Origin of the sequence: Dactylosporangium sp. NPDC049742, assembly GCF_040674675.1 — a bacterium.
GTDB classification, from domain to species: Bacteria; Actinomycetota; Actinomycetes; order Mycobacteriales; family Micromonosporaceae; genus Dactylosporangium; species Dactylosporangium maewongense.
On sequence record NZ_JBFANF010000086.1, the window covers coordinates 1 to 44,373 of the forward strand.

Here is a 44,373-nt window from a genome sequence, read left to right on the forward strand (position 1 = left end):
GGCGGCGGTGCGGTGCCGGCCGGCGGCGGCGCGGGCCGGCGGGGCCGCCGCGGGCGCGCGACGACGCCGAGGGCGCGCAGGGCGGCGTCCGTGTCGGTGAACGTCGGCACCCGCGACGTCTGCAGCAGCCGCTCGACGGTGGCCGTCATCGCACCCGCCGACCAGCTGGAGACGACGGTCGGCACGCGGGTCGCCGCGGCCGCGTCGAGGATCACCGGCAGCAGCCGCTCGGCGTCGTGCGCGCTCCAGGTGGGCAGCGCGACGAGGACCGCGTCGAACGCGTCGCCGGCGGTCGCCTCGTCGAGCATCCGCCGCAGCAGCGCCGGGTCGCCGATGACGGCGCCGGTGAGGTCGAGCGGGTTGCCGGGCGTGCCGAAGCGCATGAGCCGGCGCAGCTGGTCGGTGCGTTCGGCGTCCAGCGGCGGCACCGACAGCCCGGCCGCCTCCGCCCGGTCGGCGGCGTAGCTGCACTCGCCGCCGGAGGGGGACACGACGAGCAGGCGGGCGCCGTGCGGGAGCACGCCGCGGGACAGCAGGTCGGCGACGTCGACGAGCACTTCGAGGGAGTCGACGACGTGGACGTCCTCCTCGGCCATGACGGTCCGGAAGACGTCGTGCGAGCCGGTCATCGCGCCGGTGTGCCCGAGCGACGAGCGCGCCGCCGCGTCGCTCGCGCCGACCTTGAGGGCCACGAGGTGCTTGCCCGCGTCGCGCGCGGCGCGGACGGCGGCGACGAACGCGTCCGCCCGCCGCACCTGTTCGAGGAAGAGCGCGATCACCGACGTGTGCGGGTCACCGGCCAGCGCCGTGACGAGGTCGGCGACGTCGACGTCGCACTCGTTGCCGACGCTGATCAGGGCGCGGGTCCCGAGGCCCCGGGCCGTGGCGAGGTTGACGACGTTGACGCCCATCCCGCCGCTCTGGCTGACCACGGTCACCGAGCCGGGGAGCAGGTGCTGGGCGATGTTGAGGGTCGGCGTCGCGATGACGCCGTCGACGGGGCTGAGCACGCCGATGCAGTTGGGGCCGACGATCCGGGTGCCGGTCGACCGGGCGATCCGGCTCAGCTCGGCCTGCGCCGCCCGGCCGGCCGCGCCCTCCTCGGCGAAGCCGGAGGTGCAGACGACGACGTGCGCGACGCCGGCGGCCGCGCACTGCCGGGTGACGTCGAGCACGCGGTCGGCGCCGACGAGGACGTACGCGGTGTCGACCGGCCCGGCGTCGGCGATCGACGGGACGCACGGCAGCCCCAGCACCTCCTGGTACTTCGGGTTCACCGGGACGATCCGCCCCGGGTAGCCGGTGCGCAGCAGGTTGGCGATCGCCCGGCCCGGGTGCCGGTCGACCCCCGGTGAGGCGCCGACGACGGCGATGGAGCGCGGGGCGAGCAGCCCGGCGAGGTCGAGCGCGGGCCGGCTCGCGGTGGCGACGGTATCGGCGGTCACAGCGTCCTCCGAGGGGTGTGGGTGGTCAGCGGGTGAGCAGCACGACCTTGCCGGCGACCCGGCGCTCCTCGATGTCGAGGAGGGCCCGGGCCGCCCGGTCGAGCGGGTAGGTGGCGTGGATCTGCGGGCGCAGGGTCCCGCCGGTGAGGCCGGGGGTCAGCGCGGCCCACTGGGCCGCCGGGAACTCGGGGTGCAGGCGGGTGTACGGGCCCCACGCCACCCCGCGTACGTCCACGTTGGCGAGCAGCAGGCGGTTGAGCCGCAGCGCGCCGATGGAGCCGGAGGCGAAGCCGAGCACGAGCAGCCGCCCGAGCGGGGCCAGGCAGCGCACCGAGTCGAGCGCGACCTCGTCGCCGCCGACGGTGTCGACGACCACGTCGACCCCGGCGCCACCGGTGATGTCGCGGGTCCGGCGCAGGAAGTCGGACGCCTCGACGACGTGGTCGGCGCCCGCGCGGCGGGCCGCCCCGGCCCGGCCGGGGCTGGACACCACGGCGACGACCTCGGCGCCCAGCCACTTGGCCACCTGGACCGTCGCCGTCCCGACGCCGCCCGCCGCGCCGTGCACGAGCACCCGGGTCCCGGCCCGGACCTCGCCGCGCACGACGAGCGCGTAGTGGGCGGTGAGGTAGTTGAGAGGCAGGCAGGCGCCCTCGGCGAACGACACGGCGTCCGGCAGGGGGAAGACGTGCGTCGCCGGCGCCGTGACGGCCTCGGCGGCGGCGCCGACGGGCAGCCAGCCGGCGACCCGGCCGCCGGGGGCGATCCCGGCGCCGGGCGGGGCCTCGCGCACGACGCCGGCGAAGTCGATCCCCAGCGTGAACGGCAGGTCGGGCTTGAGCTGGTAGCGCCCGTGGCTGAGCAGCAGGTCGGGGAAGGCGAGGCCGACCGCGTGCACGTCGACGAGGTAGTGGCCCTCCGGGCGGACCGGCGCGGGCACGGTGGCGACCTCGAGGACCGCGGGCCCGTCGAGGCGGGTCACCCGCACGGCGCGCACGCCGTGCACGCCGTGGTCCCCGGCGCTCATGCGGCGGCGGGTGCCGACACGACGCCCGCAGCCTGCAGCAGCCCCAGCTCCTCCTCGCTCATGCCGAGGCGGTCGAGGAGCACCTCGCGGGTGTGCTCGCCCACCCCGGGGACGCCGGTGTACGCCGGGCCGTCGTAGCCGTCGATGTGCAGGATCGGGCCCGGCACGACCACGTCGCCGAGGACGGTGCCGGTGAGCGGCCGCAGGGTGCGCTCGCGGAAGTGCGGGTCGCCGGCGATGTCACCGGCGTCGTTGACCGCCGCCGCGACGACCTCGTGCCGTTCGAGGATCGCCAGCACCTCGTCCCGGCCGTGCTCCTGGATCCACGCCGTGACGATCTTCTGCAGGCTCTCGTTGTTGGTCATCCGTGCGGTGTTCGTCGCGTAGCGCGGGTCGGTCTTGAGGTCGGCGCGGCCCATCGCGTCGAACAGGCGCATCGCGATCGTCTGGTTCGACGCCGCGATGGCCAGCCAGCCGCCGTCGCCCGCCTGGTAGATGCCGCGCGGCGAGGCCGCGCCCGAGGAGTTGCCCTGTCGCCGCATGATCTCGCCGGACGCGGTGTAGTTCAGTACCGCGTCGCCGAGCATGAACATGAGCGGCTCGTAGAGCGCGATGTCGACCTCGGAGCCCTCGCCGGTGATGCCGCGCCGGTACAGCGCCATCGCCGTGCCGTAGGCGGCGGAGATGCCGGCGATGGAGTCGGCGAAGCCGAACGGCGGGGCGGTGGGCGGGGTCTCCGGCCAGCCGTTGAGGAACGCGTAGCCGGCGATGACCTCCGCCACCGTGCCGAAGCCGGGTCGCTCCCGGTTCGGGCCGTCCTGCCCGTAGCCGCTGACCCGGCACATCACGAGCCGCGGGTTGATCTCGCGGAGGGCGGCGAAGCCCAGGCCCCACGCCTCCATGCGGCCCGGGCGGAAGTTCTCGATGAGCACGTCGGCGTTCGCGACCAGCCGCTTGACGACCTCCCGCCCCTCGGGGGCGCGCAGGTCGACGCCGACCGAGCGCTTGCCGGAGTTGAGCCGCGCGAAGCCGATCGACTGGCCGAGGTGCGCCGGCTGCCACTGCCGCGCGAAGTCCCCGGCCGAGGGGTCCTCGACCTTGATGACGTCGGCGCCGAAGTCGCGGAGCATGCGGCCCGCGGTGGGCGCCGCGTACATCGACCCGAGCTCGACAACCGTCACTCCTGCCAGCGGTGCTGCCAACCTGACCACGCTCCTTCACTGAATTACTAGGCGCATGATATACATAGATCGACCCGGGGGCGAGTCCCCGTGGCGCCGAAGGAGCCCGCGCGACGGCGTCACCGGTCATGTCCTGTCCGTCGACGGCGGATACGTGTCCCGCTGACGGAGGGTGGTCCACCATGCACCAGCAGTTCGATCTCACCGGTCGGGTCGTCGTCGTCACGGGCGGTAGCCGCGGCCTCGGGCGGGCGATGGTCGAGGCGTTCGCCGCCGCTGGCGCCGACGTCGTCATCGCCAGCCGCGACGGCCAGGCGTGCGCCGACTACGCGGCGGACCTCTCCGCGCGGACCGGCCGCCGGGCGCTCGGGCTCGGCGTGCACGTCGGCCGGTGGGACGACCTGGCCCCGTTCGTCGACCGGGTCTACGAGGAGTTCGGCCAGGTCGACGTGCTGGTGAACAACGCGGGCATGTCGCCGCTCTACGACGGCGTCGAGAACGTCACCGAGGCGCTGATGGACAAGGTCCTCGACGTCAACCTCAAGGGCCCGTTCCGGCTCACCGCGCTGGTCGGCACCCGGATGGCCGCCGGCCGCGGCGGCAGCGTCATCAACATCTCCAGCGCGGCCGCCACCCGTCCCCGCCCCGGGCTGCTGCCGTACGCCGCCGCGAAGGCCGCGCTGAACGCGCTGACCACCGGGTTCGCGCACGCCTTCGGCCCGACCGTGCGGGTCAACGCGATCGTCGCCGGCACGTTCCTCACCGACATCAGCCGGTCGTGGGACATGGAGGCATTCGCGCGGCGGGCGGAGACGTTCGCCGCGAAGCGGGGCGGTGAGCCGCACGAGATCGTCGGCGCGGCCCTCTACCTCGCCTCCGACGCCGCCAGCTACACCACCGGCGCGCTGCTGGCCGTCGACGGCGGCCAGCCGTAGCACAGGGCCTGGCCCTCCACACCCCAACCGCACGAGGGAGGACGCGTGCTCACCTACAACGACCTGACGATCCCGATCAAGGATCCGGGCGACTGGACACTTGCCAACGTGCTGCGAGGTCAGGCGGCCGAGCGGCCGGACGCCGTCTACCTCGACGCACCCGAGGAAGGGCGCACCTGGACGTACGCCCAGGTGCTCGACATCAGCGAGAGCGTCGCCTCGACGATGCTCGCCGCGGGGCTCGTCGTCGGTGACCGGGTGCTCATCCAGGCGGGCAACTCCTCCAAGCTGGTCTTCACCTGGTTCGGGTCGATGGTCGGCGGGCTCGTCGAGGTGCCGATCAACACGGCGTACGAGTACGACTTCCTCGCCCACCAGGTGCGCACGAGCGACCCGCGCTGCGCGGTCGTCGACGACGTGTTCGCGCAGCGTTTCGTCGACGTCGCCGACGCCTGCGCGGGCATCACGCGCTACTGGGTCATCGACACCGGCCACCTGGACGAGGCGCTGGCCACCCTGCGCGGCGCCGGCTGGCAGGCCGACCCCTTCGACGACCTCCTGGAGCGCCGCGACGTCACGCTCCCCGTGCCGCGCGGCCGCGAGCTGGGCGCGATCTTCTTCACGTCGGGCACGACGGGCCCGTCGAAGGGCGTCGCGATGCCGCACTCGCAGTTCTACTTCGACGCGTGCGAGAACGTCGCGCTGACCCGGCTGACCGCCGACGACGTGTACATGGTGACGACGCCGCTGTTCCACGGCAACGCGCAGTGGCTCGCCGCCTACCCGGCGCTCGTCGCCGGCGCCCGGTTCGTGCTGCGCCGCAAGTTCAGCGCCAGCCGGTGGGTCGACTGGGTGCGCGAGAGCGGCGTGACGGTGACCAACTTCCTCGGCGTCATGATGGACTTCGTCTGGAAGCAGCCGGAGCGGCCGGACGACGCCGACAACGCGCTGCGGTGCATCTTCGCGGCCCCGACCGCGAGCAGCATCCTCGACGGCTTCCGCAAGCGGTTCGGCGTCGAGGCGTTCGTGGAGGTGTTCGGCCTCACCGAGACGTCGATGCCGATCCTCTCGCCGTACGGGGTGGAGCGCCCGCCCGGCGCCGCGGGGCTGCTCGTCTCGGACTGGTTCGAGATCCAGCTCGTCGACCCGGAGACCGACGAGGAGGTGCCGGTCGGCGAGGTCGGCGAGATGGTCGTGCGGTCGAAGTACCCGTGGACCCTCAGCTCCGGCTACTACGGCATGCCGGAGAAGACCGTCGAGGCATGGCGCAACCTGTGGTTCCACTCGGGTGACGCGCTGCGGCGCGACGAGGACGGGTGGTACTACTTCGTCGACCGGTACAAGGACGCCCTGCGCCGCCGCGGCGAGAACATCTCCAGCTACGAGGTGGAGCAGGCGATCCTCGCCCACCCGGGCGTGGTCGAGTGCGCGGTGGTCGCGGTCCCGGCGCCGGTCGAGGCCGGCGAGGACGAGGTGCTCGCCTGCGTCGTCGTCACCGGCGCGGCCGACCCCGCCGAGATCCGCGAGTTCGCCTCCCGCCGGATGCCGGCGTTCGCGGTGCCGCGCTTCATCCGGGTCGTGGACGCGCTGCCCCGGACCCCGTCGGAGAAGGTCCAGAAGAACGTGCTGCGCCAGGCCGGGGTCACCCCCGACACGTACGACGCTCTCGCCTGAGCGACCTGAGAGACCGGGAGGGCCGTCCGCCGGGCGGCCCTCCCGCTACACCGATCGGCCCCGGTGGCAGCCGTCGAGCCGCCCGGAGCCATGGCCCCGACGGAGGTGGACATGTCGAGCCAGTCGAGCGCTTCCGGCCGGCTGACGGATCAGGACCCGGTGGCGGCCGGCGCCCCGTTCCGGTTCGTGGTGGAGGAGGGCAAGGTCCACGAGTTCGCCCGGGCGACCCGGTCACGGTGCGCGGAGCACCTGCGGCCGGAGGACCCGCTCGCACCGCTGACCTTCCTCACGGCGTCGCAGCTGTGGATGGCCCCGGAGCACAGCGCGTGGCACGGCGTGGAGCGCGACTTCCGCTCCGTGCTGCACGGGGAGCAGGAGTACGTCTTCCACGCCGGGCCGCTGCGCGCCGGCGACGTGCTGACCGCCCGGCAGTTCATCGAGCGGACCTACGACAAGCAGGGTCGGCGCGGCGGGACGATGCGGTTCACGGACGTCGTGACCCGGTTCTGGCGCACCGGCGAGGCGGAGCCGGTCGCCGACATGCGGACGGTGACGATCACCGTGGAGTCGACCGCCGGCCCGGCCGCCGCGGCGCCGGTCGCCGCCCCCGCCGCGGGCGACGAGCCGCCGCTCACCCTGACCGACTTCGTCCGCTACCAGGGCGCGTCGGGCGACTTCAACCCGATCCACCACGACCCCGGCTTCGCCCGGGCCGCCGGCTACCCGGGGCCGTTCGCGGTCGGGATGCTCGCCGCCGGCGTCGCGGCGAACCGGATCGCCGAGCTGGCCGGGACGGCCGCCGTCCGCCGCCTGCGGATCCGGTTCCAGTCGACGGCCTGGCCGGGCGACGTCCTCTCCTACGCGATCAGCGAGGACGGCCCGACGCTCAGCGCGACGGTCAAACGGCCGGACGGGTCGGTGCACCTGACCGTGGTCGCGGAGCGGGAAGGGTCGTGAGCGGGCCGCTGCGCGGCGTCCGCGTCGTGGAGATGGCCGCGCTCGGGCCGGTCCCGCACGCCGCGATGATGCTCGCCGACCTCGGCGCCGACGTCGTCCGCGTCGACCGTCCCGGCGGCGCCATGTCGCCGCTCGCGGGCGCGTTCGACCCGGTCCTGCGGGGGCGCACGCACGTCGTCGCCGACCTCAAGTCGGCCGGCGACCGCGCCGCGGTCCTGGCGCTGCTGGCCGCCGCCGACGTCGTGCTCGAAGGCTTCCGCCCGGGCGTCATGGAGCGCCTCGGGCTCGGCCCGGAGCCGGTGACGGCGGCGAACCCGCGCATCGTCTACGGCCGGGTCACCGGCTGGGGCCGCACCGGCCCGCTCGCGGACGCCGCCGGTCACGACCTCAACTACCTGGCCCTGACCGGCGTGCTCGGTGCGCTCGGCGAGCCCGGTGCGGCGCCGCCGGTGCCGCTGGCCGTGCTCGGCGACTACGCCGGCGGGTCGATGTTCCTGCTCACCGGCGTCCTCGCCGCCCTCGTCGAGCGCGCGGTGTCGGGCCGGGGGCAGGTCGTCGACGTCGCGATGGTCGACGGCGTCGGCGTCGTCGCCGCGAAGGTGTGGGCGATGCGCGGCGCCGGCACCTGGGCCGACGAGCGCCGGTCCAACCTCCTGGACGGCGGCGCGCCGTTCTACGACGTGTACCGCTGCGCCGACGACCGCTACCTGGCGGTGGCGGCGATCGAACCGCAGTTCTTCGCGGCCCTGCTCGACGGGCTGGGCCTGGCCGCCGAGGGCGACCAGCACGACCGGGCCACGTGGCCGTCCCTGCGCGCCCGGATCGCCGGCCGCGTCGCCGCCCGTTCCCGCGACGAGTGGGTCGAGATCTTCGCGGGCCGCGACGCCTGCGTCTCGCCCGTCCTGTCCTTCGCCGAGGCCGCCGCCCACCCGCAGGCGCGGGCCCGCGACGCGTTCGTGACCGTCGACGGTGTCGTCCAGCCGGCGCCGTCGCCCCGCTTCGCCCGCACCCCCGCCGCCCCGAAGGGCACCGCCCGGAACGCAGCGATCACCGACCTCGGTACCGCCGTCGCCGCCTGGCGCCCCTGACAGGAAGGGCGCCGGGCGGCGGCTTCAGTGCGCGGCGCCGCCGTCGCGGGCGGCGGCGAGCACGGCGCGGGTGGCCTCGAGGCCGAGCCGGGCGCGGTCGGGCACCGGCAGCGCCCGCATCCGTTCGCTGAGGACCTCGACGCCGACCGGCGCCGTGACGCCCAGCGACTCGACCAGGCGCATCAGCCCGGCGAGGTCGAACTCGCCCTCACCGGGCAGCTCGCGGCGCTGGAACGTGTCGTCGAGGTGGCCGCCGACGACCTCGTGCCGGCCGTCGCTGATCTGGATCGTGAGGATCCGCTCGGGCGGGATCGCCCGCAGCATGTCGTCGGTGGTGCCGCCCCGCCGCAGGTGCCAGGTGTCGAGCACGATGCCGCCGTTGCCGCGGCCGGCCTGCCGCACCAGCTCCCAGCCGAGGCCGAGGTCCGGGACGCCGGTCCACGGCAGGCACTCCAGGGCGACCTTCAGCCCGTGCCCGGCGGCCCGGTCGCAGACCGCCGCGAACCGCTCGGCGAGCAGCTCAATGGCCTGTTTGGGGGGCAGGTCGACGGCGCCGGTGATGAACAGGACGTGCCGGGCGCCGACGGCCTCGGCCAGCTCGTAGAGCGCCCGCTCGTGCGCCACCGCCCGGGCGCCCTGCTCGCCGTCCGCCCACCAGTCGGCCGCGAAGCCGACCTCGATCACCTCGAGGCCGTGCCCGTCCAGCCGGGCCCGCAGGTCGGCGTCGGTGCGGCCCGCGGCGCGGTCCTCCTTGACGTGGGCCGGCCGCAGCCCGATGCCGTGATACCCGGCGGCGGAGGCCGCCGCCAGGCGCTCGTCGAAGGACGCCTCGTTCACCATCGAGGCGCAGAGGTAGATCTCGCTCAGCACGCCGCCTCCTCAGTACGACCGGGGCAGGCCGAGCACCTTCTCGCCCAGGTAGGCGAGGACGAGCTCGTTGGCGATCGGCGCGATCCGCTCGATGCGGACGTCCCGCCAGTAGCGCTCGACGTGGTACTCCTTCGTGTAGCCGTATCCGCCGTGCACCTGGATGGCCCGGTCGGCGGCCTCGAAGGCCCACTCCGACGTGAGGTACTTGGCCTCGTTCGCCTCCTTGGCGCACGGCAGCCCGTTGTCGTAGAGCCAGGCGGCCTTGCGGATCAGCAGCTCGGCCGCGTCGAGCTTGGCGAGCGAGTCGGCCAGGGGGAACTGCACGCCCTGGTTCATCCCGATCGGGCGGCCGAACACCACCCGCTCCTTCGTGTACTCCACCGCGCGGCGCAGCGCGGCGCGGCCGATGCCGAGGCAGACCGAGGCGACGATGATGCGCTCGGCGTTGAGGCCGGCCAGCAGGTACTTGAAGCCCTGGCCCTCCTCGCCGATGCGGTCCTCCTCGGGCACGAACAGGTCGTCGATGAAGAGCGTGTTCGTGGACACGACGTTGCGCCCCAGCTTCGGGATGGGCTGGACGTCGATGTGCGCGCGGTCCATCGGCGCGAGGAAGAGCGTCATGCCCTGCGTCGACTTCTCGACGTCCTTCTTGGGCGTGGTACGGGTGATGAGCAGCACGCGGTCGGCCTGCTCCGCGCGGGAGATGAAGATCTTGCGGCCGTTCACCAGGTAGCCGCCGTCGACCTTCTTGGCGAACGTCGTGATGCTCGTCGTGTCGGTGCCGGCGTCGGGCTCGGTGACCCCGAAGCAGACCTGCAGCTCACCGGCCGCCGCGGCGGGCAGGAAGCGCTGCCGCTGCGCGTCGCTGCCGTACTTGACGACCGGCTCCAGCCCGAAGAGCGCCACCTGGACCATCGTCGCCGCGTTGAGACCGCCGCCGTTGCCGGCGACCTCCTCGATGAGCAGCGCCGCCTCCTGCACGCCGGCGCCGCCGCCGCCGTACTCGGCCGGGGTGCAGATGCCGAGCCAGCCCGCCTTCGCCATCGCGTGGTAGAAGTCCCAGGCGAACTCGTGGTCGGTGTCCTTGCGCATCCAGTACTCGTCCGGGAAGTCCTTCAGGACCGCCCGCACGCCCTCGCGGATGTCCCGCTCGGCCTCGGCGCTCAACATGTCGACCACGTGGCGACCTCCCTAACTTGGCAATTCATGATTATGATACGTAGCATACCGTCCGGTCGACGCCTTGGGAACGCCCGGGCGCGGGACGATGTAGGGAGCCCAGCCGACGATGCTGCGACCGTACCGATCAATGCTGTTCCTGCCGGGACACCGCCCGACGTGGGTGGAGAAGGCGATCCGCGCCGGCGCGGACGCGATCTGTCTCGACCTGGAGGACGCCGTCCCGGCGGCGGAGAAGGAAGCGGCGCGGGCCGTGGTCGCCGAGTCGGTCGGCCGCGCCAAGCGGCTCAAGCCGGGCGTCGGCGTCCTCGTGCGGGTCAACGGCCTGCCGACCGGGATGACCGGATTCGACCTCGAAGCGGTGATGGTGCCCGGCGTCGACGGGATCTTCGCGCCGAAGATCGAGGACGCCGCCGACGCGCTGCGCTTCGACACGCTCGTCGAGTGGTTCGAGCGGCGCAACGGCGTCAGCGGCGTCGGCCTCGCGATCCCCATGGAGACCGCGAAGGCGTTCTCGAACGTCGAGGCGATCGCCGCGTCGACCCCGCGGATCGGGATCATCCTCGGCTCGACCGCCGAGCACGCCGACGTCGCGCGGGAGATCGGCTTCGAGTGGACCCCGCAGGGGCTGGAGACGCTCGCCCACCGCGCGCGCGTGCTGCTCGCCTGCCGCGTCGCCGGGGTGCACGCGATGACCGGGCTGTGGGAACGCATCCACGACCTCGACGGGCTGCGGGCCTTCTGCGACCAGGGCCGCCAGATCGGCTTCCGCGGGCAGATCGCCATCCACCCGTCGCACGTGGACGTCATCAACCAGGCGTTCGGCCCGTCGGCCGAGGACATCGCCTTCTACCGCGGGCTCGTCGAGGCGTACCGGGCGGCGGCCGACGCCGGCAGCGGCGCGGCCGTCTACCGCGGCCGCCACATCGACAAGGCGCACGTCGACAAGGCGACCGAATGGTTGGCGCGCGCCGAGCAGGTCACGGAGTTCGACGCGGCACCGACCGCCGAGGGAGAGGGGCAGCACGCATGACGCTCAAGGGTCTGTACTTCGAGGAGATGGAGATCGGGGCGGAGTTCAAGCACGAGCTCACCCGCACGGTCACCGAGATGGACAACGTGCTGTTCACGTCGTTGACGATGAACGTCGCGCCGCTGCACCTCGACGCCGAGTACACCAAGACGCTGCCGTACGGCCAGCGCCTGGTCAACAGCCTCTACACGGTCGGGCTCATCGGTGGCATGACCGTGCCCGGCCTCGTCTTCGGCACGTCGCTGGGCAACCTCGGGTACACGCTCATCGAGTTCCCGAACCCGGTCTTCCACGGCGACACCCTGCGCGCCGAGACGACGATCCTCGACAAGCGCGAGTCGAAGAGCGACCCGACCCGCGGCATCGTGTGGTTCGAGCACCGCGGCTACAACCAGCGCGACGAGGTGGTCTGCCTCTGCAAGCGCACCGGCATGATCATGCGCCGCCCACCGGCCGAAGGATGAGCCTCGTTCCCGCCGGCGGCATCGAGGGGCCGGCTCTCACCGAACTGCGCGCCGAGGTGCGGCGGTTCCTCGCCGAGGAGATCGCCACCGGGGCGTTCGTGCCGCGCGTCGACACGTGGGTCACCAGCTGGGACGTCGGGTTCACCTGCCGGCTCGCCGCCCGCGGCTGGCTGGGCATGGTCATCCCCAGGCGGTACGGCGGCCAGGAACGCACCTTCCTCGAGCGGTTCGTCGTCACCGAGGAACTGCTCGCCGCGGGTGCCCCGGTCGCCGCGCACTGGATCGCCGAGCGCCAGATCGGCCCGTCGCTGCTGAAGTACGGCACCGAGGAGCAGAAACACGCCTTCCTCCCGGGCATCAGCCGGGGCGAGATCTTCTTCGGCATCGGGATGAGCGAGCCCGACTCCGGCTCGGACCTCGCCAGCGTGCGGACCCGCGCGGAGCGGGTCGACGGGGGGTGGCGGCTCACCGGCACGAAGGTGTGGACCAGCGGGGCGCACCACGCCGACGCGTTCTTCGCCCTGGCCCGCTCCGCGCCGCTGGACCCGGCACGCCGCCACGACGGCCTGTCCCAGTTCATCGTCGACCTGCACGCGCCCGAGGTGCACATCCGGCCGATCGTCTCGATGGGCGGCGACCACCACTTCAACGAGGTCCACCTCGATGGGGTCTTCGTCCCCGACGACCGGGTGCTCGGGGCGATCGGCGACGGGTGGCGGCAGGTGACCTCCGAGCTCGGCTTCGAGCGCAGCGGGCCCGAGCGCATCCTGTCGACGTACCGCCTGCTCGCGGCGACCGCCTCGGCGATGGCCGACGGGCGGCTGCCGCGCGACGCCGGACTGGGCCGGCACGTCGCCCGGACGGCCGTGCTGCACCAGATGTCGTTCGCCGTGTCGACCGCGCTGGAGGAGCACGCCGACGCCGACACCGCCGCCGCGCTGGTCAAGGTGCTCGGCACGACGGGGGAGGGCGACATCGCCGACTACGTCGACATGCTCATCGGGACCGGCCGGGCGCCCGGCGACGAGGAACTGGCCCGGCTGCTGCGCTCGGCGGTGCTGCAACGGCCCGGATTCACCCTGCGCGGCGGCACGAACGAGGTGCTCCGCGGTGTGATCGCACGAGGACTGGGGCTGCGCTGATGACCGATCGCCCGACCGAGCTCGTGACGCCGGTGGTCGCGGACCCCGACGTCGTCGCGCTGCTCAATGACATCTTCGGCCGGTACCGCAAGGAACGGTCGCCCCGGCAGGCGGACGCCGACCTGGACCGCGACCTGTGGCGGCAGCTCGACGACCTCGGGCTGACCCGGCTGTCGGCGCCCGAGGCGAGCGGCGGCAGCGGCGCGAGCTGGGCCGAGGCCGCCGCCCTGCTGTCGGTCGCCGCGGGCGCCGCCGCGCCGGTGCCGCTCGCCGAGCACGACGTGCTCGGCGCGTGGCTGCTCGACACCGCCGGGCTGCCCCACGACGGCGCGTTGCGCACGGTGTGCCGGCCCGACCTTGCGGGCGCCGCCGCCGACGTGCCGTGGGCGCGCTCCGCGGACGCCGTGGTGGCCCTCTGGCGGGACGACCGGGACCGGTGGCTGGTCGCCGACGTGCCCGCCGCGCGGCTCGCCGTCGACGAGCGCCGCAACCTCGCGGGCGAGCCGTCCGACACGGTGCGGTTCGACCGCGCCGACCTCGCGGCGGGCGTCGAGGTGCCGCCGCCGGTCGCCGAGCAGTTCCGCCTGCGCGGCGCCCTGGCCCGCACGGCGCAGGTCGTCGGCGCGATGGAACGGGTCCTGGAGGTGGTGCTGGCGCACGCCAACGAGCGGGTCCAGTTCGGCCGCCCGATCGGCAGGTTCCAGGCCGTGCAGCACCTCGTGACGGACATCGCCGCGGAGACCGCGCTGGCCCGGGCCGCGACGGACGCCGCGGTCGCCCGCGCGGTGGCGTCGGACTGGCGGGACCCCGGGATGCTCTTCGCGGTCGGCGCGGCCAAGTCCTGTGCGGGCCACGCCTCCTCCGTCGTCGTCCGCGGGGCGCACCAGGTCGTCGGCGCCATCGGCACCACCCTGGAGCACGAGCTGCACACCCTGACCCTGCCGATCCTCGTCCGGCGCGGCGAGTACGGATCGGTGCACCACTGGGACGAGACCATCACCCACCTGGCGGCGTCCGCCGGCCACGACGGGCTGTGGACACTGATCACCACGGGCCGTTCCGGCCAGGAACCCGAGGAGGTTCGCGCATGAGTTCGCGTACGGGCGAGATCCGTTACGAGGTCGGCGACGGCGTCGCCCGCATCACCCTCGACGCCCCCGACCGGCGCAACGCGCTGTCGGTCGAGATGTCGCGGGAGCTGACCGACGCGGCACGCACCGCCGAGGCCGACCCGTCCGTGGGCGCGATCGTGCTCACCGGCGGCGCCCACTTCTGCGCCGGCGCGGTCCGCAGCGTGCTCGCCGACGCGGGCCGGGACCCGGCGGAGGACGGCGCCTACCGCAACCTGGAGACGGTCTACCAGGCGTTCACGACCGTCGGCTCGGTCGGCGTGCCGACCGTCGCCGCCGTGCGGGGCGCGGCCGTCGGCGCCGGCCTCAACCTGGCGCTGGCGACCGACCTGCGCATCGTCTCCCGCACCGCCCGGTTCCTGCCCGGCTTCGCCCAGATCGGCATCCACCCCGGCGGCGGTCACTACACGCTCCTCGCCCGGGTGGCCGGCCGCGAGGCGGCGTCCGCGCTCGGCCTCTTCGGCGACGAGGTCGACGGCGAGCGCGCGGTCGCGCTCGGGCTGGCCTGGGCGGCGTACGACGACGGCGAGGTCGAGGAGCAGGCCCTGACCATGGCGCGGCGCGTGGCCCGGGACCCCGAGCTGGCGCGGCGCATGGTCGCGAACTTCCGCCGCGAGACGGCGCCGGGCGGGGTGCCGTGGGACGTCGCCGTCGAGCTCGAACGCCCCGCGCAGATGTGGTCCCTGCGCCGCCGATGACCGGTCGGTGCCCCGTGCGGCCAAGCTGCACGGGGCACCTCGCGCTCACCGTTCGGCGACGGCCCCGCCGGCCAGCAGCTGGTCGATCCTCGACCGCGGATAGCCGAGGCCCGTCAGCACGCTCCTGGTGTCGGCGCCCGGACGCGACCCGCGCGGCGGGACGGGCGTCCTGCTCCTGGAGAAGCGCGGCGCCACGCTCGGCTGGTGATACTCGCTGTCGGGGATCGGGACGTACGACGTCCGGGCGACGCTCTGCGGGTGCAGGCGGGCCTCGTCGAGATCCAGCACCGGGGCGACGCACGCGTCGACGCCCTCGAACGCCCGGACCCACTCGTCCCTCGTCCGGGACCCGAACGCGCGCGTGAGGAAGGCCCGGAGTGCCGGCCACCGGGCACGGTCCTTGTGCGCGTCGACCAGCTCGGCGTCATCCCCTCCGCCGAGGACCTCGAGGGCGTTGCGGTAGAACCGCTCCTCGATGGCGCCGAAGGAGATCCACCGGCCGTCGGCGCAGGTGTACACGTCGTAGTAGGGGCACCCGCCGTCGAGCAGGTTCGAGGCCCGCTCACCGGACCAGCGTCCCTGCGCCCGCAGCCCGTGGACGAGCCCCATCAGGCCGGCGGTCGACTCCAGCACGTTGGCGTCCACGACCTGCCCGCGCCCCGAGCCGCTCGCCTCCCACAGCGCGCAGACGATCCCGAACGCGAGCGACGCGGCCCCGCCACCGAAGTCGCCGATCAGGTTGAGCGGCGGGACGGGTGGCTCGCCGGCGCGTCCGATGCTGTGCAGCGCGCCGGACATGGCGATGTAGTTGATGTCGTGGCCGGCGACCTGGGCCAGCGGCCCGCTCTGCCCCCAGGCGGAGAGCCGGCCGTAGACGAGGGCCGGGTTGCGCGCGTGGCAGACGTCGGGGCCGAAGCCGAGGCGTTCGGCCACCCCCGGGCGGTAGCTCTCGACCAGGACGTCGGACGCCGCGACCAGGTCGAGGAGGACCGCGAGGCCGGCGCCGGTCTTGAGGTCCACCGCGATCGACTGCCGTCCCCGCTCGATCACCGGGTTGGGCGTGTAGTCGGGGTTGGGCCCGCCGGTCCGGTCGACGCGGACGACGGTGGCGCCCATGTCGGCGAGCAGCATGACGGCGAACGGCCCCGGGCCGATGCCGGCCAGCTCGACCACCCGCACGCCGCTCAGCGGTCCGCTACTCATCGGTGCCCGCCTCGGCCAGCAGCTGGCGGCGGAGCGTCGCCTTGGCCACCTTGTCCAACGTGGACCGCGGCAGCTCCGCCACGACGCGGATCTCGCGGGGGCGTTTGTACGGGGTGAGCAGCTCCTCGCAGCGGCGGGCGGCGGCGGCGACCGACACCTCCTCGCCGGGACGGGCGGTGACGAAGGCGACCGGGACCTCGCCGAGCATCGGGTCGGGCCGGCTCACCACCGCCGCCTCGTTCACGCCGGGGACGCCGAGCAGCACCCGCTCGACCTCGGGGGCGCCGATGTTCTCGCCGCCGACCTTGAGCACGTCGGAGTCCCGCTCGAGGAACCAGACGCTGCCGTCCTCGGCCACCCGGACCCGGTCGCCGGTGTGGAACCAGCCGTCGGCGTCGAAGGCCGCCGCGGTCAGCTCGGGCGCGTCGAGGTAACCGGCGAAGAGCGAGACGCCCGGCACGCCGCGCACCAGCAGCTCGCCGGTGGCGGCGGTGCCGGCGGGGGCCCGCGAGCCGTCCTCGGCCAGCACGGCGACGTCGTACTCGGGCGCCACCCGGCCCATCGACCCGGCGGCGACGGGGTGGTGCGGGTCGCTGACCACCGGGTGCGACACCGTCTCCGTCATGCCGAACCAGCCCATGACGGGGACGCCGCCGGTGGCGGGGCCGGCGTCGACGACGGAGCTGTTGGCCCAGCCCCGGAAGCGGTGCCGCTCGGGCACCTCGTGCACCCGCAGTGCCCGCAGGCAGAAGCTCACCACCGACGTCCAGGTCGCGCCGTGCTCGACCGCGGCCGGCCAGAACCGGCTCGCGGAGAACCGGGGCTGGAGCACCAGCGAGCCGCCCGACCACAGCGACGACAGGAACGAGTAGGACAGCGCGTTGGTGTGGAACAGCGGCAGGTGCACCAGGTTGACGTCGCCGGGGGACAGCCGCTGGTGGGCCGTGCCGGTCTGGCCGCTCCACAGGCAGTTGCCCTGGGACCAGATCACGCCCTTGGGCCGGGCCGTGGTGCCCGACGTGTACTGCACGCTGGCCGGGTCGGACCAGTCCGTCCGCACCGCCGGCGCGGCCAGGCCGGCCGCCAGCAGCGCCGCGAAGCCGTCCGGGCCCGGGTCGCCGTCGACGATCACGCGGGGTCCCGCGGCGGCGACGTCGCCGGCCCGGTCGGCCGTGGTGAGGGCGAACGTGGAGCGGCTGTGGCCCAGCGCGTACGCCAGCTCGTCGCGGGACGACTTCGGGTTGAGGCAGACCGCGACCGCGCCGAGGGAGGTGACGGCGCACCAGGTGATCAGGAAGGCCGGGGAGTTGGGCAGCACGATCGCGAGCCGCCCACCCGGGCGCAGGCCGGCGGCGGCCAGGGCGCCGGCGACCCGGTCGACGTCGTGGGCGAACTCCCGCCGCGTCCACGTCCGTGCCTCGCCGTCGAACGGCGCCCAGGTGAGGAAGGGCCGGTCGGGCGTCCGCCGCGCCCACGTCTCGACCAGCCACCGCACGTCGAGCCCGAGGTAGCGCGGCGACACCACTCCGCTCACGCCGTCACCTCCGCTTCGCTCCGGTGCCGCCGCGAGCCAGGCACTGCACCCATGGGTTCGCGGCCCTCCGCTGCGCTCCGGGCCGCTCACGCTGTCGGCTCCAGGTCGATGTCCAGGTCGATGTCCAGGTCGAGGATGAGCGACTGCAGCGCCTTGCCGTGCGGGTCGACCCGCAGCGTCATCGAGACCCCGCCGCCGAGGGCCTCCTGCAGCACGAAGTTCAGCCCGTGCACCCGGGGCAGCTCGTAGCGGGTGACCGGGCCGCGGGCGATCGGCCCGAACGCCGCCGCGACCCGCTCGGCGGTCAGCTCCCGGACCAGCGCCGGATAGTGCGCGGGGTCGTAGACGAAGACGCAGATGTTGCTGACGTCGCCCTTGTCCCCGGACCGGCTCGCCGCGATCTCGCGGAGCTTGACGGTGCTCACGACTCGCTCACCTCCACCTCGACCGGCACCAGCTCCCGCGGCAGGTAGGCCGGCGTGACCCCGATCGCCGGGACGATCGAGGTCGTGTTGCCGCCACCGCCGGCGGGCCCGAAATACAGCAGCTCGGTCTCGTGGGCGGCCGTCGCCGCCACCTCGCGCGACCGCGACCGGACCGCCAGCCGCAGCCGCACCTCGCTCGGGGATCCCCCGCGCAGCTGGTCGCCGTACAGCGAATCCACCCCCTGCAGGTCGATGCGAAGCTCGTCGATGTCGGCGGCGTACGGCTCCAGCCGCCGGCGCACGATCTCCTCGGCCCGGCGGGCCCGCGCGACACAGCCCGGCCCGCCGTAGGACATCTCGCCGACCGCGCGCCAGCCCTGGTCCACGCCGACGAGCACCTTGAGGGTGCCGGGCCGGGCCCGGCCCCTGGCGCCGGTGACCCGGACCCGGTCCCCACCGAGGTCGTCCACGTCGACGGCACTGAAGTCGGCGGTGACGTCCGGGGTGAGGTACGTGGCCGGGTCGTGGATCTCGTAGTACAGCTGGGTCTTCATCGTCATGGCGTCGACCAGGCCGCCGGTGCCGGGCAGCTTGGTGATGGTCACCGCGCCGTCGGTGATCTCGCCGATCGGGAAGCCGAGGTTGTGCGGGTCGGGCACCACGCGGTAGGGCGGGTCCTCGAAGTTGCCGCCGGTCGAGTGGACGCCGCACTCGAGCAGGTGCCCGGCCAGGGTGGCCAGCCCGACGCGGTCCCAGTCGTCCAGCGCCCAGCCCAGCTCGTGGCAGATCGGTCCGACGAACAGCGACGGGTCGGCCAGCCGCCCGCCCAGGATGATCTGGGCGTCCTGGCGCAGGCAGTCGACGATGCCGTCGGCGCCGATGTACGCGTTCGCCGACACGACCCGGTCGCCGAGCTCCTTGACGGTCACCCCGAGCTCGGGCAGCTCCACGTCGTGGTCGGCCAGCACGTGGCGCACGTCGTCGCCGTGGATCGTGCCGATGCGCACGCCGCGCAGGCCGAGCCGGGCCAGCCCGCGGGCGAACTCGTCCCGGGCGGCGCCGGGGTTGGCCGCCCCGAAGTTGCCGACGACCCGGCCGCCGGCGGCGAGGTAGCGGTGCAGCAGCGGCAGCAGCGCGCCGATCCGCCGGTCGTGTCCCGCGGCCGGGTCGGCCATCCGCCGGATCTGGGCCAGCGCGAGCGTGCGCTCGGCCAGGCAGTCGAAGCCCAGATAGGTGACCCGCCCGCTGTCGGCCATGGCCGCGACCGCGTCGAGCCGGTCGTCCGCGTACGCCGACCCCGAGCCGATGCTCAGGACCGCCGCGGGTTGCCGAGCGACCACTGCGAACCTCCTTCGTGACGTTGGGAAGAACTCAGACCCGCACGACCCGGTCGACCGAGGTGAGCCCGGCGACCGCGGGCACGATGTCGCGGCCGAGGTCGTCGAGGTACGCGACGACGTCGTCGCCGCTCATGGTCGGCCACTGCGCCCGGACCAGGATCGGGTCGACCGGGAAGACCCGCGCGAACTCGGCGATCTGGCGCACGCACTCGTCGGGCGTGCCGATGAAGGTCTCCTTGCGGGCGACCTCCCGGAACTCGCGGTCGAGCTCGCCGGCGTCGCGGGTGGCCAGCTGCCGGTTGGCGTACGCGAGCAGCCGCTCCTTGGCCATCGCCTCGAACCGCTCGTAGGCCGCCTCGGTGCTGGCGGCGGGGATGATCTCGCGCCGGAGCGGGTTGCGCACGAGCGGGCGGCCGAGCCGGATCCGCTCGTCCTCGTAGAGCGACATCAGCCGGACCAGCTCGGGGCCCCGGATCTCGGGCGTGACCGGCCAGCCGTCGCCGAGCCGGGCCGACCGCCGGACCCCCTGCTCGCCCATGGCGCCCAGCCACAGCGGCGGATGCGGGCTCTGGAACGGCCGGATGTGGGTGTGCCCGTCCCGCACGGTCCAGTACCTGCCGGCGTAGGAGACCTCGTCCTGCGTCCACACCTGCCGCATGATCGTGATGCTCTCCTCGAGCATCCGGAACCGCTGGGTGTAGTCGATGCCGAGGGCGTCGAACTCGTCCCGCCGGTAGCCGGCGCCGATGCCGACGACGAGCCGGCCGCGGGTGAGGATGTCGAGCGTGGCCAGGTCCTCGGCCAGCATCACCGGGTGGTAGAGCGGCGCCTGGACGATCGTCGTGGCCAGGGTGACGTGCTCGTCCAGCTCGGCGGCGAGGCGCGCGAGCGTCGGGATCGGCTGGAGCCAGCGCAGGTCGCCGTAGAGGAAGTGCTGGCCCATCGTGATGTGCGAGAAGCCGTTGCGCTGCGCCGCCTCGACCTGGCGCAGCAGGGCGTCGAGGTGCTCCGCCGGCGGCAGGCTCTTCCGGACATCGCCCAGGATCACTCCGAGTCTCACACAACTCCCCGATCGATCGGCATAATCTATGCTCATCATAGTTATGAGAGCAATGGAAGGGAAGGTGAGTCGCGTGGTCTTCCAGGCATTCATCGTGGGCGCCGTGCGGTCGCCCGTCGGGCGCCGCAACGGGGCGCTGGCCGGCGTCCATCCGGCCGACCTCGGCGCGGCCGTGCTGTCGGAGCTGATGGCGCGTACGGGTGCACCGCCCGAGGCCGTCGACGACGTGATCTGGGGCTGCGTGGGCCAGGTCGGCCCGCAGGCGTCCAACATCGGGCGGGCCACGGCGCTGTCCGCCGGTCTGCCGGTCTCGGTGCCCGCCACGACCATCGACCGCCAGTGCGGCTCGTCGCAGCAGGCGGTGCACTTCGCCGCCCAGGCGGTCATGTCCGGCACCCAGGACCTCGTGGTCGCCGGCGGGGTCGAGGTGATGAGCCAGGTCCCGATCGCCTCGCCGACCACGATGGGGGTCGAGCGCGGGATGGCCCACCCCCGCGGCGGCCGGCGCTGGGCCGAGCGCTTCGGCGACGAGGAGATCTCCCAGTTCCGTGGCGCCGAGTGGATCGCGCGGCGGTGGGACCTGTCCCGTGCGGCGATGGAGGAGTACGCGCTGGAGAGCCACCGCCGCGCCCTGGCCTCGACCGCGGCGGGCGAGTTCGACGCCGAGATCGTCGAGGTGCACGGTCTCCGCCGGGACGAGGGGCCCCGACCCGACTCGACGGCGGAGAAGCTGGCCGCGCTCGCCCCGCTGCGGGAGGGCGGCCGCATCACGGCGGCGCTGGCGAGCCAGATCTCCGACGGCGCCGCCGCCGTCCTGGTCGCCTCGGAGCGGGCGGTGCTGCGGTGGGGCCTGACCCCGCTCGCGCGGGTGCACACGCTGGCCGTGGTCGGCTCCGACCCGGTCGCGATGCTGACCGGGCCGATCCCCGCGACCGCCGCCCTCCTGGAGCGGTCCGGGGTCGCCCTGGCCGAGATCGGCTCCTACGAGGTCAACGAGGCCTTCTCCAGCGTGCCGATGGCCTGGCTCGCCGAGACCGGGGCCGACCCGGCGCGGCTCAACCCGCAGGGCGGCGCGATCGCGCTCGGCCACCCGCTCGGCGCGACCGGCGCCCGGTTGATGACGACCCTGGTGCACCGGATGCGCCGGGAGGGGCAGCGGTTCGGCCTGCAGGCGATGTGCGAGGGCGGCGGCATGGCCAACGCCACGCTGCTCGAACTCCCATGACCGGGGGGCGGTCCGAAATCCAGGCACGTCGACTGTTGTGACGGCGGCCACCCATCTGTAGATTGTGCCTAATCATTGAAATGGTGAGCATGAAATCTGTTGCGCGGTCAACACCCCGAGGACCGGCACCGCTCACCCACTCGAGAAGGTGGAATCAATGACGTCCTATAGATCGTCGCGGCGTCGGCCCTCATTCCGTCTCGCCGCCGTCGCCGCCGCGGCCGGCCTCCTGCTCGCCGCCTGCGGTGGCGGTGGCGCCGCCGACTCGACCGTCGGCCAGAAGCCCGAGCAGGCGGAGGGGCTGGCCGAGTCGAGCATCAAGGCCGCCGCCCAGGCCGAGGGCAAGGTCGTGTGGTACACCTCCATCCCCGAGGCCGCCGTGAAAGAGGTCGCCGCCGGGTTCAAGGCCGCCTACGGCATCGACGTCGAGGTCGTCCGGCTGACGTCGACGACCCTCATGCAGCGCTACGCCTCCGAGCGGGACGCCGGCGCGGTGAAGGGCGACGTCATCAACGTCGCCCAGACCGCCTTCTTCGAGGACGGCGTCAAGAAGAACTGGTGGTCGAAGCTGACCGAGCCGGAGGCGCCGATGCTCGCGAGCTGGCCGAAGGATCTCGTCCACAAGGACCAGTACACGCTCATCAACACCCAGCCGATCGGCATCGCCTACAACAAGGACCAGGTCAAGGAGAGCGACGTCGACACCTGGCAGAAGATCGTCGACCCCAAGTTCAAGAACAAGGTGGTCCTGGTCAACCCGGCCAACACCCCGTTCTACCTGTCGTGGCTGAAGCTGATGGAGACCGAGTACGGGCCCGACGTGCTCACCAGGTTCGCCGCCCTGAAGCCGACGGTGACCGACAGCGCCGTCCCGGGCGCCCAGCAGCTGGCGGCGGGGGAGCGCGTCCTCATGGTGCCGAACGTGCTGTCCGGGGTGAAGGAGGTCGTCGACGCCGGCGCTCCGGTGGCCACGGTGACCCCCTCGCCGACGGTGGGCGTCGAGCAGTACGCCGCGGCCAGCGTCGACGGCCCCCACCCGAACGCCGCCAAGCTGCTGCTCGGCTACCTCCTCACCCGCACCGGGCAGGAGCAGCTCAACCGGGGCTACGCCGCCTCTCCGCTGTCCGGCATCCCGGGAAGCATCCCGATGCCCAAGGACTACCGGGCCACCGACACCGCCGCCATGCAGGCCGACAAGTCGCGGCTGCTCGCTGCCGTGGGACTCTCCTCGTGATACAGGCACCTGACCTGCTCCACCGTAATCCCGGCACCGTGCAGGCAGGAGTCCGGGTCTCCGGCCTGCACATGGTCTTCCGGGACGCCAAGCATGCCGAGGTGACGGCCCTCCAGGAGGTGGACCTGGAGGTGCCGGCCGGCCAGTTCTGCGTGCTGCTCGGCCCGAGCGGCTGCGGCAAGACGACCCTGCTGCGGTGCATCGCCGGCCTCGAGACGCCGACGGCGGGCACCATCCTGGTGGACGGCCAGACCGCCGTCCTCGACGGCCGGGTCGTGCTGGAGACGCAGAACCGTCCGGTCGGGATGGTGTTCCAGAGCTACGCGCTGTGGCCGCACATGAACGTCGCCCAGAACGTCGCCTACCCGCTGACCACGGGCCCCCGGGGTGCCCGGCCGGCCAAGGCCGAGGTGCAGCGGCGGGTCGCCGAGGTGCTGGAGAAGACCAGGATCGCGCACCTGGCCGACCGGCGGATCGGGCAGCTGTCGGGCGGCCAGCAGCAGCGGGTCGCGCTGGCCCGGGCGCTGGTCGCGGGCAACAGCGTCGTGCTGTTCGACGAGCCGCTGTCCAACATCGACGCGAAGATCCGGGAGAACCTCCGGGCCGAGCTCAAGGCCATGCAGGAGGAGTGGGGGTTCACCGCGGTCTACGTGACGCACGACCAGGTGGAGGCGCTCGACCTGGCCGACCAGATCGTCGTGCTGGACCACGGGCGGATCGTGCAGACCGGCACCCCGCAGGACATCTACTTCCGGCCCATGTCCCGCCACGTCGCCGACTTCGTCGGCACGAGCAACCTCATCGCGGGCACGGTGCTGTCGCAGTCGGCCGACCGGGTGGGCCTGCAGACCGTGCTCGGCCGGGTGGACGTGCCCGGCCCGCCCGGCATCGGCCCCGCGGCGCTGCTGATGACCCGGGCCAACGACTGGTGGCTCCAGCCGCAGGACACGTCGGCCCGCGACGGGTGGAAGGGCGTGGTGAAGGCCCGCCACCTGCTCGGCGCCTACACCGAGTACCTGGTCGAGGTGGGCGAGCTCACGGTGCGGATCTGGGACCGCTACCACGAGTGGGGCGGGCCCGGCGCCGGCGTCGTCACCGGCTTCGACGCCGACGCCGCGTGGGTGGTGCCCGATGGCGGCTGACCTCGGCATGCGGCCGGCGCCGGCCGCGGCCACGGCCACGCGCCCACGCCGTCGCGGAGTTCTCTGGTACAGCGGCGTGGTCGCGACGGTCGTCATCGTCTTCGTCATCGTCTACCCCCTCGGCCGGACGGTCCTCGGCGTGTTCGGCGTCGGCGGCGACTCCACCGCGGACAGGATCGTCGAGGTCCTCACCGCCGGCAGAACCTGGCGGATGGCGGGCAACACGGTGCTCGCGGTCGCCGTCGGCGGGTCGCTGGCGCTGGCGATCGGCGCGGTCTTCGCCTGGATCAACGAGCGCACCGACGCGCGCATGGGCTTCGTGGCGCGGATGCTGCCGCTGATGCCGATGTTCGTGCCGTCCATCGCCGGCGCGATCGGCTGGGTCTTCCTGGCCTCGCCGCGGGCCGGGCTCCTCAACGGCTGGATCCGCCAGTTCCTGGACCTGTTCGGGGTCAAGGTGACCGAGGGCCCGATCGACATCTACTCGTGGCCGGGGTTGATCTTCGCGTACGTGCTGTTCCTGACGCCGTACGCCTATCTGACGATCTCCAGCGGCCTGCAGTCGCTCGACCCGGCGCTGGAGGAGGCGTCGCGGTCCTCGGGGGCGGGCGCGCTGACCACCTTCCGCCGGATCACGTTGCCGTCGCTGCGGCCGGCGATCGGGGCGAGCATCCTGGTGATCGCGACGATGGGCATGGCCATCTTCTCGATCCCGCTGGTGATCGGCACGCCCGCCGGCATCGACATCCTGCCGGTCGAGATCGTCAACCTCATGACGCACAACTACCCCCGGGACACCGGCGGCGCGCTCGGCCTGTCCATCCTGGTCATCCTCGTCGTCGGCGCCTGCTGGCTGGTGCAGCGGCGGATGGTCGCGCTGCAGTCCCACGCGACCATCACCGGCCGGTCCAGCGCCAGCGCCGCCGTGCCCCTCGGCCGCTGGAAGTGGGTGGCCCGGCTGACGATGGTCGGGTTCCTGCTGCTGACCTCGGTGCTGCCGCTGGGCGGGCTGGTCCTGGTGTCGTTGCAGCGGTTCTGGGGCGCCCGGATCCAGTGGGACAAGCTCACCTTCGTCAACTACCAGTACCTGGTCGACAACGAGCTGGTCTGGAGCGGCCTGCGCAACAGCCTCGTGCTGGCCGTCGTCTGCGCTACCGTCGCCGTCCTCCTCGCGGTGCTGGTCACCCAGACCGTCACCCGCCGGGCCGGCCTCGCCGCCAGCGCGGTCGACGGCATCGTGAAGATCCCGTCGACGCTGACCCACGTCGTGCTGGCGGTGGCGTTCATCGTCGCCTTCGCGGGTCCGCCGTTCGACCTGGCCGGCACCAGCCTGCTGCTGGGGCTGGCGTACGTGATCCTCTACATCCCGCAGGCGACCTTCTACGCCTCGGCGGCGCACCAGCAGATCGGCCCGCAGCTGACGGAGGCGTCGGCCGTCGCCGGCGCGAGCGACGCGACCACGACCCGCCGGATCCTCCTGCCGCTGATGGCGCCCAGCCTGATCGCCGGCTGGTCGCTGCTGTTCGTCCTCATGACCGGCGACATCACGGCGTCGTCCATGCTCGCCGGCACCCACACGCCGGTGGTGGGATTCGTGATCCTCGACATGTGGACCGGTGGCAGCTTCCCCAAGCTGGCCGCCCTGGGCGTGCTGATGACCGTGGTCGCCAGCGCCGTCGTGCTGCTCGTCATGCGCCTGCGTGACAAGTTCTTCCTGGTGAGGTGAGGCAATGACCCCGCTCGACGTGACCGTCGAGGACCGCCTGCTCCTGCAGGAGCTGATCGCGAGGTACTCCCTCGCCCGCGACGACCGCGACATCGACCTGCTGATCTCGCTGTTCGCGCCGGACGCCCAGTTCGAGCGGGCCGGCCGGGTCGTCGACGGGGCGGACGGCATCCGGGAGTTCTTCCTCGGCTCCATGCGCCGCTACGACCTGACCAACCACGTCAACCACGGCCAGGTGCTCGACCCGGTCGAGGGCGCCTCGCCGCGGGAGCGGGTCGCCGGCCGGGTCTCCGGGCACGCCGAGCTGGTGCCGTCCGGGATCCTGCACGTCGCCGCCTACCGCTACCACGACCTCTACGTGAAGTCCGAAGGACGGTGGCTCTTCCAGCGCCGGTCGCTCAACTTCATCTACGCGATGCCCGTCGACCAGCTCGCCGCCGGCTTCGCCGACCACCTGCGGGTGCGCTGGCACGGCGACCAGCCGCGCCCCGCGGACCTGCCCTGACCGACCACCCCTCCCGGGAACGGAGAAACCTTCGATGCCATCGAATGTCATGATCGTGCTCAGCAACACCCGCCCGGAGGTCGAGGACGAGTTCAACGCCTGGTACAGCGACGTCCACGTGCACGAGGTCGTCGACGAGCTCGACGGCTTCGCCACCGCGCAGCGGTTCAAGCTCGCCGACCAGCAGGTCGAGGAGGGCGCGACCTGGAAGTACCTGGTGATCTACACGATCCCCGAGGGCAAGCTGGCCGACGCCCAGGCCGCGATCCGGGCCCAGCGGGCCGAGCGGGCGGAGGCGCTGGCGGCCGGCCGCAAGCCGTGGATCTCGGCCCGCTCCGACCTGTTCGACGGCAAGCACCACAGCTGGTTCTTCACCGCGATCACCGACGAGATCGCGGGCAGGTCATGACCGAGCCGGCGGCGCCGTTCGTGGTGGCCGGCGCCGGTGCCGCCGGGCTGCTGGCCGCGCTCACCGCGGCACAGTCCGGCGTCGACGTCCTGCTGCTGGAGAAGGACCTGCGGCGGGGCTGCAACGCCGAGTTCTCCGGCGGGCTGGTCCAGGGCGCCGGCACCCGGTTCCAGGAGGCCGCCGGCATCGACGACTCGCCGGCGACGCTGCTGGCCGACATCCTGCGGCAGAACCGGGGCCGGTGCGACCCCGCCGTCGCCGAGCTGGTGGCGGACCGGTCCCGCGACGTCGTGCACACCCTGGCCGACACCGTCGGCCTGGACCTGCACATCGACGCCGTCACGTACGCCGGGCACTCGGTGCGGCGCCTGCACTGCACCCCGGCCGAGACCGGGAAGGAGCTGACCGCCGGCCTGCGGGCGTACGTGCGCGGCCTCGACCGCGTCGACTTCGTGGACGCCGCCGAGGTGGTCGACGTGAACGTCGCCGACGACGGCACCCTCGACGTGGCCGTCCGGCGGGGCGGGACCGGCCACGACCGGCTGCGCGCCCGGCACGTCCTGCTCGCCACCGCCGGCTTCGGCGCCAACCGGGCCCTGCTGCGCCGCTACATCGGCGACGCCGCCGCCGACAGCCACTTCATCGGCTCCGAGAACAGCACCGGCACGGGCCTGGAGATCGGGCTGCGGCTGGGCGCTGGCACCGCCTACCTGACCGCCTACGAGGGGCACAGCCACCTCAACCCGAAGTACGGCACCCGGCTCGGCGGCGCCCTACCGGCCCTGGGCAGCATCATCGTCGGCACCGACGGGCGCCGCTTCGCCCGCGAGGACATCTCCAACTCCGGGTTCGCCGCGTCGCTGGCCGCCCAGCCCGGCGGGCGCGGCGTCGAGATCTTCGACGAGCCGATCCACCACCGGGCGCTGGCCAACGGCGCCTACGCCGAGGCATTCGCGGCCGGCGTGGTCGCGACCTTCACCACCCTCGACGCGCTCGCGGACACCTTCGGCCTCCCCGCCGCCGCACTGACGGACGAGGTCGAGCGCTACAACGCCGCCGCGGACGGGCCCTGCTGGCTCGGCCGCGCCGCCCCCCGGCGCCGGCTGCACCCGCCGTACTACGCCTCGGCCGTCTCCAGCGGCCTGGTGCACACCCAGGGCGGCCTGACCATCGACACCGCCGCCCGCGTCGTGCGCACCGGCGGCGACCCGATCCCCGGCCTGTTCGCGGCCGGCGGCGCCGCCGCCGGCATCTCGGGCGACGGCCCCGGCACCTACCTGCCGGGCAATGGCCTGGCCCACGCGTTCGTGACCGGCCTGGTCGCCGCGGAGACGGTCGCCGCCGCGCTCGCGTGAGGCCCGGCCCGCCAGGGCGACCACGGTCCGGCCCGCCCGGGCGACCACGGTCCGGGCGGGCCGGGCCTCATGGGGTGAACGTCGAGCTGAAGGACGACCGGCGCGGTCAGCCTCTGACGATGAACTCCAGCTCGCCCACGGGGTTGGCGAACTGGGTGACGCGCAGGGACACCTGCATCCGCCACGTCCCGGACACCGGGAGCACGACCTGCGCCGTGTAGTGGCCCGCCGACACCTGGGTCAGCGGGATGTCGCCGAGCGTCGTCCCGTCGGTGGACAGGCGGACCACCGGCGGGGCGACGCCCTCGGCGGGTTCGCCGGCCGCGGAGCTCAGCCGGAGGGTGACGGTGTTGGGGCCGCGGGTGAGCGGGGTCAGGGAGGCCCGCACCGTGATGTCGCCCAGGGCGGTCGTGTGGGTGTCGGCGGCGGCCTCGGCCGACACGCTCGCGGGCTGGGAGCCGCCCTCGGGGCTGGTGTCGACGAGGAAGCCGGTGACGAGCAGGGCGGCGACGAGGAGCGTGCCCTCGATCGCGGTGGCGCGCACGACGGGGCGGGAGCGCGCCTCCCGGTTGGTCTTGTTCGCTGCCCGCTGGAGCCGGGGGAGGAGCGACCACCGGTTCCACGCCGCGATGGCGACGGTGACCAGCACGATGGCGATCTTGGCCAGGACCAGCCGGCCGTAGGTGGTGTCGACCAGCGCCGTCCAGGACCCGAGGATCCGCCACACGAGCAGCGAGCCCGTGGCGACCAGGGCCGCGAGGACGCCGGCGGCGGCGGTGGAGAACCGGGCGAGCACCTCGGCCGCGGTGGCGCCCCGACCGGAGAGGGCCGGCAGGGTCAGCGCCAGGCCGGCGAGTCCGCCGAGCCAGACGCCGCCGGCGAGGAGGTGCAGCGCGTCCGCGCCGACGGCGAGGAGCTCGGGGCTCGCCGCGCGGGTGTGCCCGACCAGCGCGGGGGCCGCGACCGCGACCGCGGCGGCCGTCACCGCCGCGACGCGCCGCCGCCGCGCGGCCGGCCCGGGACCCAGCAGGACCACGGCGAGCGCCAGCCCGCCGGTGACGGCCGCGGCGACGGCGTACTCGATCAGCGGCAGCGACGTCCACGTCGCGCCCTCGGTGAGCAGCGCCGGCCCGCCGCCGAGCAGGTATACCGCGGTGATCGGCAACGCGGCCGGCCACGCGACGGCCGCGACGGCCGCGGCGGTGCGCGCGGCGACGACCAGGCGGCGGCGCGGGCGGTCGACGCCGGGGCCGGCGGGCAGGAACACGGCGGCGAACGCGACGAGCCCGGCCGCGAGCAGGAGACCGACGTAGCCCACCCCGCGGGCCAAGGTCAGCGCCCAGGGGGCCTCGGGGACGCTGTCCGAGTCGCTCGGGGCCGGGGTTTTGACGGGGGTGGGCGCGCCGACGGAGAACGTGAGGGCGCCGCTGATGGGGTGCCCGTCCTCGGAGACGACCCGCCAGGTGATCACGGTCGTGCCGTCGCCCAGGCGTCCCGGCAGGCCGACCTCGAGCTCGGTGCCCTTGACGGCCGGTCTCGCCTCGACCAGCGCACCCTGGGCGTCGAAGACCTGCACGCCGCCCGGGACGCCGCGGACGGCCTCGTCGAACGTGAACAGGACCCGGTCGGGTGGGGCCTGCAGCACCGCGCCCTCGGCCGGGTCGCTGCGGGTGAGGTGCGCGTGCGCGTGCGCCGGCTGGGCGAGTCCGAGCAGCATCGCCGGTACGAAGAGCAGGACCAGCAGTGCCGTCGCCCCGACCCGTCGCGGTCCTCGGCCGGTCATGCCCGGCGGCGCTGTCGGACGAGCGCCGCGCCGCCGAGGAGCGCGCCGAGGGTGCCGGCCGCCAGCGCGGCGAGCGTCAGGGTGTCGTTTCTGGCCGGCGCGGGCGTGGCGGCCGAGTTGCCGGTGAGCGTGTGGTTGTGCGCGCCGGCCGTGCCGTCAGTGCCGGTGAGGGGCGCGGCGACGACGAAGCTCGGGGCGGGCAGCTGGAGCTCGCCGACGTCCTTCCCGTCCTGCGGGACCTCCGTCCAGGCGGATTCGCCCCGCTCGCAGGTCTGGATGGTCGGGAAGACGAGCCTGGTCCCGGCCTCGGGCAGCTGGACCGTGAGCTCGAAGACCTCGCGGTAGCCGTCCGGGAGCGGGGTGTCCGTGCTGAACGTGACCGAGGCGACCCGTTGCACGATCTTGTTGCCGTGGGCGTCCACCGCGGGCGGGTCGACGGTCTCCGTCTGCTTCGTGACCTTCCACAGCGCGGTCCGGGTGGGGGTGACCGAGGTGATCTGCGCCGGGATCTGGATGGTGATCCTGGTGGTCGGTGAGTCCCCGCAGCCGTGCCCGACGGCGAACTGGAGGAGGGCGTGGGCGCCGGCCGCGGTCGTGGAAGGCGTCACCGTGACATGCGCGCCCGCCGGGGACGCGATCCCCACCAGGCCGACGACCAGCGCGGCGGCGCCGACCCGCGCGGCGCGCCGCGACCACGGTCGAGCCGGGGTCCGGGCAGGTCCGATCTCATTGCGCCGCATGTCGCATCCTCGCGCCTCAGGACGAGTGTGGGTTGCAGAGATTCGACCAACATGCAGAACCGATGTCAAGTATGTGAACTGATGCGGGCATCGCATTGTGGTGATCCGGGCCGCACGGTAGTGTGCGTTCACACTAGTGAACTCAAGTCCATATGATGGACAGCTGGTAGGAGAGGGGCACCATGCCGAACATCACCGTCGAGCTGCTCGCGGGCCGATCCATGGAGCAGCGCCGGGCCTTCGCCCGCGCTGTGGCCGACAATGCCGTCGAGATCCTCGGGGCCCGTCTGCAGGACGTCCGCATGGTGTTCACCGAGATCACCGCGGACGACGTGGCCAACGGGGGTGTCCTGGCCAGTGAGGACGCCTCCCGCGCCGGCGTGGTCGCCGCGCTCGAGAAGCGCTGAGATCGCCGAGGTCGCTGAGGCCGCTGCTCATACGCGATGGGGCCGACCCGCAGCCGGGTCGGCCCCATCGTCGTGTGTGGGAGTGCGTCAGCGCACCAGCCGGTTGTCGCGCATCGCCGACAGGCGGGCCTTCACGCTCAGCAGCGTCTCGATGATGAAGTCCTCCCGGCCGTGCTTGAGCCGGCTGATCGGGACCGCGATGCTCAGCGCGTCGACCGACCGGCGGGAGAAGGGCAGCGCGACACCGAAGCAGCGCACGCCCAGGCAGGACTCCTCGCTCTCCTCCGCGTAGCCGACCTGGGCGGCCTTGTCGATGATCGCCAGCAGGGCGTCCCGGTCCGTGGTCGTCTGGGTGGTTATGGCCTTGATCTGATGGGGGACGAGCGGCTCGCGGACGTCCTCGGGCATCTCGGCCAGCATCGCCCGGCCGAGGGCCGTGCTGTAGGCGGGAAGGCGCCGGCCGACCGCCGAGTACATGCGCAACGGATGCTTGGACTCGCGCTTGGCGGTGTAGATGACCTCGGCGCCTTCCAGGCGGCCCAGGTGCACGGTCTCCTCGGTGGCGGCCGCGATCTCGTCCATCACGGCACTGGCGCGCGACAGGACCGGGTCGCCGTCGATGTACGCGGAGCTCACCGTGAGTGTGTGCACGCCGAGCCGGTAGACGCTGCCGGTCTGGTCGGTGTCCAGCCATCCGCGGGCGCACATGGTGCGCAGGAGCGCGTGCAGGCTGCTCTTCGGGATGCCCAGACGGGTGGCCAGCTGCAGCTGGGTGCCGGGGCCGTGGGCGGCGATGTCGTCCAGGACGTCGAGGACCCGTGCAGCCGACTTCACCTGCGAGGTTGCAGCCGTTTTGTCCGTGTCCACCCGAGGCCTCCTCATCAACGGTGCGTGTGCGCCCGGCGTCCAACACTAAACCACAGTTCACATAGAAGAACAGACTTCAGCCCCTTGACCTGTGATCGGAGCCATAGGTATCGTCGCCTCAGTTCACGTAGCGGAACGCGGTTCACAAACGAGGAGAAAGTTTTGATCGAAGTGAGGTACTCCGCATCGCCGTCCACGGTTGAGACGGCAACGACTGCGGAGTTGCGAAAGAACTTCCTCGTGGAGCGCCTGTTCCGTACCGGCGAGGTGCACGGGGTGTACACCCACGACGACCGGCTGGTCGTCGGCGGCGCGGTTCCCGGTGACGGCCAGCTCGAGCTGCCGGCCTGGGACGTGCTCGGCACGCCGTCGCACCTGGCGCGCCGCGAGCTCGGCATCGTCAACGTCGGCCAGTCCGGTCACGTGCTGGTCAACAACGAGAAGTTCGAGCTCCGCCACCTCGACGGGCTGTTCGTCGGCCGCGGCAACGAGGTCGTCTTCACCGGCCCCGAAGCCGCGTTCTACTTCGTCTCCGCCCCGGCGCACGCGGCGTACCCGACGGCCCTGCTGAGCCACTCGGCGATCGAGCCGATCAAGCTGGGCACGGCGCAGGGCGCGAGCGAGCGCAACCTCTACAAGTACGCCTGGGGCGAGGAGCTGCAGACCTCGGTGCTGCAGTTCGGCGTGACCGTCATCGCCGACGGCTCGGTGTGGAACACGTTCCCGCCGCACCTGCACGACCGGCGCACCGAGGTCTACATGTACGTCGACCTGGACGAGAAGGACCGGGTCTTCCACCTGATGGGCCAGCCCGGCGCCGCCCGCCACCTCGTCGTGCGCGACCGCGAGGCCGTCATCTCGCCGCCGTGGTCGATCCACTCGGGCGTCGGCACCGGCTCGTACGCCTTCATCTGGGCGATGGGCGGCGAGAACAACGACTACACCGATCTGACCCCGGTGCCGCTGGAGGATCTGTGACCTCGCCGTTCGACCTGACCGGCCGCTGCGCCGTCGTGACCGGCGCCGGTCGCGGCCTGGGGCAGGCGATCGCGCTCGGGCTCGCCCAGGCGGGCGCCGACCTGGTCCTGCTGGGCCGGCCGGGCAGTCAGTCGGCCACCCGGGAGCAGGTGGCCGGCCTCGGCCGGGACGTGGAGGTCGTCGACCTCGACGTCAGCGACCACGACGCGGTCGTCCGGGTCGCGGCCGAGGTCAACGGCCGACGTCAGGTGGACATTCTGGTCAACAACGCCGGCATCATCGACCGCCAGGACTCGGTGGACGTGAGCCGGCAGTCGTGGGACCGCGTGGTGGACACCAACCTGAGCGGCCTGTTCTTCCTCTGCCAGGCGTTCGGGCGGCCGATGACCGAGCGTGGGCACGGAAAGATCGTCAACGTCGCCAGCCTGCTGTCCTTCCAGGGCGGGCTCCGGGTGGCGTCGTACGCCGCCAGCAAGCACGCCGTCGCCGGCATCACCAAGGCCCTGGCGAACGAGTGGGCGCGGCTCGGCGTGCAGATCAACGCCATCGCGCCCGGCTACATGACCACCGACAACACCACCGCGCTGCGTGCCGACCCGGACCGCTCCCGGTCCATCCTCGAACGCATCCCCGCCGGCCGCTGGGGAGAGGCAGCCGACATCGCCGGCGCGGCCGTCTTCCTGAGCTCCGCCGCCGCCGACTACGTCAACGGCCACGTCCTGGTCGTCGACGGAGGCTGGATGGCCCGCTGACCCTGGCCTTCAGCGCACCAAACCAGCAGGATCAGACGACTCCTCTCTGTTGTGCCACCCCGCCGGCTCCCACCGGCACTGAAGAGATTGAGGATCAACAATGACGATCACCCCTCGTCCCGCCGCAGCGTTATTGACCCTGACACTGGCAGCCGCCGTACTGGCCGGCTGCAGCGAGGAGGCGGCCGGCGACAACAAGGCCGCCGACGCGGGCGGCTGCAAGCCGGCCGACGTGAAGCTGGTGGGTCAGGTCCGTAACGAGTCCAACCCCTACGAGGCCGCGTGGCTGGGTGGCGGCGACGCCTTCGCCAAGTCGGTCGGCCTCACCCAGGAGCGGCTCACGTACGGCGGTGACTCCACCAAGCAGCAGGAGCAGATCAGCCAGCTGCTGGCCGGTAACACCAAGTGCCTGGTCATGAACGTGCTGCCCAACGGCGACTCGGACACCGCGCCGATCGTCAAGGGTGCCGACAAGGTCGGTGCCTACCTCGTCACGCAGTGGAACAAGCCGGCCGACCTGAAGCCGGCCGACTACAAGACGTGGGTCAGCCACATCACCTACGACGGCGTCGAGTCCGGCCAGCAGATCGGCGACGCGCTCGCCACGGCGATCGGCGGCACGGGCGGCATCATCGCGCTGCAGGGCATCCTGGACACCGCCGCCGCCAAGGACCGCTTCGCCGGCCTCCAGGCGTCGCTGAAGAAGAACCCGGGCGTCCAGCTGCTGGACCAGCAGGCCGCCAACTTCTCCCGCGCCGAGGCGCTCACGGTGACCAAGACCCTGCTCACCAAGCACGGCGACAAGGTCAAGGGTATCTGGGCTGCCAACGATGACATGGCGCTCGGCGCCCTGGAGGCCCTCCAGCAGGCAGGCCTCTCCGGCAAGGTGGCCGTCGTCGGCATCGACGCCGTCCCGGACGCCGTCAAGGCCGTCCAGGGCGGGACGATGACCGCCACGGTCTCCAGCGACGGTGCCTGGCAGGGCGGCATCGGCCTGGCGATCGGCTACTGCGTGGCCACCGGCAAACTGGCCGTCAAGGACATCGCGGCCGACAACCGGGCGTTCTTCGCCAAGCAGTTCCTCATCACGAAGGCCAACGCCGCCGACTTCGCCGCGCCGAAGACGGACCCGTCGGACTTCGAGTGCGGCAACGTCTTCAAGCGTGTGGCCGGGCCCCTGAAGTGACCATGGCAGCCGAGGTCGTCACAGCGCCTCGCCGTAGCTCTCGGCGAGGCGCGTCGTTCCGAGACGCTGGCCCACCGGTCGCGCTGGTCGTCATCTGGCTGGTGTTCGCCGCGCTGAGCCCGCAGTTCCGCAGCATCGGCAACGCCCAGAACATCATGGACGCCGCCGCGGTGCTCGCGGTCGTCACCTGCGGTATCACGTTCGTGCTGATGATGGGGTCCATCGACCTGTCCTCAGCGGGCGTCATGGGCGCCGCCGCCCTGACCGTGTCACTGCTGGTGGCCAACAATCGCAACGACAACGACTTCGGGCTGTTCGGCATCCTGGTCGCCGTCGTGCTGGGCTGTGCGTTCGGCTGCCTGAGCGGCCTGGCGCTGGTACTGCTGAAGGTGCCGTCGTTCATGGCGACGCTGGGGGTCTCGGCCGTCGGGCTCGGCGTCGCGACCCTCATGTTCGCCGGCGTCCAGCCCAACATCTCCGACGCCATGCTCAAGGGCTGGGCGATCGAGCGCTTCCTGGGCCTGTCCTACCTCACCTGGATCGCCGCCGCGTGCGTCCTGGTGGGCTGGCTCATCCAGCGCTACACCCGGCTCGGCCGGTACGCCTTCGCGATCGGCGGCGCCGAGGAGGTGCTCGCGCTCTCCGGTGTCCGGGTGAAGCCGTACAAGGTGGCGGTCTTCGCGCTCGCCGGGGCCTTCTACGGCCTCGGCGGGGTGATGGTGACCAGCCAGCTCGGCGCCGGCCTCGTCCAGGCCGGCAACGGGTACGACTTCTCGGCCATCACCGCCGCGGTCGTCGGCGGCACCCTGCTCACCGGCGGCCGCGGCGGCATCCTGCACTCGGCCGTGGGTGTCCTGCTCGTCGTGGTGCTCACCAACGGTCTCGTGCAGGTCGGCGTCAGCCCGTACTGGCAGGGCGGCGTCGAGGGCCTGATCGTCGTGACCGCGGTCGCCGCCGCCGTCATCCCGCAGCGCCGCAGAAACCAGGTGACGAAATGAGCACCCCAACTGTGCCGGCGCTGGAGGTGCGCGGCCTCGTCAAGCACTACCCGGGCGTGAAGGCGCTCGACGGCGTCGACTTCGTGGTCAACCAGCACGAGGTCCTCGGCCTGGCCGGGGAGAACGGCGCGGGCAAGTCCACGCTGCTCAAGGCCCTCGTAGGCCTCGTCACCCCGGACGCCGGCGAGATCTACGTGCGCGGCGCGGCCGTCAAGCTGCGCAGCGTCGTGGACGCCGCCAACCACGGCATCGGGATGGTGTTCCAGGAGCAGTCGCTGGTGCCCAACCTGACCGCCGCGGAGAACATCCTCCTCGGCAGCGAAGGCGGCGCGGTCCGCCGCGGCGTCTACCGCTGGGACGTCATGCGCCGCCTCGCCCAGGAACAGCTGGACAAGATCGGCTCGCACATCGACCCGCTCGCCCGCACCGACACGCTCTCCTTCGCCGACCGGCAGATGGTGGAGATCGCGAAGGTGCTGCGCATCGAGGAGCGCAGCCAGCACCCGCCGGTCATCATCCTGGACGAGCCGACCTCGGTGCTGGAGTCCAAGGAGATCGAAACCCTGTTCGCGCAGATCCGCCGGCTGCGCGAGTTCGCCTCGGTCGTCTTCGTCTCGCACCGTCTCGACGAGGTGCTGGACGTGTGCGACCGCGTCACCGTGCTGCGCGGCGGCCAGTCGGTCGGCGAGGTCGCCACGGCCGGTGCCGTCCCGCGCGAGCTGCACCGGATGATGATCGGGTCGACCGGGTCCGACGACCACTACCACGAGAACGCCGCCGCGCCGGTCACGGCCGAGCAGCCCCGGCTGTCGGTCCGCGGGCTGTCGGGCAAGACGTTCCGCGACGTCGACCTCGACGTCGGGGTCGGTGAGATCGTGGCGATCGTCGGGGTCCACGGATCGGGTCGCGAGGACGTCTGCCGCGCGCTGTTCGGCGCCGAGCCGACGACCGCGGGCGAGATCCGGATGGACGGCACGAAGATCGACCTGCGCAGCACCCGCGCCGCGTGCGCCGCCGGCATCGGCTACGTGCCGGCCGAACGCAAGATCGAGGGAATGGTCGGCCCGATGTCGGTGGCCGAGAACATGACCCTGGCCAAGCAGCAGGCCCGCTGCGCCGGCCCGTTCGTGGCGCCGAAGAAGCAGGCCGGCCTGGTGGACCGCTGGATCGAGCGGCTGTCCATCCGCACGCCGGGCCGCGACACCGCCATCCAGCGGCTGTCCGGCGGCAACCAGCAGAAGGTGGTCCTGGCCCGGTGGCTGGTCGGCGGCGACATCCGCCTGCTCCTGCTGGACCACCCGACGCGAGGGCTGGACATCGGCGCCCGCTCCGAGGTGTACCGGCTGATGCGGGAGCTCGCCGCGACCGGTGTCGCCACGGTGCTGCTGGCCGACAGCCTCGAGGAGGCCATCGGCATGGCCGACCGGATCCTCGTCATGAACGACGGGCGGGTCGCGGCCGAGGTCGCCTGCCCGAGCGGCGGCAAGCCGAGCCCGCTCGACCTCGTGAAAGAGATGGTATGAGCACTTCTGCTGCCATGCAGCCGGTCGCCGAACCCGCGACCGGCACCGCGGCGCCCCGCCAGGCCAGGCGGATCACCGGGTTCATGCCGCTCATCGCCCTGGTGGCGCTGGTGGCCGCCCTGACCATCGCCGACCCCGACTTCCTGACCACCCGGAGCCTGACGGCGGTGTTGCGGACCGCCGCGCCGCTCATCGTGCTCGCCGCCGGGGCGACCCTCGTCGTCCTCTGCGGCGGCATCGACCTGTCCATCGCGGCCCTCGCGTCGCTGACGACGGTCCTGCTGGCCCTGTGGCTACCGGAACTCGGAGGCCTGGCCACGCCGATGGTCATCCTGGTCGCGGCGGCGATCGGTGCGGTGCAGGGCGCGGCGCACGTGCTGCTGCGGATCCCGTCGTTCGTCGTCACCCTCGGCGGGATGAGCATCCTGTCCGCGGTCGCCCTCGTCGTGTCCGGCGCAGGCACCGTGCGGGTCGTGGACGACTCGACGGTCAAGTGGCTCGAGCTGTACGTCGCCGGCTACGTGCCGATGTCGGCCGCGATGGCGATCGTCGTCGTGGCCGTGATCGCGCTGCTGCTCAAGGTGACCCCGCTGCAGAGCTGGATCTCCGCCACCGGCTACTCCGAGTCGGCCGCGCGGCTCGCCGGCACGCCCGTCGACCTCGTCAAGATCGGCGTGTTCTGCGTCTCCGGCGCCTGCGCCGGGTTCGCCGCGGTCATGCTGGTCTCCCGCCAGTACAGCGGCGGCCCCACCATGGCCGACAACCTGCTGCTGCCGGCGGTCGCGGCGATCGTCGTCGGCGGCACCGCGATCACCGGTGGCCACGGCAGCGTGTGGCGCAGCCTCGCCGGCGCGCTCGTCGTGACGCTGCTGCGCGTCGGCCTGCCGATCGTCGGCGTGCCGTCGGCCTACGAGCAGATCCTCTACGGCGTCGTCATCGTCGTCGCCGTCGCGCTCACCCTCGACTATTCAAAGATCTCGATCATCAAATAGCCGATCCCGGCACCTACGGAAGGCCATCATGCCCCACGAGAACCCAGCGCTCCTGCCCGCCGTCCGGTCGTTCCTGTCCTCACCGAAGCAGCTGCTCATCGGCGGCGAGTGGGTGGACGCGAAGGACGGCAGAACGTTCGAGACCGTCAACCCGTCGACCGAGGAGGTGCTGGTAGAGGTCGCGTACGGGTCCGCCGTCGACGTGGACCGCGCGGTCGTGGCGGCCCGCACGGCGTTCGAGCACCGCTCCCCGTGGTCGAGGATGACCCCGCGCGAGCGCTCCCACCTGCTGTGGCGCATCGGCGACCTCATCGACGCCCACGCCGACGAGTTCGCCCAGCTGGAGGCTCTCGACAACGGCAAGCGGGTCGAGGCGGCCCGCGACGGTGACGTGGCCATCTCCGCCGAGCTCTTCCGGTACTTCGCGGGCTGGGCGACCAAGATGGAAGGCACGTCCATCCCGATGTCCGTGCCGGGCCGGGAGTTCCACGCCTACACCCGCCGCGAGCCGGTCGGCGTCGTCGCGGGCATCGTGCCGTGGAACTTCCCCCTGCTCATGGCCTGCTTCAAGATCGTCCCGGCGATCACCGCGGGCAACACCGTCATCCTCAAGCCGGCCGAGCAGACCCCGCTGACCGCGCTGCGCCTCGGCGAGCTCCTGCTCGAGGCGGGCGTGCCCGCCGGCGTCGTGAACGTCGTGCCCGGTTTCGGTGACACCGGGGCCGCGCTGGTCGACCACCACGGCGTCGACAAGGTCGCCTTCACCGGCAGCACCGAGGTCGGCAAGAAGATCGCCGCCGCGGCGTCGGGCAACCTGAAGAAGGTCTCCCTCGAGCTCGGCGGCAAGGCGCCCAACATCATCTTCAACGACGCCGACCTCGACGCCGCTGTCGCCGGTGCGGTGCTGGGCGGCTACTTCAACGAGGGCCAGTGCTGCGTCAACGGCTCGCGCCTGTACGTGCAGCGCGGCGTCTTCGACCAGGTCGTCGAGGGGGTGGCGGCCGCCGCGGCGGCGATCAAGGTGGGCGACGGCTTCGACCCGGCGTCGCAGATGGGTCCGCTCGTCTCCCGGGAGCAGCACGAGAAGGTGCTCGGCTACATCCGCGGGGCGGTGCAGGAGGGCGCCGTGCTGAACGCGGGAAGCGCCGACGCGGTCGGCGACCGCGGCTACTTCGTCCAGCCGACGCTCATCACCTCCGTGAACGAGCAGATGGCCGTGCAGACCGACGAGATCTTCGGTCCCGTCGTGACCGCTATTCCGTTCGACACCGAGGACGAGGTGGTCGCCGCCGCGAACAACACGGTGTACGGGCTCGCCGCGGGCGTGTGGTCGCAGAACATCGGCACGGCGCACCGGGTCGGCGCCCGCCTGCGGGCCGGCACGGTGTGGCTCAACACGTGGCACGCCGACGACGTCACCCTGCCGCGCGGCGGCTTCAAGCAGTCGGGCTGGGGCCGTGAGCTCGGGTCGTTCGGCCTCGACGACTACACGGAGCTCAAGACCGTCATCGCCGAGCTGCGATAGGCAACGCCGACGCAGGCTCCCGGAACGGATTCCGGGGGCCTGCGTCGCGTCCGGACACGGTTCGCATATGGGAATCTCTGAAAAACTCGGTTCACGTACGTAGACGCAGTTCTTGACGACGTATTCTTGTTGCCCTACGTTCAGGCTCTCCGTGGTTGGTGTCCGCCATGCCGCCACGTCCGCCGAACCTCAAGGGATCTCTTATGAAAGTGCCCCGCAGGTCAGCTCACTTCCGCCTCTCAACGTATTTGTCCGGCCGGGCCGCCGCCGCGACCGCCGCCCTGGCGCTGATCGCCGGATCGGCCGCCGCCGTCGCGATTCCCGCCGTGGCGCATGCGGCCCCCGCCGACGACGGCCGGCTCAGCGTGCTGTTGTTCTACAAGCCCAACTTCCACGCCTCCAACGTGGAGGCCCGGCAGGCCGTGCGTGACCTGGCGACCCAGCTCGGCACCCAGTACAACCAGCCGGTGGACATCCAGGAGACCGACGACCCGGCGGCGTTCACGACCGCGAACCTCGCCATCCGTGACACGGTGGTCTTCGCGCAGACCGGTGGCGTGCTGTTCAACGCGGCCCAGCGCTCCGCGCTCGAGGCCTACATCCGCGGTGGCGGCGGGTTCATGGGCATGCACTACACCGGCTGGTCGGTCGGTGAGAGCGAGCACGACGTCAACCCGTTCTACGCCCGCCTCGTCGGTGCCGCCTCCGAGGGACACCCGGAGAACCCCGGCGTGCGCCCCGGCCGGGTGTTCGTCTCGGACGCCACGCACCCGCTCGTCGCGGGCGTGACGACGAGCATCACCCGCAGCGACGAATGGTACGACTGGGTCGTCAACCCGGCGCCCAACGTGCGGACCCTGGTCGAGGCCGACGAGGCCTCCTACGGCATGGGCCGGCAGGGCTCCAAGCACCCGCTCACCTGGTGCCAGACGATCGACTCCGGCCGGTCCTGGTACACCTCCATGGGGCACGAGGGCACCGCGTACTCCGAGGCGTACATGCGGGCCCAGATGAAGAACGGCCTCGCCTACGCCGCGAAGCTCCTCGCGGCGGACTGCTCGCCGCCGCGGAAGGACTCGGCCGGCGCCTGGAGTGGCGTCACGCCGTGGCCGCTGGTCCCGATCAACATGGCGCTGACCTCCGACGGCCGGGTGCAGTCCTTCGGCAGCGTCGGCGGCTGGGCCAACGACACCACGCCGTACGACTGGACCGGCAACGACGGGGTCACCCAGGGCGGCCAGATGGAGGTCGACGTCTGGAACCCCGCCACGCCACGCACGCTGGCGAACCTCCGCGCCGGCATCATCCCCAACACCACGTACACCGACCTGTTCTGCTCCATGCAGGTGCAGAGCCCGCACGACCACTCGATCATGACGGTCGGCGGCGACGACGGCATGGGCGGCAACGCCCCGAACGACGGCGCGATCGGCGTCACCAGCTACTCGACGAACAACGGCCTGCAGACCGAGGCGCCGCTGAACATCCCGCGGTGGTACCCGACCGGCACCACCATGCCGAACGGCTCCGTCGTCGTCCAGGGCGGCAGCCGCACCGGCGGCCCCGGCGGGGCCGGCGTCAAGACCCCGGAGATCTACACCCCGGAGTCGGGCACGGGCTGGAAGCTGCTCACCGGCGCCACCAACTCGGCCGCGTACGGTGACGGCGGCGCGGACCACGCCGGTGCCGACGAGAACCGCTGGTGGTACCCGCGGGCGTTCGTCGCACCGACGACCGGCACGCTGTTCAACATCACCGGTACGCAGATGTACGAGCTGAACCCGGCCGGCAACAACGGCACCGGCCAGATCACGCTGCGCGGCACGCTGCCCACCAACATCTCCAACCAGGGCGCCAACGGCAACCCGGTCGGCGCCACGTCCACCGCGGTCATGTACCGCCCTGGCAAGATCATGCAGGTCGGCGGCGGCTGGTGGGGCAACGGCGGTGGCCCGGACGGCGCCCGCGCCGGCTTCACCGTCGACATCACCGGCGGCACCGCCAACCCGGTCGTCACGGCGATCCCGCCGATGAAGTACCAGCGGCACTGGCTGACCTCGACGCTCCTGCCCGACGGCCGGGTGCTGATCACCGGTGGTAGCCGGGAGAACAACGGCAACGGCAGTTACGTCACCAACCCCGAGATCTGGGACCCGACCACCAACACCTGGTCCGAGGTCGTCATCCCGCACGAGCACGCCCGGCTCTACCACTCCACGGCCCTGCTCCTGCCCGACGGCCGGGTGATGGTCGGCGGCGGCGGCGCTCCCGGCCCGCGCAACTACACGGACGTGGAGTACTACTCGCCGGGGTACCTGTTCAACGGCGACGCGCTCGCCCCGCGCCCGGTGATCAACACCGCGCCGCAGAAGATCGGTTACAACGGCAACTTCCAGATCGGCGCGACCGGCACGGTCTCCCGGGTCACGCTGGTCCGCAACGGTTCCGTGACGCACGGGTTCAACAACGATCAGAACTTCCAGGACCTGGCGTTCAGCCAGTCGGGCGGCACGGTGAACATCACCTCGCCGGTCAACGGCAACTACGCCCCGCCCGGGTCGTACATGCTGTTCGTCTGGGACAACACCGGCACCCCGTCGGTCGGGAAGATCGTGCAGATCGACCCCGCGGTGGTCATGACGCAGCTGAACCCGCGGGTCGTCGACCAGTTCGAGTACCCGCGCCTGCCCGCCGAGTGGCGCACCAACGTCGCTCCCGCGACCGTCGACGTCGCCGCCGGCAACAGCCGGATGTCGCCGTGGAACGTCGCGAGCCAGGTCCAGCTGGTGCGCGGCAACGCCACCGGTCAGGGCGGTCTCGGCTTCACCGGGTACCAGCTCAGCCTGGGCACCACGGGCAACGTCACCCGCGCCGTCAGCGACCTCACCCCCGGTAACACGTACCGGATCTCGCTGCGCTACGCCCGCGACGCCCGGTCGTCCGGGACCGCCGCGGCGACGGGAACGCTGACGATCGGCAACCTCAACGCCACGCTCACCGCCACGACCGCCCTGCCGTCGACGGCCGCCTACGGCTCGTACGTCGGCACCTTCACGGCCGCGACCGCCTCGCAGGTGCTCACCCTGAAGGCGGCCGCGGGGACCGGCGCCGGTCTCATGATCGACGACCTGGTGATCGTTGGCGACAACCCGCCGCCGCCGGCCACCGGAATCCCGATCCGGTACGAGTTCGAGGAGGGCACGGGCACCACGGCCGCCAACACCGGCTCCGTCGGCTCGGTGGGGGCCGCGGTCCTGACCGGGACCACCGGCTGGTCCACCAACGGCGTGCTCGGCAAGGCGATCAACTTCCCCGGTGCCAGCACCGCGAACGCGGTCGACCTGCCGGACAACCTGCTCCAGGGCGCGGCGAACTTCTCCACCGGGTTCTGGGTCCGCCCCGACACGAAGAGCAACTGGACCGGCCTGTTCCACATCGGTGACGGGCTCGGCTCCGCCGGCAGCTACTACCAGATCCAGATGCAGACCCAGGCGAGCGGGAGCACCGGGCTCGCGGTCACCTTCAAGGCGAAGACCGGCCCCGAGGAGCGGGTCTACGCCAGTCCGGCCCAGGACGTGGTCGCCGGCCAGTGGAACCACGTGGCCTTCACCCGTCAGGGCTCGATCGGCACGCTGTACCTCAACGGTCAGGTGATCGCGACCCGTACCGACCTGACCATCGGCATGACCGAGATCGGTCCGACGACCAACAACTGGCTGGGCCGCAACGGTTACGGGGACGCGGCGTACGACGGCCTGATGGACGACGTCCGGATCTACACGTCCGCGCTGACCTCGGCGGACGTGGCCGCGATGTACAACGAAGGTGTCTCGGTCCGGTACACCTTCGACGAGAACACGGGCACCGCCGCCGCGAACACGGGGGCGAAGTCCTCGATCGGCGCCGCGACCCTGACGGGCACCACGTCGTGGAGCGCGTCCGGCAAGTACGGCCCCGCGGTGAACCTGCCGGGCGGCGACGCGGCCTCGGGCAACCAGGTCCGGCTGCCCGACAACATCGAGGCCGGGCTGGACACGCAGTTCACCGTGTCCTTCTGGGCCCGGCCGGACACCCTGCCCAACTGGGTGCCGCTGGTGCAGATCGGCAGCAGCACGGACACGTTCTTCCTGCTCCAGTCCGCCACCAACGGCAACACCACCGGGTTCGGTGCCACGTTCAAGGCACCGGGCGTGGCCACCCAGGAACGGCTCCTGCTCGGCGCCGGCAACGACCTGCCGCTCAACGCGTGGACACACGTCGTGTTCACGCAGAACGGGTCGGTCGGGAAGATCTACTTCAACGGCGTCCTGAAGGCCACCCGCACCGACTTCACCATCAACATCGGCAACGTCGGCGTGGGCGGCAACACCACCGCCAACTACATCGGCGGGACCAGCTGGGGCGATCCGAGGTTCGACGGGTTGATCGACGACTTCCGCCTGTACGGTTACGAGCTCACCGCCGAGCACGTGACGCAGCTGTATGCGGGTCGCCGATAGGCACACCCCGCCCGTAGGGCGGCAGTGACGGCGTGGGGGGGGGGGGGGGGGTCCCCCCGGCCCCCCCCGGGTGGGGCCCGGGCCGGCCCGGGGGCCGCGCGGGGGCGGGGGGCGCCGCCGCCCGGGGGTAGGGTGGGGCGGT

Annotated in this window: 38 protein-coding genes; 25 read left to right on the forward strand and 13 right to left on the reverse strand. The window is 72.6% G+C overall.

The genetic code is table 11. The features are described from left to right. From AB0J72_RS52765 to AB0J72_RS52775, 3 genes are all read right to left on the reverse strand, one after another. Positions 1–1,445: CoA-binding protein (locus tag AB0J72_RS52765; protein ID WP_363414797.1), on the reverse strand; the 1,445-nt coding region annotated here is incomplete at its 3' end. Positions 1,446–1,470: 25 nt separating this feature from the next. Continuing rightward, positions 1,471–2,472 (reverse strand): NADPH:quinone oxidoreductase family protein, encoded by a 1,002-nt coding sequence (locus AB0J72_RS52770; protein WP_363414800.1) that lies wholly within the window; start codon positions 2,470–2,472, stop codon positions 1,471–1,473. Beyond that, complete coding sequence (locus AB0J72_RS52775) at positions 2,469–3,674, reverse strand: CoA transferase (RefSeq protein ID WP_363414803.1); 1,206 nt, start codon at positions 3,672–3,674, stop codon at positions 2,469–2,471. Before AB0J72_RS52775 ends, AB0J72_RS52770 begins: the two co-directional genes overlap by 4 nt. Before the next feature lie 161 nt (positions 3,675–3,835). Between AB0J72_RS52775 and AB0J72_RS52780 the strand changes: the two genes are divergently transcribed. The 4 genes from AB0J72_RS52780 (at position 3,836) to AB0J72_RS52795 (ending at position 8,307) form a co-directional block, all read left to right on the forward strand. After that, positions 3,836–4,588: a glucose 1-dehydrogenase gene (locus AB0J72_RS52780; RefSeq protein WP_363414806.1), complete on the forward strand. Its 753-nt coding sequence runs from the start codon at positions 3,836–3,838 to the stop codon at positions 4,586–4,588. 45 nt (positions 4,589–4,633) lie between these two features. Next, positions 4,634–6,262 carry an AMP-binding protein gene (locus tag AB0J72_RS52785; RefSeq protein WP_363414809.1) on the forward strand — a complete coding sequence of 543 codons (1,629 nt, stop codon included), beginning with the start codon at positions 4,634–4,636 and terminating at the stop codon, positions 6,260–6,262. A gap of 111 nt (positions 6,263–6,373) precedes the next feature. Next, positions 6,374–7,219 (forward strand): MaoC family dehydratase N-terminal domain-containing protein, encoded by an 846-nt coding sequence (locus AB0J72_RS52790; protein ID WP_363414812.1) that lies wholly within the window; start codon positions 6,374–6,376, stop codon positions 7,217–7,219. Next, on the forward strand, positions 7,216–8,307 hold the full coding sequence (locus tag AB0J72_RS52795) for a CaiB/BaiF CoA-transferase family protein (protein ID WP_363414815.1): 1,092 nt from the start codon (positions 7,216–7,218) through the stop codon (positions 8,305–8,307). Before AB0J72_RS52790 ends, AB0J72_RS52795 begins: the two co-directional genes overlap by 4 nt. A gap of 24 nt (positions 8,308–8,331) precedes the next feature. On the opposite strand, the gene AB0J72_RS52800 is transcribed toward AB0J72_RS52795, so the two are convergent. Together AB0J72_RS52800 and AB0J72_RS52805 are read right to left on the reverse strand one after the other, a co-directional pair. Further along, positions 8,332–9,177 (reverse strand): sugar phosphate isomerase/epimerase family protein, encoded by an 846-nt coding sequence (locus tag AB0J72_RS52800; RefSeq protein WP_363414818.1) that lies wholly within the window; start codon positions 9,175–9,177, stop codon positions 8,332–8,334. A gap of 9 nt (positions 9,178–9,186) precedes the next feature. Further along, positions 9,187–10,347, reverse strand: coding sequence for an acyl-CoA dehydrogenase family protein (locus tag AB0J72_RS52805; protein WP_363414894.1), 1,161 nt, complete (start codon positions 10,345–10,347; stop codon positions 9,187–9,189). 118 nt (positions 10,348–10,465) lie between these two features. Between AB0J72_RS52805 and AB0J72_RS52810 the strand changes: the two genes are divergently transcribed. The 5 genes from AB0J72_RS52810 to AB0J72_RS52830 are packed head-to-tail and all read left to right on the forward strand — an operon-like array spanning position 10,466 to position 14,823. Next, positions 10,466–11,389, forward strand: a complete 924-nt coding sequence (locus tag AB0J72_RS52810) for a CoA ester lyase (RefSeq protein ID WP_363414821.1) — start codon at positions 10,466–10,468, stop codon at positions 11,387–11,389. Next, positions 11,386–11,853: a MaoC family dehydratase gene (locus AB0J72_RS52815; protein WP_344502076.1), complete on the forward strand. Its 468-nt coding sequence runs from the start codon at positions 11,386–11,388 to the stop codon at positions 11,851–11,853. The genes AB0J72_RS52810 and AB0J72_RS52815 overlap by 4 nt, the downstream gene beginning before the upstream one ends. Beyond that, positions 11,850–12,995, forward strand: coding sequence for an acyl-CoA dehydrogenase family protein (locus tag AB0J72_RS52820; protein WP_363414824.1), 1,146 nt, complete (start codon positions 11,850–11,852; stop codon positions 12,993–12,995). Before AB0J72_RS52815 ends, AB0J72_RS52820 begins: the two co-directional genes overlap by 4 nt. Further along, the gene (locus AB0J72_RS52825; protein ID WP_363414827.1) at positions 12,995–14,086 is read left to right on the forward strand and encodes an acyl-CoA dehydrogenase family protein; all 1,092 of its coding nucleotides are present in this window, start codon (positions 12,995–12,997) and stop codon (positions 14,084–14,086) included. The genes AB0J72_RS52820 and AB0J72_RS52825 overlap by 1 nt, the downstream gene beginning before the upstream one ends. Next, positions 14,083–14,823: an enoyl-CoA hydratase-related protein gene (locus tag AB0J72_RS52830; protein WP_363414830.1), complete on the forward strand. Its 741-nt coding sequence runs from the start codon at positions 14,083–14,085 to the stop codon at positions 14,821–14,823. Before AB0J72_RS52825 ends, AB0J72_RS52830 begins: the two co-directional genes overlap by 4 nt. Before the next feature lie 45 nt (positions 14,824–14,868). On the opposite strand, the gene AB0J72_RS52835 is transcribed toward AB0J72_RS52830, so the two are convergent. The 5 genes from AB0J72_RS52835 to AB0J72_RS52855 all read right to left on the reverse strand — a co-directional run bounded on the left by AB0J72_RS52835 (position 14,869) and on the right by AB0J72_RS52855 (position 20,385). Continuing rightward, complete coding sequence (locus AB0J72_RS52835; RefSeq protein ID WP_363414833.1) at positions 14,869–16,026, reverse strand: CaiB/BaiF CoA-transferase family protein; 1,158 nt, start codon at positions 16,024–16,026, stop codon at positions 14,869–14,871. Further along, positions 16,019–17,560: an AMP-binding protein gene (locus AB0J72_RS52840; RefSeq protein ID WP_363414836.1), complete on the reverse strand. Its 1,542-nt coding sequence runs from the start codon at positions 17,558–17,560 to the stop codon at positions 16,019–16,021. Before AB0J72_RS52840 ends, AB0J72_RS52835 begins: the two co-directional genes overlap by 8 nt. An 86-nt stretch (positions 17,561–17,646) precedes the next feature. Further along, positions 17,647–17,985 carry a hypothetical protein gene (locus AB0J72_RS52845; RefSeq protein ID WP_363414839.1) on the reverse strand — a complete coding sequence of 113 codons (339 nt, stop codon included), beginning with the start codon at positions 17,983–17,985 and terminating at the stop codon, positions 17,647–17,649. Continuing rightward, positions 17,982–19,325, reverse strand: coding sequence for an acyclic terpene utilization AtuA family protein (locus AB0J72_RS52850; RefSeq protein ID WP_363414842.1), 1,344 nt, complete (start codon positions 19,323–19,325; stop codon positions 17,982–17,984). The genes AB0J72_RS52845 and AB0J72_RS52850 overlap by 4 nt, the downstream gene beginning before the upstream one ends. A gap of 31 nt (positions 19,326–19,356) precedes the next feature. Beyond that, positions 19,357–20,385 carry an LLM class flavin-dependent oxidoreductase gene (locus AB0J72_RS52855; protein ID WP_363414845.1) on the reverse strand — a complete coding sequence of 343 codons (1,029 nt, stop codon included), beginning with the start codon at positions 20,383–20,385 and terminating at the stop codon, positions 19,357–19,359. Between the two features lie 73 nt (positions 20,386–20,458). Between AB0J72_RS52855 and AB0J72_RS52860 the strand changes: the two genes are divergently transcribed. The 7 genes from AB0J72_RS52860 (at position 20,459) to AB0J72_RS52890 (ending at position 27,981) form a co-directional block, all read left to right on the forward strand. Beyond that, positions 20,459–21,610 (forward strand): acetyl-CoA C-acyltransferase, encoded by a 1,152-nt coding sequence (locus AB0J72_RS52860; RefSeq protein WP_363414848.1) that lies wholly within the window; start codon positions 20,459–20,461, stop codon positions 21,608–21,610. 157 nt (positions 21,611–21,767) lie between these two features. Then, positions 21,768–22,844, forward strand: a complete 1,077-nt coding sequence (locus AB0J72_RS52865; protein WP_363414851.1) for an extracellular solute-binding protein — start codon at positions 21,768–21,770, stop codon at positions 22,842–22,844. 38 nt (positions 22,845–22,882) lie between these two features. After that, positions 22,883–23,986: an ABC transporter ATP-binding protein gene (locus AB0J72_RS52870; protein WP_363414853.1), complete on the forward strand. Its 1,104-nt coding sequence runs from the start codon at positions 22,883–22,885 to the stop codon at positions 23,984–23,986. After that, on the forward strand, positions 23,976–25,712 hold the full coding sequence (locus AB0J72_RS52875) for an iron ABC transporter permease (protein ID WP_363414856.1): 1,737 nt from the start codon (positions 23,976–23,978) through the stop codon (positions 25,710–25,712). Before AB0J72_RS52870 ends, AB0J72_RS52875 begins: the two co-directional genes overlap by 11 nt. A gap of 4 nt (positions 25,713–25,716) precedes the next feature. Continuing rightward, positions 25,717–26,217, forward strand: coding sequence for a nuclear transport factor 2 family protein (locus tag AB0J72_RS52880; protein WP_363414859.1), 501 nt, complete (start codon positions 25,717–25,719; stop codon positions 26,215–26,217). A gap of 34 nt (positions 26,218–26,251) precedes the next feature. Continuing rightward, positions 26,252–26,626, forward strand: a complete 375-nt coding sequence (locus AB0J72_RS52885; protein WP_344502091.1) for a hypothetical protein — start codon at positions 26,252–26,254, stop codon at positions 26,624–26,626. Continuing rightward, positions 26,623–27,981, forward strand: coding sequence for an FAD-binding protein (locus AB0J72_RS52890; protein WP_363414863.1), 1,359 nt, complete (start codon positions 26,623–26,625; stop codon positions 27,979–27,981). The genes AB0J72_RS52885 and AB0J72_RS52890 overlap by 4 nt, the downstream gene beginning before the upstream one ends. A gap of 106 nt (positions 27,982–28,087) precedes the next feature. Here the strand turns inward: AB0J72_RS52890 and AB0J72_RS52895 are convergent, their stop codons facing one another. Together AB0J72_RS52895 and AB0J72_RS52900 are read right to left on the reverse strand one after the other, a co-directional pair. Continuing rightward, a complete protein-coding gene (locus AB0J72_RS52895) occupies positions 28,088–29,764 on the reverse strand; it encodes a copper resistance protein CopC (protein WP_363414866.1) in 1,677 nt (558 codons plus the stop codon). Then, positions 29,761–30,504 (reverse strand): YcnI family protein, encoded by a 744-nt coding sequence (locus AB0J72_RS52900; protein ID WP_363414869.1) that lies wholly within the window; start codon positions 30,502–30,504, stop codon positions 29,761–29,763. The genes AB0J72_RS52895 and AB0J72_RS52900 overlap by 4 nt, the downstream gene beginning before the upstream one ends. A gap of 182 nt (positions 30,505–30,686) precedes the next feature. Here AB0J72_RS52900 and AB0J72_RS52905 point away from each other — a divergent pair, with 182 nt between their 5' ends. Continuing rightward, positions 30,687–30,911 (forward strand): tautomerase family protein, encoded by a 225-nt coding sequence (locus AB0J72_RS52905; protein WP_344502098.1) that lies wholly within the window; start codon positions 30,687–30,689, stop codon positions 30,909–30,911. Positions 30,912–30,998: 87 nt separating this feature from the next. Here AB0J72_RS52905 and AB0J72_RS52910 read toward each other — a convergent pair whose 3' ends face one another. Continuing rightward, complete coding sequence (locus AB0J72_RS52910; protein ID WP_363414872.1) at positions 30,999–31,745, reverse strand: IclR family transcriptional regulator; 747 nt, start codon at positions 31,743–31,745, stop codon at positions 30,999–31,001. A 204-nt stretch (positions 31,746–31,949) separates the two neighbouring features. On the opposite strand from AB0J72_RS52910, the gene kduI reads away from it, so the two are divergent. The 8 genes from kduI to AB0J72_RS52950 all read left to right on the forward strand — a co-directional run bounded on the left by kduI (position 31,950) and on the right by AB0J72_RS52950 (position 44,231). Next, positions 31,950–32,756, forward strand: coding sequence for a 5-dehydro-4-deoxy-D-glucuronate isomerase (gene kduI, locus AB0J72_RS52915; RefSeq protein WP_344502340.1), 807 nt, complete (start codon positions 31,950–31,952; stop codon positions 32,754–32,756). Beyond that, positions 32,753–33,508: a 2-dehydro-3-deoxy-D-gluconate 5-dehydrogenase KduD gene (gene kduD / locus AB0J72_RS52920; RefSeq protein ID WP_363414874.1), complete on the forward strand. Its 756-nt coding sequence runs from the start codon at positions 32,753–32,755 to the stop codon at positions 33,506–33,508. The genes kduI and kduD overlap by 4 nt, the downstream gene beginning before the upstream one ends. A gap of 100 nt (positions 33,509–33,608) precedes the next feature. After that, positions 33,609–34,694, forward strand: coding sequence for a sugar ABC transporter substrate-binding protein (locus AB0J72_RS52925; protein ID WP_363414877.1), 1,086 nt, complete (start codon positions 33,609–33,611; stop codon positions 34,692–34,694). A gap of 101 nt (positions 34,695–34,795) precedes the next feature. After that, entirely contained in the window at positions 34,796–35,692 is an 897-nt protein-coding gene (locus AB0J72_RS52930) for an ABC transporter permease (RefSeq protein ID WP_363414880.1), read from the forward strand. Then, on the forward strand, positions 35,689–37,215 hold the full coding sequence (locus AB0J72_RS52935; protein ID WP_363414883.1) for a sugar ABC transporter ATP-binding protein: 1,527 nt from the start codon (positions 35,689–35,691) through the stop codon (positions 37,213–37,215). Before AB0J72_RS52930 ends, AB0J72_RS52935 begins: the two co-directional genes overlap by 4 nt. Further along, positions 37,212–38,207, forward strand: a complete 996-nt coding sequence (locus tag AB0J72_RS52940) for an ABC transporter permease (RefSeq protein ID WP_363414886.1) — start codon at positions 37,212–37,214, stop codon at positions 38,205–38,207. The genes AB0J72_RS52935 and AB0J72_RS52940 overlap by 4 nt, the downstream gene beginning before the upstream one ends. 28 nt (positions 38,208–38,235) lie before the next feature. Further along, positions 38,236–39,732 (forward strand): aldehyde dehydrogenase family protein, encoded by a 1,497-nt coding sequence (locus tag AB0J72_RS52945; RefSeq protein WP_363414888.1) that lies wholly within the window; start codon positions 38,236–38,238, stop codon positions 39,730–39,732. Between the two features lie 203 nt (positions 39,733–39,935). Continuing rightward, positions 39,936–44,231 carry a LamG-like jellyroll fold domain-containing protein gene (locus AB0J72_RS52950; RefSeq protein ID WP_363414891.1) on the forward strand — a complete coding sequence of 1,432 codons (4,296 nt, stop codon included), beginning with the start codon at positions 39,936–39,938 and terminating at the stop codon, positions 44,229–44,231. Positions 44,232–44,373 lie beyond the last annotated feature (142 nt).

Bases quoted from the DNA above. Each gene is read 5' to 3' on its own strand.
- AB0J72_RS52770 (WP_363414800.1), bottom strand. From the start codon at position 2,472: ATGAGCGCCGGGGACCACGGCGTGCACGGCGTGCGCGCCGTGCGGGTG.
- AB0J72_RS52780 (WP_363414806.1), top strand. From the start codon at position 3,836: ATGCACCAGCAGTTCGATCTCACCGGTCGGGTCGTCGTCGTCACGGGC.
- AB0J72_RS52790 (WP_363414812.1), top strand. From the start codon at position 6,374: ATGTCGAGCCAGTCGAGCGCTTCCGGCCGGCTGACGGATCAGGACCCG.
- AB0J72_RS52805 (WP_363414894.1), bottom strand. From the start codon at position 10,347: ATGTTGAGCGCCGAGGCCGAGCGGGACATCCGCGAGGGCGTGCGGGCG.
- AB0J72_RS52810 (WP_363414821.1), top strand. From the start codon at position 10,466: ATGCTGCGACCGTACCGATCAATGCTGTTCCTGCCGGGACACCGCCCG.
- AB0J72_RS52815 (WP_344502076.1), top strand. From the start codon at position 11,386: ATGACGCTCAAGGGTCTGTACTTCGAGGAGATGGAGATCGGGGCGGAG.
- AB0J72_RS52820 (WP_363414824.1), top strand. From the start codon at position 11,850: ATGAGCCTCGTTCCCGCCGGCGGCATCGAGGGGCCGGCTCTCACCGAA.
- AB0J72_RS52825 (WP_363414827.1), top strand. From the start codon at position 12,995: ATGACCGATCGCCCGACCGAGCTCGTGACGCCGGTGGTCGCGGACCCC.
- AB0J72_RS52830 (WP_363414830.1), top strand. From the start codon at position 14,083: ATGAGTTCGCGTACGGGCGAGATCCGTTACGAGGTCGGCGACGGCGTC.
- AB0J72_RS52835 (WP_363414833.1), bottom strand. From the start codon at position 16,026: ATGAGTAGCGGACCGCTGAGCGGCGTGCGGGTGGTCGAGCTGGCCGGC.
- AB0J72_RS52865 (WP_363414851.1), top strand. From the start codon at position 21,768: ATGACGTCCTATAGATCGTCGCGGCGTCGGCCCTCATTCCGTCTCGCC.
- AB0J72_RS52875 (WP_363414856.1), top strand. From the start codon at position 23,976: ATGGCGGCTGACCTCGGCATGCGGCCGGCGCCGGCCGCGGCCACGGCC.
- AB0J72_RS52880 (WP_363414859.1), top strand. From the start codon at position 25,717: ATGACCCCGCTCGACGTGACCGTCGAGGACCGCCTGCTCCTGCAGGAG.
- AB0J72_RS52885 (WP_344502091.1), top strand. From the start codon at position 26,252: ATGCCATCGAATGTCATGATCGTGCTCAGCAACACCCGCCCGGAGGTC.
- AB0J72_RS52890 (WP_363414863.1), top strand. From the start codon at position 26,623: ATGACCGAGCCGGCGGCGCCGTTCGTGGTGGCCGGCGCCGGTGCCGCC.
- AB0J72_RS52895 (WP_363414866.1), bottom strand. From the start codon at position 29,764: ATGACCGGCCGAGGACCGCGACGGGTCGGGGCGACGGCACTGCTGGTC.
- AB0J72_RS52900 (WP_363414869.1), bottom strand. From the start codon at position 30,504: ATGCGGCGCAATGAGATCGGACCTGCCCGGACCCCGGCTCGACCGTGG.
- AB0J72_RS52905 (WP_344502098.1), top strand. From the start codon at position 30,687: ATGCCGAACATCACCGTCGAGCTGCTCGCGGGCCGATCCATGGAGCAG.
- AB0J72_RS52925 (WP_363414877.1), top strand. From the start codon at position 33,609: ATGACGATCACCCCTCGTCCCGCCGCAGCGTTATTGACCCTGACACTG.
- AB0J72_RS52935 (WP_363414883.1), top strand. From the start codon at position 35,689: ATGAGCACCCCAACTGTGCCGGCGCTGGAGGTGCGCGGCCTCGTCAAG.
- AB0J72_RS52940 (WP_363414886.1), top strand. From the start codon at position 37,212: ATGAGCACTTCTGCTGCCATGCAGCCGGTCGCCGAACCCGCGACCGGC.
- AB0J72_RS52945 (WP_363414888.1), top strand. From the start codon at position 38,236: ATGCCCCACGAGAACCCAGCGCTCCTGCCCGCCGTCCGGTCGTTCCTG.
- AB0J72_RS52950 (WP_363414891.1), top strand. From the start codon at position 39,936: ATGAAAGTGCCCCGCAGGTCAGCTCACTTCCGCCTCTCAACGTATTTG.